This window comes from Vibrio sp. 10N.261.51.C6 (assembly GCF_041471785.1).
GTDB lineage: Bacteria > Pseudomonadota > Gammaproteobacteria > Enterobacterales > Vibrionaceae > Vibrio > Vibrio crassostreae_C.
In genome coordinates this window covers 115,343-173,013 of sequence record NZ_JBFRPB010000022.1, presented here as the reverse complement: position 1 = coordinate 173,013, position 57,671 = coordinate 115,343, and the positions used below count along the sequence as shown (strand labels likewise).

Here is a 57,671-nt window from a genome sequence, read left to right as displayed (position 1 = left end):
CTTCTTGTTGCTGAACGCGCACTTTAGAAAGGATGGTAACAACGTCTGTTTTCAGTACATCTAGTAGGCCTTCAAACAGTTCAAACGACTCGCGCTTGTACTCTTGTTTCGGGTTCTTCTGAGCATAACCACGTAAGTGGATACCTTGACGAAGGTGATCCATCGCAGCCAAGTGCTCTTTCCAAAGGCCGTCTAGCGTTTGTAGCATCACAGATTTCTCGAAGTTACGCAGTACTTGAGCACCAACCACTTCTTCTTTCTGTTTGTACGAATCAACCGCCATACCAAGAATACGCTCACGCAATGCTTCTTCATAAAGCTTGTCGTCTTCGTCTAACCAACCTTGAATATCAAAGTCTAGATCGAAGTCATTCTTCAGACGATCTTGCAGACCCGCGATATCCCACATATCTTCAAGAGACTGAGGTGCGATGTATTCATCAATCACTGATGCCAATACATCTTCACGGTTGTGTTCGATCATCTCGCTGATATCGTCAGAGCTCATCAGTTCATCACGAAGCTCATAAACCACTTTACGTTGGTCATTGGCTACATCATCGTACTCAAGAAGCTGCTTACGAATATCGAAGTTACGACCTTCAACTTTACGTTGTGCTTTTTCAATTGAGCGAGAAAGCATCTTAGATTCGATCGCTTCGCCTTCGTCCATACCACTTTGGATAAGACCAGCCATACGATCCGATGTGAAGATACGTAGCAGAGAATCTTCCATTGATAGGTAGAAACGAGAAGAACCCGCATCACCTTGACGACCAGAACGACCACGTAGCTGGTTGTCGATACGGCGAGATTCATGACGCTCAGTACCAATGATGTGCAGACCACCTGACTCAAGCACTTTATCGTGGATTACTCTCCAGTCAGCTTTGATCTTCTCGATCTGCTCTTTGGTTGGATTCTCTAGCTTCTCAACTTGTGCCTGCCAGCTACCACCTAATACGATATCGGTACCACGACCAGCCATGTTAGTTGCGATAGTTACCGCACTCGGCATACCAGCTTGTGCAACGATCTCTGCTTCCATTTCGTGGAATTTAGCATTTAGAACGCTGTGCTTAATTTTTGCTTTTTTCAGTGCGTTAGACAGTAGTTCAGACTTCTCGATAGAAACCGTACCAACCAATGATGGCTGACCAGCAGCTACACGGTCTTTGATGTCTTCAATGATCGCATTGAACTTGTCTTCTTCGGTACGATAAACCACATCTGGCATATCGTTACGAACCATAGGCTTGTTGGTTGGGATAACCACTGTTTCTAGGCCGTAGATAGACTGAAATTCGAAAGCTTCTGTATCGGCTGTACCTGTCATACCTGACAGTTTTTCGTATAGACGGAAGAAGTTCTGGAATGTAATCGATGCTAGCGTCTGGTTTTCATTCTGAATCTTCACACCTTCTTTAGCTTCAACAGCTTGGTGTAAACCTTCAGACCAACGACGACCTGGCATAGTACGACCAGTATGTTCATCAACGATAACCACTTCGCCTTCTTCAGTAACGATGTAGTCGACGTCTTTCTCAAACAGTACGTGTGCACGCAGCGCTGCATTAACATGGTGCAATAGGCTGATATTAGTTGGAGAGTAAAGCGTGTCACCCTCTTCCATCAGGCCGTTTTTGACCATTAGCTCTTCTACAAATTCTTGACCGTTTTCAGTCAGGTGAACCTGTTTCGATTTCTCGTCCATGGTGTAGTGACCTTCACCACGGTACTCTTCAGAATCTTCTTTATCTTGGCGCTCAAGGTTAGGGATCAACGTGTTAATACGCGTGTAAAGATCTGAACTATCTTCAGCTGGGCCAGAGATAATAAGTGGAGTACGAGCTTCATCGATTAAGATTGAGTCAACCTCATCGACAACAGCAAAGAAGCGCTCACGTTGAACACGATCTTCAGCACGGAAAGCCATGTTGTCACGTAGGTAATCGAAGCCAAACTCGTTGTTTGTTCCGTATAGGATATCCGCTTGGTACGCTTCTTTCTTCTCTGGTGGAGCCATGTTTGGCACGTTTACGCCAACAGTCATACCAAGGAATTCAAATAATGGGCGGTTTGTTTCCGCATCACGCTTCGCTAGGTAGTCGTTCACCGTTACTACGTGAACACCTTTGCTAGGTAGGGCGTTAAGATAAGCTGGTAGGGTTGCTGTAAGAGTCTTACCTTCACCAGTACGCATTTCTGCAATTTGGCCAGCATTTAGAACCATGCCACCAATCATTTGCACGTCAAAGTGACGCATGCCGTAAACACGCTTAGACGCTTCACGTACCGTAGCAAATGCTTCAGGTAGAAGTTGGTCTAGCGATTCACCTTTATCTAAGCGCTCACGAAATTCAACCGTTTTTGCTTTTAGTTCTTCGTCTGAAAGTGCTTCAAACGTTGGTTCGAAGTTATTAATTTCTTTTACAATTTTTCTAAGGCGGCGCAGTGTTCTGTCATTGCGACTGCCAATTACCTTTGTCAGCAGCTTAGTAATCATGTGCTTGGAATCTCTTCGTTCTCAGATCGTCCGCGATCTATTTTAAATGCCGTCAGTGTCTCTACTAGCTATGAACTAGTCTTCAGTTACTAACCAAGGATACTGAGATAAATCTAGTATCTTTGATATTGTACTTGAGAGTAGAGTTTTCAAGGCTTGAGTTAAAATTAATGCCCTTTAGTGTAAGTAATTTTCACACCAACAACCATTTATAACCCCATTTGTTTGATGTGCTTGGAACTTTTCTTTCTAATTGCTGATGGATTAGCCAGACTGCAGCTCATTGGGAGACAACTTTCGGATGTTGACGACACTGTATCTGGAAAATAGATACAAAAAAACCAGGTCAATGACCTGGTTTTCGAAATCTTATATTGCTGTAAACAACAATTACGCTAGAACCATTCCTGGTTCAGCAAATGCAACAGGAGAGCCTACTTCTTCTTCGAATGTTGCCCATTCCCAAGCTTCTGCGTCAGCAAGTACTGCACGTAGTAGTTGGTTGTTTAGGCCGTGACCTGATTTGTATGCACGAAACTCACCAATAATAGCGTGTCCACACATGTACAAGTCACCAATCGCATCTAGTACTTTATGAGTTACGAACTCATTGTCAAAACGTAGACCCTCTTCATTAAGAATTCGGTATTCGTCAAGTACGATAGCATTATCAAAGCTACCACCAAGTACTAGGTTTTGAGATTGTAGATACTCAATGTCGCGCATGAAGCCGAAAGTACGAGCGCGAGAGATTTCTTTCACAAAACCTTGTGAAGAGAAATCAAACAACAAACGTTGCTCATCAGATTCAATTGCTGGGTGGTTAAAGTCGATCTCAAAGTCCATACGGAAGCCGTTAAATGGAACAAACTCTGCCCACTTATCGCCATCTTCAAAACGGATAGGCTTTTTGATACGAATAAAACGCTTCGCTGCATTCAGTGTTTCTACACCCGCTTGCTGTAGCAAGTATACGAATGGGCTTGCGCTACCATCCATAATTGGGATTTCAGGAGCATCTACTTCAACAATAATGTTGTCGATGCCCATACCCGCTAAAGCTGCGTTAAGGTGTTCCACTGTAGAGATACGTACGCCTTCGTCATTAACAAGAGCTGTACATAGCATAGTGTCACGAACTGACGCTGGATCAGCTGGGAAATCTACAGGTGGATTTACATCTGTACGACGATAAACAATACCTGTATTTGCAGCTGCCGGGCGAAGAGTAAGTGTGACTTTACGACCAGAGTGGAGACCCACACCAGTTGTTTTCACAATTTCTTTCAGAGTACGTTGTCTGATCATCTGCTTGCCTCGTTATCAGTGCTACAAATCACGGTCAGTATTTACCGACCGAGAATTTTACCATTAATTCGACGATAGTCAAATTTTGGGTATTTGTTAATCAGCCTGACGTCGTAAGAATGCTGGAATATCTAAGTATCCACTCTCTTTCTCAGCCTTAGGTGCTGCACTTTGGCTAGCGCCTGTACCTGAAGAAACAGGTGACGTTGTTGGTTGCGGCTTAACTTGAGGTTTAACCTCAGTTTTTTCTTGCAATGGTTGTGCCACTTTCTCTTCCACTTTTGGTGCAGTTTGAGCCGCTACCTGTGGTTGAGGAGTTGGTGCAACCTTAGCTTTACCACCAGCAACTAATGTAATGTCTGGCTTTTTCTCTGTGCCGATACCTGTTGCAACAACAGTTACGCGGATTTCATCTGTCATATCAGGGTCTAGAGAAGTACCAATCACAACTGTTGCATTATCAGATGCGAATGCCTTAACTGTATTACCTACTGTTTCGAACTCATCTAGACGCATATCTAGGCCTGCAGTGATGTTCACAAGAACGCCACGCGCGCCAGCTAGGTCGATGTCTTCTAGTAGTGGGCTAGAAATTGCTGTTTCAGCAGCTTCTTCAGCACGGTCTTCACCTTTTGCGATACCGCTACCCATCATTGCATGACCCATCTCAGACATTACGGTGCGAACATCCGCGAAATCGACGTTAATCATACCAGGGCGAGTAATTAGCTCAGCGATACCTTGTACAGCGTTTTTAAGTACATCATTTGCACTTGCGAAAGCTTCTAGCAGAGTTACGCCGCGGCCAAGTACTTTAAGTAGCTTTTCATTTGGAATCGTAATTAATGAATCCACATGTTTAGAAAGCTCTTCAATACCTTGCTCAGCAAACGCTAAACGCTTTTTGCCTTCAAAGCTAAATGGCTTAGTTACAACAGCAACCGTCAGCACACCTAACTCTTTCGCAACTTCAGCAATAACTGGAGCAGCACCTGTACCAGTACCACCGCCCATACCAGCTGCGATAAATACCATATCGGCGCCAGTTAGAACTTCTTTAATTCTTTCTCGATCTTCGAGAGCTGCATCACGGCCTACTTGTGGGTTTGCACCAGCGCCCAAACCTTTAGTGATATCACCACCAATTTGGATCACGCTGCTCACGCTTGTTTTACGAAGTGCTTGTGCATCAGTGTTAACACTGATGAATTCTACGCCTTCGATTGATTCACGTACCATGTGCTCAACAGCGTTACCGCCACCGCCACCAACTCCAACGACTTTAATTACTGCATCGTCAGACATTTCCATCATCGGTTCAAACATGTGTTATCTCCGTTTTTTCCTGCAACTCAGGTTAAAACTCTTTTTGTATCCAATTACGCAATTTGCCAAATAAACCAGACATAGAAGGTGCTGAACGCTTAGGTTCGCTGTAATCACCTTCATCACTGATCTGACAATCTCTTGCGTAATGAAGTAAACCAACCGCCGTAGAATGATACGGCTCTTTAACATAGTCAGTTAAGCCACTAACTTCTAACGGCTTACCAACTCGAACTTGATTGCGGAAAACACGTTCCGCACACTCTACCAATCCGTCAATTTGTGCCGCTCCACCAGTGAGAACGACGCCAGCTGCAAGGTGGTGTTTAATACCTTCATCTCGTAGCTGTAATTGAACCGTATCAATAGTTTGGTTAACGAGACCCATAAGTTCAGTGTAACGTGGTTCAATCACTTCCGACAAAGTTTGTCGTTGCAAACTTCTCGATGGGCGACCACCAACACTTGGGACGTTAACAGAGTCATCCTTGCTTACGAGTTCACTCAGAGCGCAACCATGGTTTACTTTTATCTCTTCAGCATCGCTCACTGGCGTGCCGAAAGCGAAGGCAATATCACTGGTTACTGCATTTCCTGCGTAGGAAAAGACTTCTGTGTGTCGAAGTGCGCCGCCAGTCCAAATGGAAATATCCATTGTACCCGCACCGATATCGACAACACATACTCCAAGCTCTCTCTCGTCTTCAGTAATTACCGCATTGCTTGAGGCAAGTCCTGAAAACACGATTTGTTCTACTGTGAGACCACATCGTTCAACAGCTTTAATAATGTTTCTCGCCATGTCGCTATGGCAAGAAATTAGGTGAACACTGACTTCCATTCGAACACCAGATAAGCCAAGTGGGTTCTTAATCCCTTCTTGATAATCAATGGTAAATTCTTGTGGGATCACGTGCAGAATTCTCTGCTCATCACCTATTTTAATTGATTTCGCGGTATGGATCGCTCGATCCATATCGTCTTGAGACACCTCTTCATCAGAGATAGTGCCCATGCCTTTTTCAATTCGGCTTGCGATATGTTTACCCGATAGCGAGATAAATACATTGCTGATTTGGCATTCCGCCATCAACTCTGCTTGATCAATAGCTCGCTGAACCGACTTAACTACCGACTCTAGGTCGTTTACACCACCTTTATCCATACCTCTGGATGGGCTTTGCCCAGAACCAATGATATTGATTTGACCATCAGGCAATATTTCACCAACCAGAGCTGATATGGTCGCAGTGCCTATATCAAGACCAACGATTATGTTGTCATCTGCGGTCTTAGTCATCTGTGCTCTCTTCTAACTCTTGCTCTGGAAACCAGCCTACAGCGGCTCCCGTATCATACCTGAGGTCGATGTAGCTCACTTGATTCGCTTTACTACCAAGTTCGTTGTAAAGCGAAATGAAGCGTTCAACACGCTCATCTAAAGAATCTTTACCTAGTTCTAAACGGAAACCGTTATCTAGGATTATTTGCCAAGCGCGACGCTCATTGAGAACGAGAGAGGTAACGGTTAACCCTAGACTGTTAATCAAAGGGGTTATCTGTCGCCACTTTTCTATCACTTCTTGGCTGGTGCCGTCTGGGCCGTAAAGCTTAACTCTATCGCCCTTCAACAGGCCGATATCACCATTAAACACCTGACCATCGTCATTCAGCAGCATGTTACCGTTCCAGATTGCTGCCGCATGGTACTCAGTCAAAAATACTTTTATTGTGTCTGGCCACTGCTTACGAATGGAGACCACTGAAACCCAAGGTAACGCTTCTAAACTGTCTTGCAACACACCGATGTCTTGCGACATGAAGGTTCCAATGTGCTCTAGCTCGCTAAAGGCATGTTGAACATCACCAGCGGTTACGTAAGTTAAGTCGCCTTGAAGTACTATTTTGGAGAGAGGCAATCGCTGATCGTCCCACATCCAAGTTAGTGTGGTATAGAAAAGAAACCCAATGAATAGCAATACCATGACAAAAAAAGACCCGCCTAAGGCGTGTTTCTTGAGCGACGGTAAACTGAATAGGTGGCGGTTTTCGCTAAAAGTACTTTCTACCAAAGCCCGCATTCCCTGTCGTTGGTTCGCAATTCTATTCCCTATCTTCGTAATAGAGGTAAAAGCACTTACTTTAACCTATGAATTATACTGAGCAAAATCAAACTATCAAACGTTGATAATAAGATTTTTGGTCAATTTTAGGTCAATCGCAAGAAGTGAGCGATTGACCACAGTCTGTAGACAGTATTCTGTTACGCGTTCTGCATTTTATTAATGTCTAACTGTAACGATTCCAACAGCTTCGCTACTCGACCAACATCGCCTGCACCCTGCGTTAAAACAAGGTCACCGCCTTGAATTACGTTGGCTAAAGCCGATGGCAGTGCGTTGATATCGGCAACAAAGATTGGGTCTATCTTACCGCGCCCACGAATAGTTCGACTTAATGAACGTCCGTCAGCCCCTGCAATAGGTTTCTCACCTGCAGAATAAACATCTAACAGAATTAGGACATCAACCTGCTCAAGAACGTTCGCGAAATCATCATACAGATCGCGAGTACGGCTATAACGGTGCGGTTGGAAGATCATAACAAGACGTTTATCAGTCCAGCCACTACGAGCAGCTTGAATCGTCACATCAACTTCGGTTGGGTGATGACCGTAATCATCGACCAGCATTGCAACGCCTTTACCTGTTTCATACTCACCTAGGTGATCGAAACGGCGACCCGTGCCTTCCGTTCCCGCCATCGCTTTGAGAATCGCTTCATCGCTGATGTCATCTTCTGTTGCAACAGCAATCGCAGCCGATGCATTCAATGCGTTGTGGCGACCTGGAATGTTCAACGTGATATCTAAGTTAGCTTTACCTTCACGTACAACCGTAAACTTGCCTTGTTGACCTTCTTGTACGTAGTTTTCAATACGAATATCTGCGTCTTCAGAGAAGCCGTAAGTAATCACTTGGCGGCTCACCTGAGGGATAAGTTCACGTACAACAGGATCATCTACACACATCACAGCCTGGCCGTAGAACGGCAGGTTGTGTAGGAAATCGATAAATGTCTGCTTTAGCGTTTCGAAATCGCCGCCATAGGTATCCATATGATCCGCTTCAATGTTTGTCACGATACTAACCATAGGTTGCAGATGTAAGAACGACGCATCACTTTCATCAGCTTCAGCGATAAGGATACGGCTTGAACCTAAACGTGCGTTTGTGCCTGCACTTTTCACCAAACCACCGTTTACGAAGGTTGGATCTAGGCCGGCTTCCGAGTAAATCTGTGTCACTAGCGCAGTCGTGGTTGTTTTACCGTGCGTACCTGCCACAGCAATACCGTGACGAAAACGCATCAGCTCAGCCAGCATTTCTGCACGACGAACGATCGGTGTGCGCGCTTCACGAGCTGCAATAATTTCTGGGTTTTCTTCGTTGATAGCGGTTGAAACAACCACCACACTTGCGTCGGCAACGTTACTCGCTTGGTGACCGATATAAACGGTCGCACCCTTGCTAACTAAACGATCAGTCACTGGGTTTTGAGCAATATCAGAACCCGTGATCTGGTAGCCTTCATTTAGCAAGACTTCAGCAATCCCGCTCATTCCGGCACCACCAATACCAATGAAGTGGATAGATTTAACACGGCGCATCTCTGGCACCATTGCACGGATTTGCGCTAAGTCTTGGGTATGTTCAATCGTCATCAATTCAATCTCATTATTTTGCTAAAGCTTTAATCGCTTCAGCGACGGTCACATCAGCATCAAGCTTGGCGGCTTGACGAGCTTTTGTTGCCATCATTTTTAATTCATTTCTATCAAGCTGCGCGATAGTGTTCGCTAGCTTATCAGCCGTTAGTTGAGGCTGTTCAATCATTAACGCTGCGCCACATTCAACTAAATGGTCGGCATTCAACGCTTGTTGTCTGTCTTTGTGCATAAACGGAACGAAGATAGAACCGACACCTGCCGCAGACACTTCTGATACGGTTAATGCACCTGAGCGACACACTAATAGATCTGCCCACTCATAAGCTTGCGCCACATCATCAATAAATTCAGTCACTTGAACATTACCAACAGAATGTGATTTGTATTGCTCAATAACTTGTTGTTGATTGTTCTTACCCGCTTGGTGCATCACAGTGAAGCCTTCACCAAGCTGCGCCATCGTTACTGGCAAGGTATCGTTTAGGATTTTTGCGCCCTGACTGCCGCCCATAACCAAGATGCGGATGTCACCATCACGCTCAGCCATGCGTTGCTCGGGTTCAGCTAAGGCAACCACATCTTCGCGTACTGGGTTACCCACCACTTCTGCGGTAGGGAAAGCACCAGGGAAAGCTTGGAAAACCTTTTTAGCAATCTTAGACAGCCATTGGTTGGTTAAACCTGCCACTGCATTTTGTTCATGGAGAACCACTGGAATGCCAGACAACCATGCCGCGATACCACCTGGGCCACTCACGTAGCCACCCATACCAAGTACCACATCAGGCTGCCATGCTTTGATGTGTTGCCTTGCTTGAAGTATGGCATTAATAATCTGGAACGGCGCTTTAATTAACTTGCTAATGCCTTGACCACGCAGGCCTTTCACTTTGATGAAGTCGATTTCAATGCCATGCTTTGGCACTAAATCCGCTTCCATTCTGTCTGCTGTGCCTAACCAGCGAATTTCCCAACCTTGTTGCTGAAGCTTTTTCGCTACTGCTAACCCTGGGAAAACGTGACCGCCAGTACCACCAGCCATCACTAAAAGTTTTTTGTTTTGTTTCATCACGTTAGATTCTTATTCTACTAATTCGTTTTGACTATCAGCTTGTTCTTTTTGTTGCATTCGGCATTCGTGGTCAATGCGCAGCAGCATTGATACCGCCACAGACATAACAATTAAACTCGAACCACCATAACTGATTAGCGGTAGGGTTAGACCTTTGGTCGGAACGATGCCAGATGCAGCACCTACGTTAACAAGCGTCTGAAACGCAAACCAAATACCAATACCAAAAGCCAGATAGCCGCTGAACACTTGATCGTGTTCAAAGGCTTTTTTGCCAATAAAAATGGCTTTAAAAACCAAGCTAAAGATAAGTATCAAGACCAAGGTCACGCCAACAAAACCCAATTCTTCTGCCAACACAGCAAATACAAAATCGGTGTGCGCTTCGGGTAAGTATTCGAGTTTCTGAATTGAGTTACCGAGCCCTTGCCCCATCCAATCACCACGGCCAAACGCCATCAATGACTGAGTTAACTGGTAACCACTGCCGAACGGGTCGTTCCAAGGTTCCCAGAATGAGGTAACACGTCGAACACGATAAGGTTCTATAACAATCAAACCGACGACCGCGGCAATACCTGCCACCATCAAGGCGATAAACTGTGAAAGCTTGGCACCAGCAATGAATAGCATGCCGAACAGGGTCACTAGCATTACGACCACAGTACCTAAATCGGGCTGGCCTAGCAGCAGCACGGCAAAAGCGCCGAATACCATGATCGGTTTACCAAAACCACCGAAGAAGGTTTTTCTCACTTCATCTTGCTTCCGAACCAAGTAGCCCGCCATAAAGATAAACAGCGATAACTTGGCGACTTCAGCGGGTTGTAAGTTAAATAGCCCTAATGGGATCCAACGCGATGCGCCGTTAACCGACTTACCGACGGCTAATACCACAATCAGCAAGAAGAAGGACAAGCCCAGTAGATACATACTGTATTGAAACCAGCGTTGCATCGGGATTTGCAATATGACGCTAGAGACACCTAACGCCAATACAAGGAAGATGGCATGACGGAACATAAAGTGAAACGGCTGATCGGTTAAACGAGCACTGATGGGGAACGAAGCAGACGTCACCATCACCAAACCTGTCAGCATTAGCCCAAGAGCAATCCACACCAATTGACGATCGTAAAGCGCCTCGGGAGTAGCACGGTTTAGCCACTGCCAGATGGATTGATTAATCTCTTTGACTCTTTGCACTGAATGTTAGTCCTTCAACACGTTAAGCATACTCATGAGCAAGCTCAGTGAACGCATCACCTCTTGCCATGAAATTATTAAATTGATCGAAGCTTGCGCACGCCGGAGACAGCATCACCATATCTCCAGCCACCAGCTGTGGCGAGATAGATTCGATTATCTGCTGCATGGTATCGAACTTTTGTGCCGATGGGTGCAGAGGCATGAATTGATCTGCATCTTCACCGAAACAACACAGCTGAACACGCTCAAGTTGCGCCAATACTGGTTCAAGCTCACTAAAGTCAGCACCTTTACCAACGCCGCCAACCAAAAGATATAACGTACCTTGATACTCCAACCCAGACAGGGCTGCCAATGTGCTGGCTACATTCGTTGCTTTGGAGTCATTAACCCATTTGATTTCGCGCTTGTCAGCCACGACTTGGCAACGATGCGTCAAACCGTTATAGGCCTTCAAAGCATCAAGACTTTTGCTGTAGTCGATACCAACTTGCTTCAATAGTGCAAGTAAGACTAACGCATTCGCCACATTGTGACGTCCAACCAATGTTAAATCTTGGGTAGCAAGGACAGGTTTACCGTTGTCCATTAGCCATTCGGTACCATCAACTGTCGCGACACCAAACTCTTGATCGTCGAGTCCGAATGTTACTAATGACATGTTGTGGTCTGGATACGTCTCTTTGTCGTCGCGGTTAACAATCGCACACTGCGCGTTATTAAAAATTCTTAACTTGGCTTCACGATAATCAGCCATACCCTGATAGCGATCCATGTGATCTTCTGACAGGTTCAAAAAGGCTGCTGCTACAAGGTTTAGGTTCGATGTGGTTTCTAACTGGAAGCTTGAAAGCTCAAGGACATATAAATCCGCATCAAGTTCTAGAAGGTCTAGGGCAGGAATGCCAATATTGCCGCCAACGCCAACATTAAGCCCAGCAGCCTTAGCAAGCACACCAGTCAGATCAGTCACGGTACTCTTACCGTTTGAACCAGTAATCGCCACAACAGGCTTATCTACAGCCCAACCAAACAGCTCGATGTCGCCAACGACAGGCGTACCCGCTTGAAGCACATCTTGAATTTCAGGTGTCGCTAAAGCAATGCCTGGGTTAGCAACCACCAGATCAGCCTCAGCTAGCCATTGGCTATTCCAGCTTCCAGAATGCAGCTCAACCGACTCAGGCAAAGATTCCTTTCCTGGTGGTAGCTCTCGCGTATCAATTACCTTTACGCAAGTATGGGGCTGATATTTTACGAGATGTTTAACGACAGAGAGCCCGGTAATACCGAGCCCCACAACCACTACATTTTGAATATTTTGCCAACGTTCCATTTAAACAAGATGCTCTTAATAGTTTTAAAGAGCCCCTATTCAGAGGCTCATACAGGATTAACGAACTTTCAGTGTCGCTAGGCCAACCAGTACTAATACCATTGAGATGATCCAAAAACGCACGATAACACGCGGCTCTGGCCAACCTTTAAGTTCATAGTGGTGGTGAATCGGTGCCATGCGGAAAATACGCTGACCACGCAATTTGTAAGAGCCCACCTGCAGAATCACTGACAGAGTCTCCATTACAAACACACCACCCATGATCACTAGTACCAACTCTTGACGAACGAGTACCGCAATCACACCTAACGCACCACCCAGTGCTAGAGAGCCAACATCGCCCATGAATACTTGTGCTGGGTAAGTGTTAAACCATAGGAAGCCAAGGCCTGCACCAACGATAGCAGTACATACCACCACCAGTTCAGAGGTGTATGGGATGTATGGAATGTGTAGGTATGCTGCAAAGTTAACGTTACCTGTCGCCCAAGCGATAACAGCAAAACCCGCAGCAACCATAACCGTTGGCATAATCGCCAAGCCATCTAGGCCATCAGTTAGGTTTACCGCGTTACTGGTACCCACAATAACAAAGTAAGTTAGAACAATGTACAGTAAACCAAGTTGTGGCATCACATCTTTAAAGAAAGGCACCACTAATTGTGTCGCAGCAGTGTCTTGCCCATGAGCATACAGAGCAAACGCCACAACCAATGCAATAGCCGATTGCCAGAAGTACTTCCAACGCGCAATCAAGCCATCAGTGTTCTTACGAACGACTTTACGATAATCATCAACAAAACCAACTGCACCGTAACCGCCTAGCACGACAAGTACGGCCCAAACGTAAGGGTTTGATAAGTCAGCCCAAAGTAAGACCGTAATGATGATCGCAGCAAGGATCATCACACCACCCATGGTTGGTGTACCACGCTTACTGAAGTGAGATTCTGGGCCGTCATTACGAACAACTTGGCCAATTTGCAGCATTTGCAGACGCTCAATTAAACGAGGTCCCATCCACAGCGACAGACATAAAGCCGTCAAAATGCTCGCGATTGCACGAAACGATAAGTATTCGAACAAACGGAAAAAAGAAAAGTGTGGCTGTAGTAGCTCTGCAAGCCAAATTATCATGAAAAGTTCTCCTTTAAAGCAGCGGCTATTTTACTCATTCCTGCACTATTGGCGCCTTTTACCAACAAGGTATGTGGCACGTTTTCTGGCAAGCTCAAGTGCTGCTCTATGTGCGCGATCATCGCTTCATGCGTTGCAAAGTGAGTGCCGTTACACACTTCACTAATCACCTTGGTATCATCACCGTAAGTGAGTACATGCTCAAAAGCGAATGGGGCAGCATATTCACCGACTTGACGGTGAAGTGCAAGGCTTTCATCGCCTAATTCAGCCATATTGCCTAAAATCAACCAACGTTGACCTTTGAAGCTCGACAGCAATTTTGCAGCAGCCTTCATGGCCGGTACGCTGGCGTTGTAACTGTCATCTATCAGCTTGATATTCTGACTTAATTGTTGAACCTCAACTCGGCCTTTCACAGAGATAAGATTCGCTAAACCACTTTTAACTTCTTCAAGCGTGGCACCAAATTGAATGCTCAGCGCTGCTGCCGCTAATGCGTTGGCTACATTGTGCTGACCAATAATGCCAAGTTCGACATCGATAGCACCTTGCGGGGTCTGCATATCAAAGCAAGCTTCACCCTGCTCGTTGATGCGAATATTCGTCGAAAAGTAATCCGCCGTGTCATCACTTTCAGAAAAGGTCAGTACGTTTTTGTCTGCAAGCACATCTTTCCAGAAGTCACCACCATTGCTCTCTAGGTTAACAATAGCAGTATCACCAGCAGCAAGCCCCTGAAAAATTTCGCCTTTCGCTTGTTTAACACCATCAATTGAGCCAAAGCCCTCTAGATGCGCGGCAGCAACGTTATTCACTAAGGCCACCTGTGGTTTCACAAGCTGCGTGGTATAGGCAATTTCACCAATGTGGTTCGCGCCCAGTTCTATCACGGCATAGTCGTCATTGGGTTCACTGCGCAGCAAGGTTAGTGGTACTCCAATATCATTATTGAAGTTACCCGCTGTAAACAGCACTTTGCCACGTTGTTGTAGAATACTCGCGACCATCTCTTTGACGGTCGTTTTGCCACAGCTTCCCGTTATCGCCATGGTTGGCACGTTACATTGTTTGTGGATCCAAGCACTTAGCTGACCTAAAGCAAGTTTAGTGTCTTCAACAACAACTTGAGTAATATTTAGGTCAAGTTTTCGTTGAACTAATAACGCACTCGCATTGGCCTCAACAGCCTGACCACAAAAATCATGCGCATCAAAACGTTCACCTACGAGAGCAACAAACAGTGCACCTTCTTCAACGGTACGAGTATCGGTAGAAACCGCATTGATCAAACTATTGCTCGATTTGCCAGCCTCTATCAGCTGACCGTTCACCGCTGAGCAGATCTGCTCGAGTGATACATCAATCATTATGAAATACCTAAAAGTTGTAGTGCTGACTCTCGATCCGAATAGTGGATCGTTTTGTCTTTCAATACTTGGTAATCCTCATGGCCTTTACCTGCCAGAAGAATAATGTCGTTATTACCCGCCTGCTCTAGAGCAAACTTAACCGCCTGAAAGCGATCGTGTTCAACAAAGGCGACTTCAGGCTCACTTAAACCTGCCAGCATGTCTTTAACAATCAATGCCGGGTCTTCACTGCGAGGGTTGTCATCTGAAATAATAATGTTATCGGCGAACTGCTCTGCGGTAACCGCCATCATAGGGCGCTTGCCTGTATCTCGATCACCACCGCAGCCAAAGATTGCCCATAGCTTTCCAGAGCAATGTACACGTAGTGCTGCCAATGCTTTCTCTAAAGCGTCTGGCGTATGCGCGTAATCGACAACCACTTTTGCTTTGTTCGGCACTTGGAACAGTTCCATACGACCAATCACAGGTTGCAACTGAGGCGCAGTGTCGACCAAGGTTTGCTTTTCGATACCCAAAGAAAGCAAAGTAGCAAAAGCAACCAGTACGTTTGATGCGTTGAACTGACCAATCAATGGAACAGAAAGCTTCCCTTGCCCCCAGCTACCATCGAAAGAGAGCTTAATCCCAGTTTCTGCATAAGCAACATCAGATGCCCATACCGACTGTTGGTAGCCAGTTAATGGAAGTAATGAAACAGCAATCGCATTGGACAAATCTGACATCCATGCCTTGCCTATTTCATCATCTACATTGATCACTGCATGTTTGCATTTATGTTGAGTAAACAGGCTTTTCTTAGCCAACGCGTACTCTTCCATCGTACCGTGGTAATCCAGGTGATCTCGGCTCAGGTTAGTAAATACGCCAACCTCAAAATCCAAAGCTTTTACTCGGCCTTGAACCAAACCATGAGAAGAGATTTCCATCGCGGTATAAACGGCATTTTCTTCAGCCAACTCACTCAGCGTACGCTGTATTTCAATCGCACTACCTGTGGTGTTCGCTGCTGTTTTTAGATTATCTAAGAAGCCATTACCTGTAGTGCCCATTACCGCAGAGCGTTGACCAACGAGATCTAACCACTGAGCAATCAATTGAGTGATGGTGGTTTTGCCATTGGTACCTGTAACGCCAATCAGTTTGGTCGCTTGAGAAGAATAAACTCGACCTGCCAGTTCAGAGAGAATTGAATTTAGATCAGATACATAAACCACCGGCACTGCATTTAACCATTCAACCAAGCCGTGCGTTTTGTCATCGCTTGCTTGTGCAATAACCGCCTTTGCACCTTGAGCAATGGCTTTATCGATAAAACGACGACCATCGACTGCGTGCCCTACAATGGCAACAAAAATATCACCGTCCTTGATGGCACGACTGTCGAGTTCCAATTGCTCAACCGCAATCGACGCTAACTCGGTAGCACTAAAATCCCCCCAAGGAGAAAGTAAAGATGACAGCGTGAGGCTATTACTCATATTGAATCCTGATTGGCTCTATTCTTGAAACTTGTTTTCATCAGCAGGGACATTCAGAATTTGCAGTGCGCCCTTCATGATTTCAGAAAAAACAGGGGCTGCGACCGAGCCACCATAGTAGAGGTCACCTTGAGGTTCATTGATCATCACAACCAAAGAGACTCTTGGGTCACTCACTGGAGCAACACCTGCGGTATAGGCGAAGTACTCGTCTCCATAACCACCGGAAATCGCTTTTCTAGATGTACCTGTTTTTGCTGCTACTCGGTAACCCGGCACGGCAGCTCTTGTCGCTGTACCGCCCTTTTGAGTTACGCCTTCTAGCATGTTCAAAACCAACTCAGCATTTTCGCGCTTGATGATCTGTTTTGAGAAATCTTGGTCGTTGCTTTTAACGATATGGATAGGTTCGTAAACACCGTGATTCGCTAACGTCGCATAGGCATGAGCCAATTGCAGCGGAGTAATCGCTAGACCATAACCAAAGGATAAGGTAGCGATTTCAAACTTAGACCAGCGTCGACGGTTCGGGAAAATACCCGCGGTCTCACCGACTAGATTCAGCCCAGATATCTCGCCAAGACCAACAGAACTGTACATGCCCAGTAGCGCTTCAAGTGGCATATCCAGTGCTAACTTCGCCACACCGATGTTACTCGACTTCTTAAGGATTAACGCCAAGTCTGCCTTACCAACTTTGGAAGTATCACGTACACGGCTACCACCGATTTGCATGATGCCGTTACCCGTATCAATTACAGTATCAGCATCCGCGGTACCATTTTCGAGAGCGGCAAGAACAACAAACGGCTTAACCGTCGAACCTGGCTCAAAAGCATCGGTGATCACGCGGTTACGCATCTTAAAGCTTTGTAAATCAGCACGATTGTTTGGGTTGTAAGACGGTGCGTTAACCATGGCCAAAACCGCACCCGTTTTTACGTCTAATAAGATGGCAGATCCAGACGTCGCCTTGTGATCGGCTACCGCCTGTTTAATCGCTCGATAAGCGATGGCTTGTAAGCGCTGATCGATGGTCAATTCGAGTGGTTTACCTTCTTCACGCTCTTCTAGTGCAATGTTTTCAACTACTCGCCCGTAACGGTCTTTACGGATTGTACGTTTACCTGCTTCACCCGTGAGCCACTTATCGTAGCTGCGCTCGACACCTTCTAGGCCGTGTCCATCAATTCCGGTCACACCAATAAGATGCGCGCTGACTTCACCGGCTGGGTAATAACGACGTGATTCTGCTTTAAGACCAATACCCACCAGCTTTAAGTCGCGGATGTATTTCGCCATTGCTGGGCTAACTTGTCTTTGTAGGTAGATAAAACGACGAGATTTGTCGCTGGAGATCTTGTCGATCATCGATTGTCGCTCTAAGCCAAGTACATCGGCTAACGCGTACCAACGATCAATTTGGGCCATGCCGTTTTTATCGAAAATCGTTTTAGGATCGGCCCATACCGCTTCAACTGGAACACTAACGGCAAGTGGTTCGCCATTGCGGTCTGAAATAATACCGCGGGCAGAAGGAATAGCCTTAACACGTACAGAACGAAGGTCGCCCTGACGAATTAAGTTATCTGGTTCAATAAGTTGGATGTAAGCCACACGACCAACCAGCGCAGCAAAGGCAAGAAACACGAAAGCAATAACGACGTTGAAACGCCATTTAATAAGAATTGGCTCCGAATCCTTTTCGCTCTTCACTCGCTCTTTCGTTGGTTTCTTAACGGCTTTTGCGGGTGCTTTTTCCTTTTTACCGGTCATTTCAGTGTGATCACAACTTCTTTTTCAGAGTCTGGACGTTTCATGTCTAGCTCTCTTTTTGCCGATGCTTGAACGCGACTATGTTCAGCCAGAGCCGTCTCTTCAAGCATTAAATTTCGCCACTCATCATCAAGCTGTTCTCGCTCCACCAACGCCGTGTCTTTTTGCGTGATCGCCTGACGTGACATATGTGTCGTAAGAACGACCCCCATCGCACTCGCGAAGATACAGATAAGAAGCATCAATGGGACCTTGCCCACGGAGATCAAATCAAAAAATATTATCTTGGCTAAGTTCGGTTTGGAGGTCTTCATTGACTATAGCTTTTCTGCGATTCGTAATACTGAGCTACGCGAACGAGTATTCTCATCCACTTCATCTTTAGAAGGCTTGATCGCTTTACCAACAGGCTTAAGATCAGCACTGCCTAGCGCTTTGATCTGCTCTTCTGTTAGTGGCAGGCCATGTGGTACTTGCGGACCTTGGCTCTCTTTACGGATAAAGCGCTTCACCATGCGGTCTTCAAGAGAGTGAAAGCTAATAACAGACAAACGGCCTTCAGGAGCAAGAATGCTTGCTGCGCCTTTCAGGGCTGTATCGATCTCTTCAAGTTCACTGTTGATGTAGATACGGAAGGCTTGGAAAGCACGTGTTGCTGGGTGCTTTTTCTCTTTGAAGCTTTTTGGAGCTACATCCGAGATAAGCTTAGCCAACTGACCAGTGCGCGTTAGAGGTTCGTTCTCTTCATTCTCTTGATAAGCGATGATGCCTTTCGCGATACGACGAGCGTGTTTGTCTTCACCGAACTCACGAATAACCCATGTGATGTCATCAAGATCGGCTTCAACTAACCACTGAGAGACAGGAATACCGGTTGTTGGGTCCATACGCATATCAAGCGGACCGTCTTTCATGAAGCTAAAGCCACGCTCAGCGTCATCTAGCTGTGGTGAAGAAACACCTAGATCCAGTAACACACCATCCACTTGACCGACTAAGTCATAACGCTCCGCATATTCAGCCATACCTGAGAACGGGCCGTGAATAATCGTAAAACGAGGGTCATCAATCTTTTGCGCTTCTGCAATCGCTTGTGGATCGCGGTCAATACTAAAGAGTCGTCCATTCTCGCCCAGTTTAGACAGGATTGTACGGCTGTGACCACCACGACCAAAAGTACCATCGATGTAGGTACCGTCAGGTTTGATCGCAAGTCCGTCAATAGATTCGTTAAGCAATACTGAAATATGTTTGAATGCTTCTGTCATAGTCTTCTCAGTGAGTGGATTGAGCCATTAGTTCGGCAATAATTTGTTCTATTAACGTTTTAGTGTACTGATTTCACGCTGTATCTCCACCATATTGTGTATAGGCTTTGGGAATTTTTGACCCAAGCTCATATCAGGGTGAAGGATTCTAAGGAAATCTAAATAATTTACGTCAATATAAAGCAAAAAACCCATCACTACCGTTAAGTAATGATGGGTTCTTTATATAGGTGGAGTTGACACATACGCCGGGTTCTGTTCCGCTTGCGCGGCGGTAACCATTCGTCTAGGCCTGCAATCGCTCACAGGCTCAAGCAATCTACCCGCCCCCATACGCGAGCAACGCAATGTGAGGGCCTATTTGATCTTGCTCCGGGTGGAGTTTACCTTGCTACGAACTGTTGCCAGTCGCACGGTGCGCTCTTACCGCACCCTTTCAGCCTTACCTGTGCCCCTTCCGAAGAAATGAGGCCATCGGCGGTCTTCTCTCTGCTGCACTTGTCGTGGGCTCGCGCCCCCCAGACGTTATCTGGCACCCTGCTCTATGGAGCCCGGACGTTCCTCCCCTCTACCAGTCTCCCGAAGGACTTCAACGTCAGTTTCCCGAAGGACCTCAACGTCAGTCTCCCGAAGGACATCAGCAAAGCAGCGATTACCCGTTCAACTCCGAGGGCGGATTGTATAGAGATTAGGGTGCAGTGTCTAGCGAGATCACAAATATGGTGCAAACCTCTAAGCAACTGCGTGAATTTTACACAATTCAGACAAAAAAAGAGGAATAACGGCAATACCATCACTCCTCACAAGCTTTTCAATACAGGTTAGCTACTCTATAAAGAGGTTTCTAGTGGTCTAGATGCTCTAGGCCCCATTTGTACAACGCGTTCTTTTTCAGATTGTAGATTTCTGCCGTCATCGCCGCCGCTTTTTTAAGAGGCAGCTCTTTGGTTAGAATGCCTAGTGTGCGAGTCGCTTCGTCTGGCAGTTCTGTGCTCGCTTCTTCACGGTGGCCGTGAATCAGTAACACCATCTCACCGCGTTTACGGTTCGCGTCTTCTTCAATCCACTCAATAAGTTCACCAAGTGGCAGCCCTTGGATGGTTTCGAAGGTTTTGGTTAGCTCACGCGCCAATACAACCTCACGGTCAGGGCCAAGAATCTCGAGCATATCTTGTAGAGAATCTGAAATACGGTGTGGTGATTCATAGAAGATGCATGTGCGCTCTGCCTTTGCGATCTCTAAGAACTTGTCTTTACGACCTTTGCTCTTTGGTGGCAAGAAGCCCTCAAAACTGAAACGATCTGACGGTAAACCAGAAGCACTCAACGCGGTAATCACAGCACAAGCACCAGGAAGTGGCACAACTCTCACACCCGCTTGACGACATTGTGAGACAAGATGGTAACCTGGGTCACTAATTAAAGGAGTACCCGCATCAGAGACTAATGCGATAGACTGACCTTCTAATAACCTTTCGACTAGAACTTGCGCTTTAGTTTGTTCATTATGATCATGTAAAGCGAACGTTCTGGTTGATATATTGAAGTGAGCAAGCAGCTTACCCGTGTGGCGTGTGTCTTCGGCTGCAATAACATCGACACTTGATAAAATTTCAATTGCTCTTTGAGTGATATCTCCCAAATTTCCGATTGGGGTTGGCACAATGTAGAGAGTTGGGCTCTCTGTGAGCAAGGTTTTGTTATCTGTCATTTGTTTACCATCACTTCAACGATTAATATAGATACAAATTTATACGGAATTTAAAGAACTCATGGCAACGATGAACCATAAGAGACTCAGTGTACCACGCTTACTAACTCCAATTGCATTAGCAATTACATTGGCGGCTTGTTCTTCAGGTCCTCAAGCACCAACGAGCGTTGATATTACACTAGATCCAGCGCAATCAACTGAAAGTTACATGATGCAAGCGGATAGTAGCAAAGGAAGTCTACAAAACGACTGGTTAATCATGGCGCTTAAGGCTTCTGTGCAAGCTGGAAAAACCGATCAAGCAACTCTGCTTATTAAACGCTTAGCAAAACAAGAGCTGAGCGAAACGCAACAAGCGGAATGGCAATTAGCTCGCGCTCAACTGTTGGTGAATAACTCGCAGCCTGAACAAGCTTATAGCCAACTGAACTTCCAGCCTTGGTGGAAACTTCCGAACGAGCAGTGGAAAGATTATCACGAGCTACGCGCGAACATTTCTGAAATGCAAAGCGAGTATTTTGAAGCAAGCCGTGAGTTAGTTCTTTATTCAGAATATCTAGACGCTGACGACGAGCTCCAACAACAAGCTGCTGACCGTATTTGGCAGAACCTAAATAGCTACTCTCAATATGAGATTCTGGAGCTTAAGACGTCGCCTACAGAAGACGTTCTCGCAGGTTGGTTACAGCTGGCGATTTACATGAAGACGCTGAACTCAAACCTTCCAAACCTTCAGGAAACCTTGTCGGATTGGCTAGCAGAGAATCCTCAGCACCCAGCAGCAACATATACACCTCAGGCGATCACTGACATCTTGGCGCTAGAGATCAGCAAGCCAACCAGCACTGCACTATTACTGCCTCTAACCGGTAAGTACGGCAAGCAGGCACAACTTGTGCGTGACGGTTTCATCTTTGCGATGATGAACGACAAAGAACGCGAAGAAGATGCAACGCTGACAGTAATGGATACCAACGTGCAAAGTGCTGCTGAGATTAAAGCGACACTGGAAGAGAACAACGTTGATTTCATTGTGGGTCCGCTGATCAAGAGCAACATTACTAAGCTTCAGCAAGCGCAGAAAAACCACGAGAATTCGATTCCAGCTTTAGCTCTGAACATTCCAACGCAACTAGAACCTGATACCAATATTTGCTATCTCGCTCTATCGCCTGAACAAGAAGTTGCTCAGGCAGCGAAACACCTATTTGCTCAAGGCTACAAGTATCCGCTTATCCTTGCGCCAAGAGGACGTTTAGGTGAGCGTGTTGAGCAAGCGTTTAAAGAAGAGTGGAAAAAATACAGCAGCAACGATGTGGCTATCAGCTTATTCTCTGACAAACGCCAACTGCAACGTAATGTGAATCAGGTATTCGGCCTGCAAGAGAGCCAACAGCGTATCGCTCAAATGGACGGGTTACTGAACCTAGACCTAGAAACAGAGCCACGCAGCCGTCGTGATATCGATTCTGTTTACATTGTGGCTAAGAACTCAGAGCTAACGCTAATCAAACCCTTCATTGAAGTTGCAATTAACCCTGATGCTAGCCAGCCCGCTCTTTTCTCAAACTCACGCAGCAACAGCGGTGATAAGCAGTATGAAGACCTAACCGGTGTGTTCTACAGCGATATCCCACTATTAGTTGAGAATAAAAACGAGCTTAATAAAGAGCTCAACGACCTATGGCCTGCACACTCAAACGGCCAAAAGCGTCTGCAAGCACTAGGAATGGATGCATACTATCTAATGGATGCACTGCCACAGATGAAAGCCGTGCAAGGTTACAGCATTCCAGGTGAAACGGGTGTGCTAACCATCGATAACAACTGTGTGGTTCAACGTGAAATCAGCTGGGCAGAGCATGGGGCTTTTTAGCCGAAAGTTCCTATCCAAACCAACCATCACCCACAAACAAGTGGGTGATAAATACGAGGCCGTGGCAAAATCTTATCTGATTAGCCACGGTTTATCGTTAATAGAAGAAAACTTCATAGCAAAATGTGGCGAGATTGATCTTATAATGCGCCATAACAATACGGTTGTGTTTGCTGAGGTAAAATACCGCAAGCAAACCCGCTACGGACATGCCGCTGAAATGGTGACTGCCAAGAAGTCACAGAAACTGCTCAAAACAGCCAATGTTTGGCTTATGCAGCAAGGCTTGTCGGTGCACTCTACAGATTTCAGGTTTGATATTGTTGCCATTGAAGGGCCGAATGACACTATCGACTGGATTCAAAACGCGATTACCCAAGGATAAACATGCTAGACAGCATTAAAGAAAGTTTCACAGAAAGTATTCAAATCCAAATTGCGGCTGCAGAAGCTCTGCCTGACGCAATCACGCATGCCGCTCAAGCAATGGTTGCGACCTTGCTTAACGGAAACAAAATTCTTTGTTGTGGTAATGGTGGTTCGGCGTCGAATGCTCAGCAATTTGTATCGTGCCTACTCAACCGATTTGAAACAGAGCGCCCTAGCCTTCCAGCGATGGCACTCACAGCAGATAACACCACGCTAACGGCTGTGGCTAACGACTACCACTATGAAGAGATCTTCTCTAAGCAGGTACGTGCGTTTGGTCAAACTGGCGATATTCTGTTGGCTATCTCGACTAGTGGTAACAGCAAGAACATCATCAAGGCAATGGAAGCGGCGGTAACTCGCGACATGACAATTATCGCCTTTACCGGTAAAGATGGTGGTGAGATGGCAGGTTTGCTTGGTGAACACGATGTAGAGATTCGTATCCCTTCACACCGTACAGCGCGTATTCATGAAGTACACATGGTGACACTGCACTGCCTATGTGACCTAATCGATCAAGTACTCTTCCCTGCCCACGAAGAGTGATATACGGAGCATCACAATGAAATCATTAACCTCTATGAGGCTGTTTAAGCTGATTAATGTTTCGCTACTTACACTGTCTCTGTCTGGTTGTGCTGGCATTTTCATTGCTGGTGCTGCAACTACTGCAAACCTAGTCACAGATACGCGAACAACCAAAGAGATTTGGAACGACAACAACATCGAATTTGAAGTTGCAGCGATTACCAATAAACAACCATTCCGTGGCAATGTACGTGTCACCGCAAGCTCATACCGAGGTTCAGTGGTGTTGATGGGGCAAGCAACCACAGATTCAGAACGTCGCGCTTTTGAAAACCAAGCCAAAGAAGTGGCTGGCGTTGAGAGCATCCACAATCAAGTTCGAGTGAAAGAACCTTTGTCTGTAAGTGCTATCAGTAAAGACAGCTGGATTACCACTAAGGTGAAATCAGCTCTGCTTGCGAATGCTGAGCTTAACGGCATCAAAGTAAAAGTGATTACTGAGGATTCAGAAGTATTCCTACTTGGACTCGTGACTAGAGAGCATGCCGATATCGCGACAGAAGTTGCGCGTAACATATCTGGCGTAAAACAGGTTATTCGAGCGTTTGAATACGGTGAAGAAGAGACGGCTGTTAACTAGCCGTAAGCCAGTCAACTAAATGCGATATAGCAGAAAAGAAAAAGCAGCGACGAGTCGCTGCTTTTTTATTTTGTTCGTTATCTAATACCAATCGTAGTAAATAATCTATCATTCTAGCTTGTTAAAAATTTCGATAACTGCGTTAGAATTTTTGATTGTAGAATAACTACTTATCAAAAAATTCCGCCTTGCTCTCAAGCTTTTTTCCTGCGCTATTTCTGATCACTTACTTACTGTGATTGGTATAACTAACGTTATTTGATAACACGAAGGCTTGGGCGACCTTTCGCTGGACGAGGTGGCTCAGGATCTGAGTCTGGCTCTTCAGCATCTACGTCTGCCGTTGCTACGCTCAAAGATGGGCCTTTTTCTGGTTCTTCAAAAGGACTTTCTTCAATCCCTTCTTCAAACGCTTCCATGTAAGCCTCTTCAGGTTCAAACATGGTACCAGCACCATTTTCACGAGCATAAACCGCTTGAACTGCGTAAAGCGGAACGATCACAGAGTGTGGACGACCACTAAAGCGAGCACTAAACGTCACAGCTTCGTTACCCAGTTCAAGTTGTCCAACCGCACGAGGCGCGATGTTCAGAATGATCTGACCATCTTGAACAAACTCTTCTGGAACTCGCACACCCGGTAATGTTGCTTCAACAACAAGGTGTGGAGTTAGTTCGTTATCAACCAGCCACTCATAAAATGCACGAAGCATGTATGGCCGGCGTGGAGTCATATTAGAAATATCCATAAACGCTTAGCGAACGAGTCGCATCTCACGCTCAGCTTCAGTTAGAGAAGCTAGGAATGAATCACGTTCGAATACGCGGTTCATGTAAATCTTAAGCTCTTTAGAACCAGGACCAATTAGTTCGATACCAAGCTCAGGTAAACGCCATAATAGCGGAGCTAGGTAACAATCAATTAGGCTAAACTCTTCGCTCATGAAGTATTCATACTCAGCGAAGATAGGAGCAAGAGTCAGTAGGTCGTTGCGCAGTTTAACGCGAGCTGCTTCAGATTCTTCAGCGTTGCCTTTAACGATCTTCTCTGCAACTGAATACCAGTTACGCTCAATGCGGTACATCATTAGACGGCTGTTACCACGAGCAACCGGGTATACAGGCATCAACGGTGGGTGAGGGAAACGCTCATCTAGGTATTCCATGATGATCTTCGAGTCATATAGAGCAAGCTCACGATCAACAAGAGTAGGTACTGATTTGTACGGGTTCAGTTCAACAAGCTCTGCTGGTAGATTTTTTTCATCAACCAACTCAACTTCAACACTTACGCCTTTTTCAGCAAGAACGATGCGCACCTGATGGCTATACATATCAGAAGCACTTGAGAAAAGAGTCATTACAGAACGTTTATTGGCAGCTACAGCCATGGAGCCCTCCAGTACACTTTAAATAAAAACAATGGAGGCCTAAAGCCTCCATTGAACATTAACATAATTTGGGAATTAGCACGATATTATAGCACAATTAGTGCACATCACGCCAATACTCTTTCTTCAGCAAAATCACGATGATAGTGAAGATTACTAAGAAGGCCATTACCCACCAACCCATAGCGTGACGCTCAAGTTGAACTGGGTCGCCCGAGTAAACCAAAAAGTTAACAAGGTCACGAACTGCTTCGTCGTATTCACCAGCACTTAATTCGCCAGAGCCGTCAGTCTCAGTGCCAACAACAACCGTCACTTCCTCGCCATCTACCATATGAGTATCGTAGATTGGTGTTGGGATACCTTGCAGTTCTTCAAGAACGTGCGGCATACCAACGCTTGGGAAAACAATGTTGTTCACGCCAAATGGACGAGACGGATCTTCATAGAAAGTACGAAGGTAAGTGTACAGCCAGTCTGCGCCACGAACACGAGCAACCAATGTTAGGTCTGGTGGCGGAGCACCAAACCAACTTGCCGCTTGATCAGAAGGCATAGCATTAACCATCAAGTCACCGATTTTCGCTTCAGAGTCGAAAATCAGATTTTCCTTCATAAGATCAACGGGGATCTCTAAATCATTCGCAACACGTTCATAGCGCTGGTACTGCGTTGAGTGACAAGCGAAACAGTAGTTCATGAACATCTTAGCGCCATTTTGCAATGAAGCTTTGTCTGTTAAATCATTGTTCGCTTTGTCTAATGGTACGTTTGCACCCGCTGCCATCACCAGTGACGGCAACATAGCAAATAAAATTACAATCCACTTTTTCATTTGAATGTCACCCTTTCTGGTAATGGTTTCGTCGCTTCATTTTTACTGTAGAACCACAGTAGAACGAAGAACATGAAGTAACCTAAGCTAAAGATTTGAGCCAGTAGCGTGTATGTTGGCGTTGCTGGAAGCGCACCAAGTACACCAAGCGCAATAAAGCTTATTGTGAATTGGATGATGTTAATCAAATGCAGTTTGCTACGGTAACGGTAAGAACGCACTTTACAACGGTCGAACCATGGTAGTAGGAATAGCACAACAATAGATGCGCCCATTGCTACAACACCTAGCAACTTATCAGGAACAGCACGCAGAATTGCGTAAAACGGCGTGAAGTACCATACCGGAGCGATGTGCTCTGGTGTTTTCAGTGGGTTAGCAGCTTCAAAGTTTGGCGGCTCAAGGAAGAATCCACCCATCTCTGGGTTAAAGAACAGCACATAACAGAAGAAGAATAGGAAACCGGCCACACCAACCATATCTTTCACGGTCCCGTATGGGTGGAAAGGAATAGAGTCAATGATGTCGTATTTCTTAGTGTAATCCTTGTGGAATGGGAACTGCGTTTTGTAGTCGTCGCCCATTGTGCCTTTAGGAAGTTTCGTCTCAATACCGTCTGGGTTGTTCGAACCCACTTCGTGCAGTGCTAGTACGTGAAGTACGATAAGCAGCAGAAGTACAATTGGTAGAGCGATAACGTGCAGTGCGAAGAAACGGTTCAGCGTTGCACCAGAGATGATGTAGTCACCACGGATCCAAAGCGTTAGGTCATCACCGATAACAGGGATCGCACCAAACAGAGAAATGATTACCTGAGCACCCCAGTAAGACATTTGACCCCATGGTAGTAGGTAACCCATGAAAGCCTCAGCCATAAGCACTAAGAAGATCAACATACCGAAGATCCAAAGTAGCTCACGAGGCTTTTGGTAAGAACCATAGATTAGGCCACGGAACATGTGCAGGTAGATAACAACGAAGAATGCCGAAGCACCTGTTGAGTGCATGTAACGTAGTAGCCAACCGTATTCCACATCACGCATGATGTATTCAACAGAAGCAAATGCACCCTCACCTGACGGTACGTAGTTCATTGTTAGCCAAATACCCGTAAGGATTTGGTTAACCAATACCAACATTGCCAAAGAACCGAAAAGGTACCAAAAGTTAAAGTTCTTAGGCATTGGGTATTCAGATAAATGCTTTTTATACGCATTCATCGCGGGTAGACGTTTCTCTACCCAATCAAGCAATCCTTGCATTACGCGTCTCCCTCGTCCACACCGATCATGATCTTAGTGTCACTCAAATACATATGCTTTGGTACAACAAGATTCAATGGAGCTGGTACGCCTTGGAATACTCGACCTGCCATATCAAACTTTGAACCATGACAAGGACAGAAGAAACCAGACTTAACACCCTGAACTTGTTCTGCAAAAGAATCCGGCAGGTAAGTTGGAGAACAACCTAAGTGCGTACAGAAACCAACAGCAACGAAGAATTCCGGCTTAATTGAACGGAACTCGTTCTGTGCGTATTCTGGTTGTTGTTCAGCTTCAGATTGAGGGTCACGAAGTTGACCACCGATCGATTTTAGGTTTTCTAGTACCGACTCAGCACGGCGTACAACCCATACAGGTTTACCTTGCCACTCGACACGAACCATTTGTCCCGGCTCTAACTTACTGACTTCCACTTCCACCGGCGCGCCCGCAGCTTTCGCCTTGGCACTCGGATTCCATGATTTAATAAAAGGCACGGCTACAGCAGCTGCTCCTAAACCACCAACAACGGCTGTTGTTGCGGTTAAGAAACGCCTGCGACCGTTATTTAAAGGCGCGTTGCTCATCCAAACATTCTCCCATTTGCTCCTTGTGGATTGAAATAATTCCGATTAAAGAGCATGGCTAACAAAATATGTATTTAGTTCTATTTATTGACGGCAAATGATAAATAAAACCCTACTTTTTGACAAGATAAAGCTACCTTTTTGTAACAATCATGAGGCAAAGCGCACATTGGGTTACAAAAGCTTTCAAAATATAAGAATTTGGAAATAAAACGAGGAAGGGAAAGCGTTTAGAGGGGGTATAAAAACAAAAAGCCCGGCATATAGCCGAGCTTTGAACCACAATTCCAGTCGTAAAACTGGGGGCGTGTACTTTTTCGTAAAGAAAAATTAACGCTTAGAGAATTGAGGTTTACGACGTGCTTTACGTAGACCAACTTTCTTACGTTCAACGCAACGAGCGTCACGAGTAACGTAGCCAGCTGCACGTAGAGCAGGGCGTAGAGTTTCATCGTACTCCATAAGAGCGCGAGTGATACCGTGGCGGATTGCGCCAGCTTGACCAGAAATACCACCACCAGAAACAGTGATGTAAAGGTCAAGTTTCTCAGTTAGTTCAACTAGCTCAAGAGGTTGCTTAACAACCATACGAGAAGTTGGACGACCGAAGTAAACATCAAGGCTACGCTTGTTGATTACGATCTCACCAGAGCCTGGTTTGATGAAAACACGAGCTGCTGAGCTTTTGCGACGACCAGTGCCGTAGTATTGATTCTCTGCCATTTTCATAATCCCCTTAGATGTCTAGTACTTGTGGCTGTTGAGCAACATGGTTGTGCTCAGTACCAGCGTACACTTTAAGCTTACGGTACATCGCGCGGCCTAGAGGACCACGTGGAAGCATACCTTTAACTGCTAGTTCTAGAACCATTTCTGGTTTCTTAGCAATTAGCTTTTCAAAAGTGATAGTTTTAAGACCACCTGGGAACTCTGAGTGACGGTAGTAAACCTTACCCTTAGCTTTGTTACCAGTTACAGCAACTTTCTCAGCGTTAACAACGATGATGTAATCACCAGTGTCTACGTGAGGAGTGTATTCTGCTTTGTGCTTGCCGCGTAGGCGAGAAGCGATTTCACTTGCTAGACGGCCAAGAGTTTTGCCTTCAGCGTCTACAACATACCAGTCGCGTTTTACAGTTTCTGGTTTAGCAACGAAAGTTTTCATGCTAATAATTACCTATTTAAAAAATTTACACTTAAGGAATACTCGCGTATTCCCACTGTCTAAGAGTTACCATTCATCACCCCTTCGAGTGTTGGAAAACTCTTGGCATAACGTGATTTTACTCATCGCTAGAGGCCCGCAGTAACGGTAGGTCGCAGGATTATAGAGAAGAGCGAAGAAAAAATCACCTCTTTTTGAACAAAATCACGATTTTTTTAATTCTATTTCTTATTCGAGATAATCAAAGCTAACTTAAGTGTTCTTTTGCCAAATATTCATGGCTCTGCATTTCAATTAAACGCGACTGACAACGTTTAAATTCAAACTCTAGCTGACCATGGGTGTATAGCTTTTCTAGCTCCACTTCCGCTGAAATAATCAGCTTCACATTGCGCTCGTAGAACTCATCAACTAATGCAATGAAGCGCCTCGCAGCGTCATCTGAAGTCGCGCCCATTTGCAATACATCCGCCAATAGAACTGTGTGATAAACCCGAGACAACTCAATATAGTCGTTCTGGCTACGAGCCGACTGACAAAGCTGAGCAAAGGTACCATGCAGTACGCCATCACTCGCTTCGACTACATCTAATTGACGGTGGTTAACCTCTATCTGCTTAAGCTTCTCTTTATCTTCACCAACGAGCTGAGCGTAATACTTTTCGAGATTAATATTCGCTTGGCTATCTAGCGGGTAATGGTAAATCTCAGCCTGTTCTAAGGTACGTAGACGATAGTCAATACCACTATCGACATTAAGGATATGACAGTTGTCTTGAATGAGCTTGATGGCAGGTAAGAAACGCGCTCGCTGTAACCCGTTGCGATACAGATCCGCAGGTGGAATATTAGAGGTCGCAACCAAGATAGCGTTTCGAGCGAATAACTCTTGGAACAAGGTTCCTAGGATCATCGCATCGGTGATGTCTGAAACAAAGAATTCGTCGAAACAGATAATGTCCGCTTCTTCCTTCAACTTGTCTGCGACTAAAGGCAATGGATCACTCACATTACCTAGCGCCTTTAGCTCATCATGAACTCGATACATAAAGCGGTGAAAGTGAACACGCATTTTTTTAGTGGTCGGTAAGGCATCATAGAACGTATCCATTAGGTACGTTTTTCCTCGCCCTACGCCACCCCAAAAATAGAGACCTTTCGGTGGTTGTGGCAGTTCTGGCTTTTTGCCTAGTAATTTCTGGAAGCGAGTCAGTTGAGGAATGGGCGTATTCATGTAATCTTGAAATTGATGAAAGAGTTCATCTAAAGATTTTACGGCTTGCTCTTGTGCTGGATCTCTTTGAAATCCATGTTCTTTTATATCTTGTTCGTATTTTTTAATGGGATTCATGACGACATTTCCACAATGAAAGCAATATCAGACAACAACTAAAAATGAGCCCAAACAGTACGAGGAATAACGTGATGTGGTGAATAGTGCAGCATCAAACTGCTAACTAGCGCACACGCATTTCTCTTTATACTGCGGCTTTCTCATAGTACCATGGAGCCGTATCACGTGTAACTAAGCAGTAACAAACATGTTAAAAAACAATAATAAGGAGCTGTTATGCCTTGGATGTATGCCGTTGCCGGTTTACTAGTCGGAGTTATTTTAGGGGTCGCTATTTCTCGTCTCATGACACCTGAATACAAAAAACAAAAGAACGTACAGAAAGAATTGGATAGCGCAAAGTTTGCCCTTGAGCAGCAGCGACAAGAGCTGGCTGATCACTTTGCGAAATCAGCAGAAATGTTGGACACATTAGGTAAAGACTACACAAAACTGTACCAACACATGGAAAAAACAAGCTCAGAGCTGATTCCTAACCTGCCAGAGCAAGATAACCCGTTTGTGAAAACAGCCGCTGCCCATTCGGACAAGCCACAAGAGAAGCCTTCAGTAAAAGAGGCGACACTTGAGGAACAACCGAAAGATTACGCTAATGGCGCAACCGGTTTATTTACAGAGCAGAAGAAAGAAATCATGAATGCTCCCGATGTTGTTACAGCAAAAGCATCGTAAACATTTAACACTTCTGTGAACTTTACAAAGGTTTTTGAGTCATAACTTTCACTCAGGTCATTTGAAACTTATCATACTTATTAAACGTATAAGAGGGTTAAGACCTTAACTAGAGAGGAGTTTATGATGAAAAAACCTTTGCTTGCTTTATCAGTGCTAACTTTAAGCTTAAGTTCAATCATCACCCCCATTAAAGCAACAGCCGCACTGCCATTAAGTGTGGGTAATGAACAATTACCGAGCCTTGCTCCTATGCTTGAACAAGTGACCCCCGCTGTGGTTAGTATTGCCGTAGAAGGCAAACAGGTACAACGTCAGCAAATCCCTGAACAATTTCAATTCTTTTTTGGTCCAGAACAAACACGAGAGCGTCCCTTCCGCGGATTAGGCTCTGGTGTCATCATTGACGCCGAGAAAGGTCATATCGTGACCAATTACCATGTCATTAATGGTGCGGACGATATCAAAGTAAAACTGCATGATGGTCGAGAGTACGATGCTGAGCTAATCGGTGGCGACCAGATGTCTGATATCGCACTGCTAAAATTAGAAGAAGCCAAAAACCTGACCCAGATAAAAGTCGCAGACTCAGACAAACTAAGAGTTGGTGATTTTAGTGTCGCGATCGGTAACCCATTCGGACTTGGGCAAACCGTGACATCCGGTATTGTTTCTGCACTCGGCCGTAGCGGCCTGAATCTAGAAAACTTTGAAAACTTCATTCAAACCGATGCAGCAATCAACAGCGGCAACTCTGGTGGTGCGCTAGTGAACCTTAACGGTGAGCTAATTGGTATCAACACCGCCATTCTTGGCCCTAACGGAGGTAATGTCGGTATCGGCTTTGCAATCCCTTCTAATATGATGACAAACCTGACAGAACAAATTCTCGACTTCGGTGAAGTAAAACGCGGCATGCTTGGCGTTCAAGGCGGAGAAGTGACCTCTGAATTGGCAGAAGCACTCGGTTATGAATCAAGCAAGGGCGCCTTTGTTAGCCAAATCGTCCCTGACAGCGCAGCCGATAAAGCAGGACTGAAAGCGGGCGATATTATTGTCTCTATTAATGGCAAACGCATTGATACCTTCAGCGAGTTAAGAGCTAAGGTCGCAACACTCGGCGCTGGTAAGCAGATTGAACTGGGTGTGGTTCGTGACGGTAAGAGCAAAACCTTTGATGTGACGCTTGGTGAATCCACCAATAATAAAACACAAGCTGAGAAGCTCCATGAAGGACTAGCTGGTGCTGAGTTAACCAACACAACAGAGAGTGACTCTGCAACGGGCGTCAAGGTATCGAATGTTGCTCAAGGTTCACCAGCCGAAGCCTATCAACTCCTGAAAGATGACATCATCATCGGAGTAAACCGCCAGCCCGTTAAGAACCTTGCTGAGTTTAGAGAGATTCTTGAAAAACAACCTGGTGTACTGGCGCTTAATATCCAGCGAGGCGATCGAACTATCTATCTTGTGATTCGATAGTCTTACGTCAGCGCAATTACAGGGAGGCTCAGTAAGTTTGCTTTAAACTTACTCAGTCTCCCTTTTCTTTAGATCAATCAAAATGCTATGCTTCACTTGTAATCAAATCAGTCATCCATTGATGGAGGCTTCACACCTTACTTGTTGAAGAGGGAAACATGCTGTCCTTTCTATTTCGTTCTATTTCCCTTGGACTCGTTTCAGCGGCGCTTATTCTTCTCGCCTTCCCGAGCTTAAGACCAGCGATTGTCGCTGACGTCACTAGCCCTAAAGTCGATAATATTGGCTCTCTTCAGATTTCATTTAACCAAGCAGTTCGCCGCGCGGCGCCCGCAGTGGTTAACATTTATAGCCGTAAATACGCTGAAAGCGATCGAAACAAACTGCTCACACAAGGTTTGGGCTCTGGGGTGATTGTTAGCGAGAAAGGCTACATCATTACCAACTTCCATGTGGTGGCTCAAGCAGACCAAATAGTTGTGGCACTTCAAGATGGCCGAGTAGCAGCTGCGCAACTTGTCGGTTCAGACAAACGCACCGATATCGCGATACTTAGAGTCAGCGGTGATAATCTACCGGTGATCCCACTCAATCCTAATTACAAAGCCAATGTCGGTGATGTTGTACTGGCTATCGGTAACCCATACAACCTAGGTCAAACAACAACCTTTGGTATCATCTCTGCAACCGGCCGTTCTTCGATCAGTGCCGATGGCCATCAAGCCTTTATCCAGACCGATGCGGCAATCAATGAAGGTAACTCAGGTGGCGCACTGGTGAACTCACAAGGTGAGCTAGTCGGTATCAATACCGCCTCTTTCCAGCAAGCTACCGACATGGAAACCTATGGGATCTCATTCGCTATCCCCTATCCGCTTGCTAATAAAATCATGGAAAAGATCATCGCCGATGGTCGTGTGATTCGTGGCTATATTGGTATCGATGGACAAGACATCAACTCAGTCACCTCACGCATGTTGGGTACTAAGAATATCGGCGGGATCGTTGTGTTGGGGATAGACCCTAATGGTCCGGCTGCCGATGCGGGTTTTGAAGCTCAAGACATTATTGTCAGTATCAACGATAACCAAGTAAATGGTCGCCAGAGTGTAATGGACATCGTTACCGACCTGCGACCTGGTACAGTTATCGATGTGGGTATATTGCGCCAAGGTGAAAGCAAAACCTTAAAGGTGACCATCGCCGAAGATACTCGCCTGTAGAGCAAACTCTGTAAGCAATGATTCAAGCTGCTAATACACAAGTACAAAAAACCCAGCTCATAGGCTGGGTTTTCTTTTATCTAAAGATTGTTTCAAGTATCTCTACGATTCACTTTGCTCTTCGATATCGATGCGAGTCACTCGCTGTAGTCCTCTAGGCAGTAGACCACCACGACGACCACGTTCACCACGGAAGTTTTCAAGATCCGCAGGTTTCAAACCAAGCTTACGTTTACCGGCGTAGATAGTCAGCGTCGCATTCTCTGGGATAGCCATAAGATGTGAGACAAACTCTTCACGCTCTTTTGCTTTCGCAGAAGGGATGTTGATGATCTTGTTGCCTTTACCTTTGCTCAGCTGAGGGAGATCTTTAATCGGGAACAACAACATACGACCTTGGTTAGTAATCGCCAGAATCTGATTACTGTCCAAGTCAGCAATAGGGCTTGGCATCATCACTTCAGAAGCTTGTGGCAAGTTAACCAAGGCTTTACCGCTCTTGTTCTTGGACAGCAGATCGCTACCCTTACAAACAAAACCATAACCTGCATCAGAACCGACTAACCATAATTGTTCATTCTCTCCCATCACCACTTGGCGAATAGAAGTACCTGGGCTGACGTTCAAGCGGCCTGTAATTGGCTCACCTTGGCTTCGCGCCGACGGTAATGAATGTGACTCAAGGGAGTAGCTTCGACCATCACTGCCGAGGAACACCGCTTGTTGGTTACTCTTACCCTTAGCACTCGCTAAGAATTTATCACCCGATTTGTAGTTCAAACCTTCAGCGTCAACTTCATGCCCCTTGGCATGACGAATCCAACCTTTCTCAGACAACACAACCGTGATTGGTTCGCTTGGTACTAAGTCGCGCTCTGTTAGCGCTTTCGCTTCAGCGCGCTCAATCAGAGGTGAACGACGATCATCGCCGTATTTATCCGCATCTGCTTGGATTTCTTTCTTGATCAGCGTATTCAAGCGACGCTCTGAACCGAGTAGCTTTTCAAGCTTCTCACGTTCAGCTTCAAGCTCTTCTTGTTCCGCTCGGATTTTAAACTCTTCTAACTTAGCTAAGTTACGAAGTTTAATATCAAGAATCGCATTGGCTTGAATTTCAGAAATGTTGAAACGGCTCATTAGGACAGGACATGGTTCGTCTTCTGTACGAATGATCTCAATCACTTCATCGATATTAAGATAAGCAGCAAGCAAACCTTCTAAGATGTGCAAGCGTGCCAGTACTTTATCTAAACGGTACTGCAAACGACGGCGAACCGTTGTGCGACGGAACTCGATCCACTCTTTCAGGATTTGAACTAAGCCTTTAACTTGAGGACGATTATCTAAACCAATCATGTTCAAGTTAACGCGGAAGTTTTTCTCTAGATCCGTCGACGCGAACAGGTGACTCATCAATTGGTCACAGTCGATACGATTCGAACGAGGAACGACAACGATACGCGTTGGGTTCTCGTGATCCGATTCATCTCGCAAGTCGTCAACCATTGGCAGCTTCTTAGCGCGCATCTGGTTAGCGATTTGCTCAAGTAACTTCGCACCTGACACTTGATGAGGTAAAGCCGTGATAACAATATCAGAGCCTTCCTTGTGCCAAACCGCGCGCATCTTGATGCTGCCACGTCCAGTACGGTAGATCTTTTCGATGTCCGATTTCGGGGAGATAATCTCAGCTTCAGTCGGGTAATCTGGACCTTGAATGAAACCCATCACGTCTGAAAGCTCAGACTTAGGCGTATCAATTAGGTGAATGGCTGCATTAGCGACTTCACGCACGTTGTGTGGTGGAATATCGGTCGCCATACCTACCGCGATACCTGTAATACCGTTAAGTAGGATGTGAGGTAGGCGAGCAGGCAACATTTGAGGCTCTTTCATCGTGCCATCAAAGTTTGGTTGCCAGTCAACAGTGCCTTGACCTAGTTCACCTAGAAGAACCTCAGCAAACTTAGATAATTTGGCTTCGGTATAACGCATCGCAGCGAACGATTTCGGATCATCAGGAGCACCCCAGTTACCTTGACCATCTACCAATGGGTAGCGGTAAGAGAAAGGCTGCGCCATCAATACCATCGCTTCGTAACAAGCAGAGTCACCATGTGGGTGATACTTACCTAATACGTCACCAACGGTACGTGCTGATTTTTTGTATTTCGATGCAGCCGATAAGCCTAGCTCAGACATCGCGTAGATAATACGACGCTGTACTGGCTTCAAGCCATCACCGATATACGGCAATGCACGATCCATGATCACGTACATTGAGTAATTTAAGTAGGCATCTTCGGTGAACTTGCGCATTGGCAGCTGTTCAACGCCATCATATGTAATTTCGTTAGACATCCATTATACCTCGGCCATATCACCGTTAGTCTGTAGCCATGTACGGCGATCATCTGCACGTTTCTTACCAAGCAGCATGTCCATCATCTCGTTGGTTGCTTCGCTGTCATCAATCGTTAACTGCACAAGGCGACGAGTGTTTGGATCCATGGTGGTTTCACGCAACTGAAGTGGGTTCATTTCACCCAGACCTTTGAATCGTTGCACGTTGATCTTGGCTTTCTTCTGCGATAGTCGCTCAAGCACACCGTCTTTCTCTGCGTCATCAAGTGCGTAGAACACTTCTTTACCGCAATCGATACGATACAGAGGAGGCATTGCCACATAGATATGACCCGCTTCAACTAATGCATGGAAATGGCGAGTAAACAAAGCACACAGCAGTGTCGCGATATGAAGACCATCCGAGTCCGCATCGGCAAGGATACAGATCTTACCGTAACGCAGGCCGGATAAATCATCGTTGTCCGGGTCGATGCCTAGAGCCACCGAGATGTCGTGCACTTCTTGCGAAGCCAATACTTGGTCGGCTGACACTTCCCATGTATTTAGGATCTTACCGCGAAGTGGCATAACTGCTTGGAACTCACGATCACGTGCTTGTTTAGCAGAACCACCCGCCGAGTCCCCTTCCACGAAGAAGATTTCGGTACGGCTTAAGTCTTGAACTGAACAGTCAGTTAGCTTACCCGGCAGTGCTGGGCCTGAAGCGATTTTCTTACGCACAACCTTTTTGCTTGCGCGCATACGGCGGTGGGCATTCGCAATACAAGCTTCTGCTAGCTGTTCTGCCAGTTGTGGCTTTTCGTTCAACCACAGGCTAAACGCATCTTTTACCACACCAGACACAAACGCAGCAGTTTGACGTGAAGACAAGCGCTCTTTTGTTTGACCAGCAAACTGCGGATCTTGCATCTTCACCGACAGTACGTACGAACAGCGATCGAAGATATCGTCGCCCGTTAGCTTAACGCCACGCGGCAGCAAATTACGGAATTCACAGAACTCACGCATTGCATCAAGAAGACCTTGGCGAAGACCGTTTACGTGTGTACCACCTTGTTTAGTCGGTACTAAGTTCACGTAACTTTCGGTGATCATGTCGCCGCCTTCTGGCTGCCAGATGATCGCCCAGTTTGCCATTTCTGTTTCAGCAACGAATTCGCCAACATACGGTTCTTCAGGCAGCAAGGTGTAACCTTTCACGCCTTCGGCAAGGTAGTCTTTTAGACCATCTTCATAGAACCATTTATGCTCTTCACCACCGACTTTGTCGATAAAGGTAATTTCTAAACCTGGGCAAAGCACTGCTTTTGCACGTAGGTTGTTAATCAGACGAAGTGTCGAGAATTTAGGGCTATCGAAGTACTTAGGATCAGGCCAGAAATGTACTGATGTACCACTGTTACGATGACCACAAGTGCCCGTCACAGTAAGCTCTGTTACTGCATGACCGCCTTCAAGTGCGATCTCGTGAACCTGACCTTCTCGGCGTACGGTCACTTCAACACGTTTTGACAGCGCGTTTACAACCGAGATACCTACACCGTGCAGACCACCAGAGAACTTATAGTTGTTATTCGAGAATTTACCGCCAGAGTGGAGCTTAGTTAAAATCAGCTCAACACCTGAGATCCCTTTTTCAGGGTGGATATCGACAGGCATACCACGGCCGTCATCGGTAACTTCTAACGATTGGTCTGCATGAAGTACCACTTTGATCTTCTTAGCGTGTCCCGCTAGTGCTTCATCGACCGAGTTATCAATGACTTCTTGGGCAAGGTGGTTAGGTCTTTCTGTCTCGGTATACATTCCCGGGCGGTGTCGCACAGGGTCGAGACCTTCAAGTACCTCGAGGTCTTTTGCATTATATTGTTCAGTCATAATACGGAGTTTACTCAAAAAGTTTGCGTCAGTTCGCTGGCTCCAGTTTCACTAAAGCAGAATCATTACTATGAACCGTCATAGTAGAGCGAACGAGCGAAGTATTGGGGAATATAGTCTGGAAGCTGAGTAATGATGTCAAGCTAGTTCAAAAACTAAGACATCAAACTATGATATTTCACCATTGATAGATGAAATAACAGGCAAACAAGAGAAAATCACTTGGTTGGTGGAACAGATTAAAGATTTAGAAAGGTGATGATTTGTTGTGGGTAGCGTTCAAAATCAACAAAGCTATGATCCCCGCCCTCTTCTACTGTCTGTGTTGCACCTTGGTACTTCTCTACCGCTTGTCGGTAATCCAGAACTTCGTCTTCCGTTTGCTGAAGTAACCAGAAGTCGCTCGGCTTAGCGATAGCCGAAACCTCTAACGCCTTCAGTTCATCAATATGTTTTGTTTCCAGTACATATCGTTCATCTGTGTATGGGTTTACTTGTTCACCTAAATAGTCAGCAAGAAGCTCATACGGCTTCACTGCTGGGTTTACAACCACCGCTTTAAAACCATAGTGGCTATTCAGCCATGTTGAAAGATAGCCACCCAGCGAGCTACCGACCAACGCTATTTGATATTGCTCTTTGTATTGCTCCACCAGCTGCTGTAAATGAAGTGCCGCTTGTTGAGGGAAACTCGGCAGTTGAGGGGTTACGACTTTAATATCAGCGCGATGCTCCGCACAGTAATCTGCCATCACATTCGCTTTATGAGAACGTGATGAGCTGTTAAATCCGTGAATATAGAGAAGCAGCGATGGCTTATTAGCTTGTTGATTAGAGCCTGGCATCAATAACCGCCTTCATTAGTAACCAGCAGCCTTAAAATCAGGCAAGAACTGCCCATGAGGCAGACGACGAACTTGCGTGCTAACGGTACCGTCTTGATGTAATTCAATCTCTCTCCAGCCCGGAGACAAAGTATCAACCGCGAAGTCATCTGAGTTAGGTTTGAATTGCACACAAGTCGACGGTGTTGCCATGACTTGTACACCATGATGATCTCGGTTCATGTCTTGATGAACGTGACCACACAGTACGGCTTTAACATTGGTGTGCTGTTGAACCACATCCCAAAATTGATCGGCGTCTTTTAGGTTATGTTGATCTAACCATGCGCTGCCAACCAACAATGGATGGTGGTGCAATAGAACCAAGGTATTACGTTCAGGGAACTCCGTCAGCTTCTGTTCTAATAGGTCAAGCTGTTGATCGCTGAGGCGACCATGAGGCACACCAACCACCTGCGAGTCTAGCATCACCATCTGCCAGTTATCGCCTAGCAAGACATGCTCAACACACTGTATTTGTGGTGATGGTAAAACACTGCCCATATTAGGCTTAAAGTCATGGTTCCCTGGCAGCCAATAGCATGGCTTTTCCAAAGGCTGAATCCCTGACTCAAATTTCTGGTACGACTCAGCACTGTGATCTTGAGATATATCACCGGTTGCTAAAATCGCTTGATAGTCAAAGCCCTGACTAACAATGCCATCGACTACAGCACGAAAGCTATCTTGAGTGTTGATGCTTAATAAGCTGCCATTGCTCGGCGCAAATAAATGCGTGTCCGTTAGCTGCACAAGCTTAATAGTGCTCTCATCAAATTTTGAAGTGTGTGATAATTCCAAAATAACAAATCCAGATACGTTACTGTTTAGACTTTAAAAGTGTTGATAAATAGGCTCAATTAAAAGGCAATTGGGGTTCGGCTGATACCCGTTTTTAAACAAAACGTTAACCATTCCCCAAGAAATTTATTCAATTGAAATTTCTCGTCCTTTTGCAGAAGCTTAGTGTTGGGGTAGTCATATTTCGCTTTGACTCGCGAAAAATCCCCGCTAGCGCACACTTCTGCAACTCGAGCGTCGTGATATAGCCTGACAGACATTTTTGGCAAAGGAAACACTGGCATCGCATCACTCTGACATATATCTATTAATGTGGTGTATTTTGTGACCTCATTCACTGTCAATTGATACACCATATTAACGGCTTGGTAACAGCGAACGTCACCAACCTCATGCCCAACCGGTAACAAAGCGTTCAGTTTGGCATAGTTAGTCTCGTAAACTCGCATCAATTCAGCAAGATCAACATGATACGGTTTTTTGACCGCGATATTTGGCATGACGTTAATCTATCCACTCTGACTGTAATTCTTGGTAGTTCAATTGTAGCCACTGTAGCGCAATGATCGTGGCTCCATTTTCAAATACACTATCTTTTACCAACTGATAAGCAGCTTCGCGACTCATCACTTGTACACGAATGTCTTCACCTTCGTAGTCCAATCCGTGTACCCCTTTGGCTGTCGTTGCATCAACACAGCCAACAAAGACGTCGAGCTTTTCAGAGCAACCACCAGATGAAGGATAATACGAAGTAATAGGCAATACAGATCCGACTTCGACTCCGGCTTCTTCCATTGCTTCACGACGAGCGACGTCTTGTGGCGATTCGTCCGTATCAATGATCCCAGCAACAATTTCGTATTGCCATGGGTTCTCATGCTCTAGGGCTCCGACACGGATCTGTTCGACGATCACCACTTCATCACGCACAGGATCATAAGGTAGCAAAGCGGCAGCATGTCCACGCTCAAACATCTCACGCTCTATTGGTTGGCTCCAGCCTCCCTCAAATAGTCTATGTTTAAATGTGTACTTGACCATTTTGAAAAAACCACGAAACAGCGTCTCTTTTGAGACTATTTCCACATCTTGCGGAGTAAACTCATGTCGTTGATTGTCATACTGTTGCATTTGGTACCTCACTAAGTGATCTTTATAGTTTACTCATTGTCCGAGTTAACTACCAAGGATAAGGTTCAACTTTTTATATAAAATTTATAATTAAAGTTAAGCTTTAAAAAATAAATATTGCACAAGTGGACTGTTAACTGTAAAAAAGTGCAAAGTTTCGAGTAAATTACCACCAAACTGGGTTAAACTCTTCTAAAGAAAATTCCATAAAAGGCAGGAATAGGAAAATGAAAAAACTGCTTCCACTATTTATCAGTGCAGCAATTGGCAGCCTGAGTTCGTCAGCTTTTGCTGATACGCTAGCTGAAGTTTACGACCAAGCAAAACAGAACGATCCACAACTTCTTCGTTCAGCAGCGCAGCGCGATGCCGCTTTTGAAGCAGTAACGTCAAGCCGTAGCTCTTTGTTACCGCAAATCAATTTGACTGCGAACTACGACATTAATCGTGGTGATCGAGATACATCAGGTGTTGGTAATTCAAGCATTGATAACAACACTTGGGGAGCTGCTATCGGCTTCAGCCAAGAGCTTTACCAGCGTTCTTCATGGATCACACTAGATACGGCAGAGAAAACCGCTCGTCAATCTGATTCAGCTTACGCGGCAGAACAACAAGCCTTGATCCTTCGTGTTGCGACAGCATACTTCGAAGTGCTTCGCGCTCAAGATAACCTAGAATTTGTTCGTGCAGAGAAAGCAGCGGTTGCTCGTCAACTAGAACAAACTAAGCAACGTTTTGAAGTAGGTCTTTCAGCAATCACCGATGTACATGATGCGCAAGCTCAGTACGATGGTGTTTTGGCTGATGAAGTTCTTGCAGAGAACGACCTAACGAATAGCTACGAAGGTCTTCGTGAGATTACAGGTCAGGAACACTCTAACCTAAGCATCCTAGATACTGATCGTTTCTCAGCAAGCAAATCTTCTGAGTCTGCAGTTGCACTTGTTGAACAAGCAGAACAAAAGAACCTTAGCTTATTGGCTGCACGTATCTCTCAAGACGTAGCAAAAGACAACATCTCTCTAGCAAGCTCTGGTCACCTACCAAGCTTAACCCTAGATGGTAGCTACGCTGTTTCAGATCAATCAAACAGCACCCAAGATTACGACCAAGACAACCTAAACATTGGTTTGAACTTAGTTGTACCTCTATACACGGGTGGTAACACAACTTCATTGACTAAACAGGCTGAATACAACTACGTTGCAGCAAGTGAAGATCTAGAAGCAACTTACCGTAGCGTTGTAAAAGACGTACGTGCATTCAACAACAACATCAGCGCTTCGATCGGTGCTCTACGCGCTTACGAACAGTCTGTAGTTTCTGCTCAGTCTGCTCTAGAAGCAACAGAAGCTGGTTTTGATGTAGGTACTCGTACTATCGTTGACGTACTAGATTCGACTCGTCGTCTATATGATGCGAACAAAAACCTTTCAGATGCTCGTTACAACTACATCCTAAGTGTACTTCAGCTTCGTCAAGCAGTTGGTACGCTAAGCGAACAAGACATTGTTGATGTAAACGCAGGTCTAAAAGTAGCAAGTAAGTAACTCTTAATTACTCAAGTTACCGTTACAAAAATGCCGCTCATTGAGCGGCATTTTTATTATCGATTAAAGCGAGATTTACTGCCTAACTAAAAGCTTAACGCCAAAAACTAAAAACTAGCCTCGACCACCTTTAATCGCTTTAATGATTTCAGTGGTAGAGCAACCATCTTCAAAGTTAAGTACTTTCACTTCACCACCAGCAGCAATCACTTCCGCACCACCAGCAATCTCTTCAGGCTTGTAATCACCACCTTTCACAAGAATGCTTGGCAGTACCTCAGAGATTAAACGTTGAGGGGTATCTTCAGAGAATGGCACAACCCAATCAACTGCACCTAAGCCAGCCAATACCGCCATACGACGATCAGTTGGGTTCACAGGGCGACCAGGGCCTTTCAAGCGTTTCACTGATTCATCGGTATTTACCGCAACGATCAAACGATCGCCCAGCTCAGCCGCGTGATTCATGTAAGAAACATGACCAGCATGTAGAATATCAAAGCAGCCATTGGTCATAACTACCTTCTCGCCTTTCGCACGAGCACGCTTCACCGCTTCAACCAGTGCCGCTTCTGAGATCACACCGTAGTCTGTGTCTTGACTGCCGTGAATCGCTTCAGCTAGCTCTATCGTGGATAACGTTGACGTACCTAGCTTACCAACAACGACACCAGCTGCAGCGTTCGCTAATGCACACGCCTCATCCAATGGCTTACCAGCTGCAACAGACGCAGCCAGTACTGAGATAACCGTATCACCAGCACCAGTTACGTCGTACACTTCTTTCGCTTGGGTTGGCAAGTGGAATGGTGCCTGACCTTTACGTAATAAAGTCATACCATTTTCACTGCGAGTCACCAATAGAGCTTCAAAGTCATACTTCTCGATCAAGGCAATACCCTTCTCGATAAGATCTTCTTCTGATTTCACTTTACCTGCAACCAGCTCAAACTCTGCCATGTTTGGTGTAAGTAATGTCGCACCACGGTAGCGCTCTAAATCCGCGCCTTTGGGATCGATGAATACAGGAACATTGGCTGCGCGTGCTTTTTGAATGAAGCTCTGTACATGCTCTAATGCACCTTTCGCGTAATCTGACAAGATAACCGAACGTACATTTGGTAGGGCTTGCTCCATGCGAGACAGAATAAGCTCTGGGTTGGTGTTTTCGAATTTGTCTTCAAAATCCAAGCGAATCAACTGCTGACCACGGCTCATCACTCGTAGTTTGGTGATGGTTGGATAGTCTTCTAACTCAACGAAATCACACTTAACCTTCAGAGCACCTAAAGTGCTTTTCAACACCTCAGCAGGCTCATCTTTACCAGTCAAACCAACAACATGAGCATGCCCACCAAGAGAGGCAATGTTCATTGCTACGTTGGCAGCACCACCAGGACGCTCTTCGTTATTTTCTACTTTCACAACGGGGACTGGTGCTTCTGGTGAAATACGGCCAGTTGGGCCATACCAGTAACGGTCAAGCATTACGTCACCGACAATAAGAACACCTGATTGGCTGTAGTCAGGTAGAATTGGTTTCATTGTTGAGCTCCAAAAATCGAATCTGGCTAGAGTCTAGCACACTGATTACAGTGGCTAAACTACAGATAAATGAGTAAAAGCCTATCAAGATAAACATAGCACTCGCTACGCTATGACTGAATTATGCTTCCATCCACTGCTTCCATGCCTGAACAACATGTTCTCTTTCCATTTCGAACTTTTCAATCGCCACATCCGCATCAAGGTTAAGTAGATTACGGTGGTGGATTTCATCCCTTAATGTGGTGTACGCATTGGTCAATGCCATACCTTGTTGCTCGTCCATTATCCCTTGCGACAACAAGCTTTCAAAGATTCTCACATTGTCACACCAACGAGTAAGCTTAGGTTTCTCGTTGCTGTATCTCAGCACTAAGTATTGCGCCAAGAACTCAATATCAGTAATACCGCCCGCATCTTGTTTAAGCATGAATCGATCGGCTTTTTTACCGCCTAAATGGCCACGCATTTTTTCACGCATATCCACAACTGACTTTTTGAGTGTTGCCTCATCTCGTGGCAAGCACAAAACCTCATGCCTAGTTTTGTTAAACGCAGATACCAATAAGTCATCACCGTAAATCATACGAGCACGAGTGAGGGCCTGGTGCTCCCATGTCCACGCGTCATTGTGCTGATACTCGTCAAAGGCATCGGTTGGACTCACCAATAGACCAGATGCACCAGAAGGGCGTAGGCGAGTATCGACTTCGTACAAAATGCCAGAAGCAGTTCTGGTCGAGAAAATATGAATAATACGCTGCGCTAATCTTAAGTAGAATTGGCGTCCATCGATCTCTTTCTTTCCATCAGTATAGATGTGTACCGGGCAGTCGTGCATGAACACGATATCAAGATCGGAGTTATAACCAAGCTCCCAACCACCGACTTTGCCATAACCAACGACAGCAAAACCGCGACCTTCGCGATCTTTAACATGGGTCGGTTCACCAAACTTGGCGGATACTTGTAACCAAGCTTGATTGACCCCCGCCTCCACAATGGCTTCTGCTAAGTAGGTCAGGTGATCACTGACCTTCATGACAGGTAGAGCACCCGCAATATCCGCGGCTGCAATTCTCAATATACAGGTCTGCTTAAACTGACGCAGACCTTCCATCTGTTGCTCCATATCATCTTCAGGGATACGGGCTAGATAATCACGCAACTCGGTCTTGTAAGACTCTAAAGGCACGGGATTGTAGAGTTGCTGAGGGTCGATAAGTTCATCTAACAGAATTGGATAACGACCCAACTGCTCCGAAATCATCGGGCTTGCCGTACACAGGCGAACTAGCTGAGTCAACGCGGCAGGGTGTTCATCTAGTAGTTCAAGGTAAGTGGTACGCGTAACGATTTTATGCAGCAGATGCAGTACTCGCGACAAACCAAACTCGGCATCCTTAGCGGTGTACAGCGCTTGAAACACTTTCGGCATCAGTCGATTGAGGACTTCCCGCCCACGAGGGCCAAGAGTCTTTTTAGCCAAATCGGCTTTAAACTGAATGATCGTTTTCGCCGCATCAGGCGGGCTCGCGACCGCAATGTCGTGTTCCAACACGTGCTCAATTACATCGGGTTTATGGGCCATATCCCACAACTCGCTAAAGTGGCTCGCGATCGGATTAGCGTCATCTTCATCAACGCCAATTAGGTCTTCGAACACGGTATGTACATTCGCCATATGGGCGCGAGTTGCCACAATCAAGCTATCCCAATCGGAAAATTGCATGGCAACCGCAAGCTGCAGTTGTTCGAATTCACCGTCAGGTAAGGTTTGAGTTTGCTTATCAGCCATGGCTTGTAACAGGTTCTCAAGGCGACGCAAAAACAGATAAGCTTCACGTAGGTGCCCCACCTCTTCAGACTCTAGCAGATGAAGGGATTCAATCGCACTTAAGGTTTCGAGTAACCCTCGACCGCGTAAGCTAGGCTCGCGTCCACCACGAATCAATTGGAAGACTTGTGCGATAAACTCAACTTCACGAATACCACCAGAGCCAAGCTTGATGTTGTTCGAGAGACCACGACGACGCACTTCGCTGCTGATCATAGACTTCATTCGGCGCAGAGATTGAATCGCACTAAAATCAATATAACGGCGGAACACAAACGGGCGTAGCATTTGGCGAAGCTCTTGATACTCAGGGTACATCTCACTGCCCATCACACGCGCTTTGACCATAGCGTAGCGTTCCCAATCGCGACCTTGTTCTTGATAGTAATCTTCTAGCGCAGCGTAACTCATGACCAGTGGACCACTCTCACCGAATGGACGCAGGCGCATGTCTACTCGATAACAGAATCCATCGAAGGTTTGCTGATCAAGCGCCTTAATAATACGTTGCCCGAGACGTGTAAAGAACTGCGCATTGGCAATGCTGCGTCTTGCACCTTGGGTTTCACCATTCTCTGGGTAGGTGAAGATCAGATCGATATCGGAAGAGAAGTTAAGCTCACCGCCCCCTAGCTTGCCCATACCAATGATCAACATCGGCTGTGCTTCGCCTTGTTCATTACAAGGTGTGCCACACTCTTTACAACAAATATCGTACTGCCATTGGTAGGTTTCGAAGATCATCGCCTCAGCCAACATCGATAGATGATTTAGGCTCTGCTCTAGCTCCCACGAACCCATAAAATCACGCCAAGCAATGTAGGTCATTTCTCGATTTCGGAATTGACGCAGCACGCGCTGACCGCTCATTTCATCGGTGCAACTAGAAAGTAATTCAGCCAAGCGTTCTCGGTATCCTTCAGCGCGTTCTTCGCATGCCAACATATTAGGTAAGTCACCACATAAAACCGTATCACGCTGCAGGCAATCACCAATAAAACAGCTTAAACCGAGTACACGTTTAAGATCTTCAGTCAGTGGCTCAGACCAAGTATTGATGGCTTCACTTTGATGCTCTAATAATTGCTCAAAAGCAGACTGGGAGTGAGTGATGAGTTGAGAAGGCAATGGCATGTTTCTTCCTTGTATAAGCTGCGCGCCGAACAATCGGTTTATCGATTCAGTTCTTCAATAACGAGTTTTCATAACTAAAGATAAGTTATACCAAAGTTACGCCAATAAAAAACGCCCACATTAGCAATGTGGGCGTTTTATCGATTAACTTATCTGGTTGAGCTTACAACCGAGAAACAGTCTCTGGGAATTAGCCTTTGACGGATGAAGATTGGGTGCTGAGGACTAAACCTTAAATTGCTTAATCTTACCGTCGAGTTCTTGCGCGTTACTTTCCATAAGCTGAGAGGTCTCGAGCAGTTCACCAACCACCACAACTGAAGCTTCAACAAGCTCGCGTACATTGGTCAGGTTGACGCTCATCTCTTCAGCAACACTGCTCTGTTGGCCTGCAGCGGTCGCGATCTGGAAGTTCATATCATTGATTTGATTGACTTGGCTTACAATGCCGTCAAGCTCACTTCCCGCGTTAGTCACCAGATCAACACCTTCAGCCGCTTCAACAACACTCTTCTCCATCAGTTCTACCGCAGAGTTAGCGCTGCTTTGTAGATGACTGATCATGTCTTGAATCTCTACCGTCGCTTGCTGAGTGCGCTGTGCAAGGTTACGAACCTCATCAGCAACAACCGCAAAACCACGACCCGCTTCACCGGCACGTGCCGCTTCAATTGCAGCGTTCAATGCTAGTAGGTTTGTCTGTTCTGAAATGCCTTGGATAGTACCAACCACACTGCCAATTGAGTCAACGCGTTCTTCTACTTGGTTTACCGCTGCTGCAGATGCTGCGATATCTGAAGATAGCTCACTCATCTTAGACACTGATCCTTGAACGAACTTCTGACCAGTAAGAGCTTGGCCTGATGCCTGTTCAGTCAATGACGAAGCGCTTTGTGCATGCTCAGCGACAGTTTGCACCGTCGACGTCATCTCACTCATTGCTGTTGCCAGTTGATCGATCTCGTTGAACTCTTCTTGAGCTGACTCTTTGGTTTCAGACATGCTGATGGTCATCACTTCCGTCAGAGCAAACAGCTCATCAGAAGAGGCCACCTGAGTTTTGATCATGTCGTTCAGTTGGACGCGAGTTTTTTCAAGTTCGCGTGCCACATCGCCGTATTCATCTTTACAATCCATTTGAATCGGCACTGATAAGTTCTTATCTGCCATGGTTTTAATGGCGTCATTAAGGTATTGAGTCTGGCGCAGCATAACGCGCGCCGCTGCTAACAGAAGAACCACAAACACAATGATCATCAAGGCTGTTTGCCAAGCCACTTGAACTAGGTAAGTCTCGTAATGCTGTTGTGCGACTTGCGCATTGTTGGTTACAGCAAGCAATGAATCGTAAAACGTACTTGCGTCCCATAGCTGCTTCGAAATGATCAAGATAGTGCTGAATATCATCAACATGACCATTTTTGGAACGAGACGAACGTCAGAGATTATCCTTTCCCACGGCTTGAATGACAGTTTAGTCATTGTCAGTTCTCCATTAATTCTTATATATTGATGGCTTCTATATCCGCGAGGTGGCTATGTCAGTCAAAGTTCGCGATTTATTTTGAGCCTCGTATGAATGTTGAATAATACCAAAGACGCCACCAAGCCGATGAGCTTATTGTCACTGATTCTCTCTTTCTTAGCGTTATTTGTGATCTCAGGCTTATTGTTCGTACCGATCGATAAAGAATCGAAACAAGTCCTTATCGGCCTCGATTTTATAATCTGTAGTGTTTTTCTTTTTCAGCTCACAATTGATCTATTTAGATCACAAAACAAAAAAGAATTTCTAAAAGTACACTGGATCGATTTCTTAGCAAGTATCCCAATGATCGAGCCTCTTCGTTTCGCCCGTATTTTTCAAATTCTGCGAGTCATCTTAGTTCTGCGTTCAAGTAAACGTATTTTCAGAGAGTTATTTCGTAATAGGAAAGAGACCACTTTCGCTTCCATCATTCTGCTTTTGGTGATCTTACTGACTATCGGTGCTGGCACGATCCTGCTATTGGAACACAAAGATCCGAACGCCAACATCACTACAGGTAATGATGCTTTATGGTGGGCGTTTGTGACCATCAGTACTGTGGGTTATGGCGACCATTACCCAGTGACAACTTCCGGTCAGTTAGTGGCTTCAATGGTGATCATCTGTGGTGTCGGTGTGTTTGGTATGATTTCAGGCTTGATTACTTCTTTGATCACCTCCCCAACTCATCATGAGAATCAACGAGCGGAAAACAAAGAGAAACACCTTGAGAAGATCATCGAGCAGCAACAGAAAATCTTAGAGCGACTCGAAAAACTTGAGCAACAAACAAAAAAATAGGGCCGGAGCCCTATTTTCAAATTCATACTTCTATTGATACAGGTATCGAGTTTAGTCTTGCCAGTATGGCTCAACCTCAACACTGATTTGGCGTGTCTGTTCCATCGCATGCAGAATGGACACTTCTTGGCGAGCCAACCAACGCTCTAGCTGAAGCTTCTCATCGCCTTCCAATTTCTCAGTCAAAGGCTCTAACGTTTTAAGTGCCAGTAAGTCATCAATGCCTTGCACCATATCGGCCCATGGCAAGCGGAAGCTGTTTCGTTCATCGTCATCATACAAACTCGCGAAACCAACGCCAGAATACATATTACGCATCAAACGGTATTGCTGATCAATATACGCTTGGCTAGTCATCACTCGCTCTGGCGGGAAAGCTTCCATCAAATCGGCCCATGTGCGATCGAGTTGCTGCACGGAAAACCATTCGATACCACGAGCCATTTGCTCACGTGCTTTTTCATCTAAGAAAGGTTGCCAGCCACGAGACAGAATCCAACGGCTCAGATCTAATAATAACCCAGTGTATCGAGCAGAACTCAGCAAGGTAAGCAGATCTTCACGATCTGGCAGTTGCTCTTGCATCTCTTTAAGCTCAGCGACTAAGAACTTACGCGCATCGAGTTTACGTAGTACATGGCCTTTATCTTCCAGCAAGTCTTCGAAGTGATCATAGCTTTTCAGCCAGTCGAGCTCTTGCTCAAGCCACTTCAACTCTTGACGTAAAATCGCACTTGCTCGTCTAGGGACAATGCCGCCATAGATAGTGAAAGTTTGGCGAATAAAACTCAGCGAGTGACTGATCTCATGCAAAGCTTCAATCGATTGACGCTCTGTGAAAATCTGCTCGTGATAATGCCAATGAGCGAGAGCATGCTCTAAAGATTGAATAAAACACGATTCAACGGTATCACTTTTGTCAGTATCAACTAAGGTCAAATGAGTAACTTCATCTCCTTGATAACCTTGAGCAAGACGGTAACCCTTAGCTGCTTTACTTAGGTTACCCAAACGCATGCCACCTTGTTCGCAGAATTGGCGAGACAATGTAAATAGCGCATCCGTTTGACCGGATTTAAGTTCCAATTCGACTTCGCAAATCGGTTCTTGCAGGTCGCCTGATTCAACAAAGCCTTGATCGAATGCGACCTCGACTTGGCTACCATCAGGCATACCAATCAACCACTGCTCACGCGTGAAGTTGGTAGAGAACAGAGGAGTCAGCTCAGCTTGCAACGTTTCGATGTCTTTACCTGTTGGCCAGATATCCTCTGGGTGCAGGGCTAGCTTAGGTTCGTTGCTGTCGTGTTCTGCATTGTATTCAGGCCTTTGATGCAGGCCAGCAACCACACGACCAGCAGTCTTTACGGTTTGTACAAATACGTCATCAAAGCGTCGAATGCGTAAGCCTGTATCGTGCTTACGTAGCCAGTTGTCAGCGGTGTCAAAGTAGATGTTACCTAGCTCACGACAACTGTGCTGAAGTACTTTAGTTTCAGCAATTTTATTGCGTAAAGTCTCTGAAAATTCAGGAGAAACAAAAAACTTCAGTTCTATCTCGGTTTCCATAGTTATACCTTTCTGTGAAGATAGGGACAGGATATTGCCAATTTGAAAAGTCGGCAAGTCAGAAATATCGCCCTTATGATGATCTAAAACAGTTTTAATGAGAGATTGATTAGGTTAACATGCGCGACTTTGTAGCCATCGCTTAACATTTCACCATGAATATGGTGTATGTTGTTTTAAGGTTATTATTTATTAGGTTGGATGACCATGCCAGTAAATACAATTATGGGGTTATTTGCAAAGTCCCCAATTAAACCTTTGCAGCGTCACGTAGTATGCGTGAACGAATGTTGTTCTCACCTAGTTAATTTCTTTGAAGTTTCTTCAAAAGGTGACTGGGAAAAAGCATCAGAAATTCGAGCTCAAATTTCTCACCTTGAGAAAGAAGCTGACGTACTAAAACGTGAAATTCGCCTTAAACTTCCTCGTGGTTTGTTTATGCCAGTTGATCGCACCGATATGTTGGAGCTATTAACGCAACAAGACAAACTCGCAAACCTAGCGAAAGACATTGCTGGCCGTGTATATGGTCGTCAACTTGTCATTCCTGCTCCTATGCAAGAAAACTTCATCGCTTACGTTAAACGTTGTCTAGATGCAGCGAACCAAGCACAAAACGTAATCAATGAATTAGACGAATTACTTGAGACTGGCTTTAAAGGCCGTGAAGTAACACTCGTTGCCGAAATGATTCATCAATTAGATGTAATTGAAGATGACACGGATGCGATGCAGATCGAACTACGCCAACAACTAATGGCAATTGAAGGCGATCTGAATCCAGTTGATATCATGTTCTTATACAAAATTCTTGAATGGGTTGGTGGTATTGCAGATCAAGCACAGCGTGTAGGCGCTCGTCTTGAAGTAATGCTTTCTCGATCTTAAATCATACGTTAACCATATAACGAAGAGCATTTTTTGAACAAACCACTTATGCGCTGAGTATTCCTCTCGCTGAGCGGTTTTTTGCGTCTAAATTTGTTCCGCTTGTTATCAAACAACTAGGTATTACGATGGATATCCTTGCTAACTACGGCACTGTCCTGATTATTGTTGCAGCAGCTTTCGGTTTCTTGATGGCTATTGGTATTGGTGCAAATGACGTTGCGAACGCAATGGGCACCTCAGTAGGCTCTAAAGCTTTAACCGTTAAACAAGCGATCATTATCGCAATGATCTTTGAATTCGCAGGTGCTTACCTTGCGGGCGGCGAAGTAACAGACACGATCCGTAAAGGTGTTATCGAAACGTCTCTATTCGCTCATCAACCAGATGTACTTGTGTACGGCATGATGTCAGCACTTCTTGCTGCGGGTACATGGCTACTTCTCGCTTCTTACATGGGCTGGCCGGTTTCTACGACTCACTCAATCATCGGTGCAATCATCGGCTTCGCTTGTGTGTCTGTAGGTACTGAAGCGGTAGACTGGAGCAGCGTTCAAGGCATTGTGGGCAGTTGGATTGTCACACCGGTTATTTCCGGTTTCTTCGCTTACGTCATATTTGTAAGTGCTCAACGACTGATTTTTGATACAGAGAACCCGCTATTTAACGCGAAACGCTTTGTACCGGTATACATGTTCATTACAACAATGGTAATTGCACTTGTAACCATCAAGAAAGGCCTTAAGCACGTTGGTCTTCACCTAAGCAACACTGAAGCATGGGTTTGGGCTGCTGGCGTTTCTGCGCTTGTAATGATCGGCGGTTACCTATACATCCAGAAGAAATTCGCTAACCGCGAAGAAGACCACGGCTTTGCAGGTGTTGAAGGCATCTTCTCTGTACTCATGGTTATCACAGCTTGTGCGATGGCATTTGCACACGGTTCAAACGACGTTGCGAACGCGATTGGTCCACTGTCTGCTGTTGTATCAACCGTTGAGCACATGGGTGAAATCACAGGTAAGAGTACTATCGCATGGTGGATTCTTCCTCTAGGTGGATTCGGTATCGTTGTTGGTCTTGCAACAATGGGTCATAAAGTAATGGCAACCGTTGGTACTGGTATTACAGAACTAACACCAAGCCGTGGCTTTGCTGCACAACTTGCAACTGCATGTACGGTTGTACTAGCTTCAGGTACTGGCCTTCCAATCTCTACTACACAAACACTCGTTGGTGCTGTTTTAGGTGTTGGTTTTGCTCGTGGTATCGCAGCACTAAACTTAGGCGTTGTACGTAATATCGTGGCTTCTTGGATTGTGACACTACCTGCAGGTGCTCTACTTGCTGTTGTGTTCTTCTACGGAATTCAAGCTGCGTTTACTATGTAATCGCGACTGCGTTAGTGAATACTAGCGTCAGAACAGTGTGAGCTTCAGTAACGATATGTAAATGCCATGTCATTATTGACTCAAACGCACAGAAAGGGAGGCTTTGCCTCCCTTCTTTGTTGCACCGCATAAAGAAACTAAATATTATTTGCTGATTGAGGCTGACTCATACGCCTACCCAATTTGAATCGTTAAGGGATTTACTGTGAAAAAACTGATTAGCTTAGTTTTGTTCGCAATGCTTGCGGCTCCAGCTGCCTTTGCACAAGACCGTTATATTGCTGACAAACTATTTACTTATATGCATTCTGGCCCAAACAACACATTCCGTATCATCGGTAGTGTTGATGCTGGTGAAAAGATTACATTCCTACAAACTAACAAGAGTACGGGTTACACCCAAATTCAAGACAACCGTGGCCGTAAAGGTTGGGTTGAAAGCAAGTTTGTAAGCACTCAAGAAAGCATGGCACTGCGTATGCCTAAGCTAGAGAAAGAGCTGACGGAAGTTAAAGGCAAGCTAGCGAATGCTCGTCAGAGTGCTGACAGCGAAAAAGCTGGCCTAGCAAGCTCTCTAGATTCTCGTAACAAGCAGATTGCTGAACTAGAACAGAACTACAGTGAAATTAGCCAACAGCTAACGAGTTCTCAAACAGAGAACCGTGAACTGCGCGCTAAGCTAGACACTCAAAAAGACGACCTACTATTGAAGTACTTCATGTACGGTGGTGGTGTTGCGGGTATTGGTCTACTTCTAGGCCTTGTTCTGCCACACATCATGCCTCGTCGCAGAAAATCACCAAACGGTTGGGCGTAGACTTAACGCTTGTATCAGGTACAGTAAATTCAGTATCGAATATCAAAAAGGAGCACCGAGGTGCTCCTTTTTATTTGTCTGTTATCTAAATACGTATAGAAATCGCTAACCTTTCCACTCGTACAGAGCCGGGATTTCTATCTTCTGTTGATTGAACTCTATGATCACTGATTGTGGCTTAATCTCTAGTAATTGAATGTCTTGTCCAATCCAATCTCCTTGCGCCACTTCTTGGCCGTTCACTTTTACCCAACGTTTGGTCTCGCTGCTCGAGTACATATGAGTTTGTAGGTCTAACTTAGGAAGGACGCCTGATAAGCTATTGGTGTGCGTTTCCAACTCAATAACCTGAGAGCCTCTTTGCCCTGCGGGTCTAGAGTCCATCGGCTCAGGAGTGCTTTGTTGCTCCCCCATAATGGATTCAAGCTTCAATGCCAAATCAGGTGGCAACTCACTGAGGTCTAGCCCTTGCAGCAGATCACTGTCCGATTGTAAGTCACTATTTGATTGCTGATCAGTGCTTGATTGCAGAGCAGTCGTTTCATCACTCGCGCCTGGCTGAACGGATGACGATTCAGAACTGGCTGTCATTTGAGTGTTGTTATCAGCATTAGCGAAGATCACTGCTGAGCCACCAGCGGTGTTTGCACGATTAGCGCCAGAATCAATCTGTGCATACATCTCTTGGCGTGGCAATGCTTTCAACGGTTGGCTCGCCGGTGCAGGGCGAACGGTGAACAAGGCATCTTCTTCCTCAGACACGGCATCCATGCTTGCTATATCAGCATCCGCAATTTCAGGCTCAATGTCTGATTCAGTTTTAAATTCTGGCAGAGCGACATTGGCAGCTTGGTTCACGGCTTCTTGTTGTTGGATATACGATTGATAAGCCAAGACGCCACCCACCAACAAAGAAGGAACCAAGATTAAGAGTAGCCCCATCGCTAACGATGAACCTCGCTTGTTGCTCATCCCTTTTGCAGAATTAGGAACATGATGATTCTGGTAGCCTTTGAAGCTTGGTTTGCTAAGAGAGTGCTGATTAATAGAAGATGGCTTGTGAGACGGCTGTTTAAGTTCGTGCATAATACGTGACATTAGCTTTCGCCCCCTTCTAGTGACATCAGCTTAGGCGAATCGAGTTGAGCTAATCTCTGCAATCTTGCTAAGGTGCGCTTACCTGCAATGCCATCAACAGACATACCTTGCCACGTTTGAAATGCTTCGATTTTCATTTTTAACTCATAATCAAATACATCACTACCGGAAACAACCTCTCCTAATACTTCAGAAAGCAGTAGATCAAGCAAAGCAACCGCTTCACCTTGATAGCCCTCTTTAAGGGTCTCTCGCAGCGGCTGCTTCCAAATAGCGACGTAATCGCCTTGCCAGATTTGCTCTAAGGATTGCTTCGGCATCACCAACAGCTTTTCGTTAACGAGGAGCTCGACAGACTCCTCAGACGCACCATAAAGCACAGCAAACACTGGTTCTTGATCGATATCCAGATTAAGGACCACGGGTACGCCAAGCTCTAACAATGTATCCAAATTTGACTGTTGTTGCTCGCATACAAAGACACTTTGCGGCTCACTTAAGCACAAGCCATCACGCAGTGAAGACTGATACCCCCAGAGCGTATACAAGTCCTTGATAGCGAGAGAACGATTGGTTCCCTGCATCAAGTGCTGTTGAATATCTTGTGGCAAAGCAAACTTGGAAGGTTTTGGCTCAGCAACCAACTGAGGTTCATTCGCCACCAAAGAGCGCTGAGCCTGTGCAGACACTTCCGTCTTTGCTCCATTTGATGCATCCGTAGGCAACCAAGCATTGATATAGCTTGGAGCGAAGTTAAAGGTCGCTATTGCAAGACCAACGCTTAACGTCGCAATCCCTGCGTATTGGAATAACTTAGGCGCGACACGAGAAGTTAGAGCTTTCTCGACGTGATACACATCGGCCTGAAAGGACATAACCTGCTGACACGCTCGGTTAACCGTTTCATTGCTCGGTAGCTGCTCACCGTCATGAAAAGCCAACTGCAGTGCTTTATCACACACCAAGTTAATGAGCCTTGGAATACCATGCGTATATTGAGCAATCAGCTTGATAGAACGGTTCGAAAACAACATCTGCTCGCCACCCGCCGTCTCCAAACGAAACGCGATGTACTTGCCCGTTTCTTCGGTATTAAGAGGCAGTAAGTGATAACGACCAGTAATGCGCTGTGCTAGCTGACGTAGCTGCGTGGTTTGTAAGTGCTGTTGTAATTCCGGCTGGCCGACCAACAGTACTTTTAACAGCTTACGATTGTCGGTTTCCAAGTTTGTTAGAAGGCGTAACTGCTCCAACACATCGGCAGCGAGGTGTTGGGCTTCATCGATCACCAATAGGGTTTGAATGCCTTCGGCATGGCTATCAAGTATAAAATAATGAATAGCCTGACTGAGCTGTTTCAACGATGCTTGTTCTGGGTACTCGACCTCAAACTCATCGCAGATAGCTTCTAGTAAATCCGTATTTGAAAACGTAGGGTTAAGTATAAGGCCAGCCTGAGTATGACTATCCAATGAAGACAACATCGCCTTAGCGACCGTTGTTTTCCCTGTACCAACCTCACCAGTAAGCATCGCAAAGCCCCCACCCTCGCCTAAACCGGCTTGTAGGTTCTGCATCGCTTCTTGATGGCGCTGACTCAAAAACAAGTAGCGAGAATTTGGTACAATCGAAAATGGCATCTCAACGAAGCCAAAATATTCCTTATACATGTGCTGCCCTATAATTACGATTAATGGAAAGTACCATTGCTTGCAGTAAAGTCCAGCAGTGATAAAACATTTCGAGGTGATAAGTTG

49 protein-coding genes and 1 other RNA gene (2 of these 50 running past the window's edge) are annotated in these 57,671 nt (G+C 45.5%); 13 read left to right on the top strand and 37 right to left on the bottom strand.

The window, feature by feature from the left end:
• From secA to rsmI, 17 genes are all read right to left on the bottom strand, one after another.
• Positions 1-2,506 carry the 5' portion of a preprotein translocase subunit SecA gene (secA, locus tag AB4375_RS07020; RefSeq protein ID WP_017069544.1) on the bottom strand. The gene continues 221 nt to the left of window position 1, outside the view, so 2,506 of the gene's 2,727 nt are visible here — the first part of the coding sequence; the start codon lies at positions 2,504-2,506; its stop codon lies off the left edge, out of view.
• Between the two features lie 390 nt (positions 2,507-2,896).
• Complete coding sequence (gene lpxC / locus AB4375_RS07015) at positions 2,897-3,814, bottom strand: UDP-3-O-acyl-N-acetylglucosamine deacetylase (RefSeq protein ID WP_010434751.1); 918 nt, start codon at positions 3,812-3,814, stop codon at positions 2,897-2,899.
• Positions 3,815-3,910: 96 nt separating this feature from the next.
• Positions 3,911-5,140 carry a cell division protein FtsZ gene (gene ftsZ, locus AB4375_RS07010; RefSeq protein WP_017059291.1) on the bottom strand — a complete coding sequence of 410 codons (1,230 nt, stop codon included), beginning with the start codon at positions 5,138-5,140 and terminating at the stop codon, positions 3,911-3,913.
• A gap of 31 nt (positions 5,141-5,171) precedes the next feature.
• Positions 5,172-6,440, bottom strand: a complete 1,269-nt coding sequence (gene ftsA / locus AB4375_RS07005; protein ID WP_010434747.1) for a cell division protein FtsA — start codon at positions 6,438-6,440, stop codon at positions 5,172-5,174.
• Positions 6,433-7,125, bottom strand: a complete 693-nt coding sequence (locus tag AB4375_RS07000) for a cell division protein FtsQ/DivIB (RefSeq protein ID WP_372051247.1) — start codon at positions 7,123-7,125, stop codon at positions 6,433-6,435. Before AB4375_RS07000 ends, ftsA begins: the two co-directional genes overlap by 8 nt.
• Positions 7,126-7,403: 278 nt before the next feature.
• Entirely contained in the window at positions 7,404-8,864 is a 1,461-nt protein-coding gene (murC, locus tag AB4375_RS06995) for a UDP-N-acetylmuramate--L-alanine ligase (protein ID WP_372051245.1), read from the bottom strand.
• A 13-nt stretch (positions 8,865-8,877) separates the two neighbouring features.
• Positions 8,878-9,939 carry an undecaprenyldiphospho-muramoylpentapeptide beta-N-acetylglucosaminyltransferase gene (gene murG / locus AB4375_RS06990; protein WP_017062898.1) on the bottom strand — a complete coding sequence of 354 codons (1,062 nt, stop codon included), beginning with the start codon at positions 9,937-9,939 and terminating at the stop codon, positions 8,878-8,880.
• Positions 9,940-9,951: 12 nt separating this feature from the next.
• On the bottom strand, positions 9,952-11,148 hold the full coding sequence (ftsW, locus tag AB4375_RS06985; RefSeq protein ID WP_017059286.1) for a cell division protein FtsW: 1,197 nt from the start codon (positions 11,146-11,148) through the stop codon (positions 9,952-9,954).
• 22 nt (positions 11,149-11,170) lie between these two features.
• Positions 11,171-12,487, bottom strand: a complete 1,317-nt coding sequence (gene murD, locus AB4375_RS06980) for a UDP-N-acetylmuramoyl-L-alanine--D-glutamate ligase (protein WP_372051244.1) — start codon at positions 12,485-12,487, stop codon at positions 11,171-11,173.
• A gap of 57 nt (positions 12,488-12,544) precedes the next feature.
• Entirely contained in the window at positions 12,545-13,627 is a 1,083-nt protein-coding gene (gene mraY, locus AB4375_RS06975; RefSeq protein WP_017059284.1) for a phospho-N-acetylmuramoyl-pentapeptide-transferase, read from the bottom strand.
• Complete coding sequence (gene murF, locus AB4375_RS06970; RefSeq protein WP_372051243.1) at positions 13,624-14,997, bottom strand: UDP-N-acetylmuramoyl-tripeptide--D-alanyl-D-alanine ligase; 1,374 nt, start codon at positions 14,995-14,997, stop codon at positions 13,624-13,626. Before murF ends, mraY begins: the two co-directional genes overlap by 4 nt.
• Positions 14,997-16,481 (bottom strand): UDP-N-acetylmuramoyl-L-alanyl-D-glutamate--2,6-diaminopimelate ligase, encoded by a 1,485-nt coding sequence (murE, locus tag AB4375_RS06965; RefSeq protein ID WP_372051242.1) that lies wholly within the window; start codon positions 16,479-16,481, stop codon positions 14,997-14,999. The genes murF and murE overlap by 1 nt, the downstream gene beginning before the upstream one ends.
• Before the next feature lie 18 nt (positions 16,482-16,499).
• Positions 16,500-18,257, bottom strand: a complete 1,758-nt coding sequence (locus AB4375_RS06960; protein ID WP_372051241.1) for a penicillin-binding transpeptidase domain-containing protein — start codon at positions 18,255-18,257, stop codon at positions 16,500-16,502.
• Positions 18,254-18,571, bottom strand: coding sequence for a cell division protein FtsL (gene ftsL, locus AB4375_RS06955; protein WP_019824585.1), 318 nt, complete (start codon positions 18,569-18,571; stop codon positions 18,254-18,256). The genes AB4375_RS06960 and ftsL overlap by 4 nt, the downstream gene beginning before the upstream one ends.
• 3 nt (positions 18,572-18,574) lie before the next feature.
• Positions 18,575-19,525 (bottom strand): 16S rRNA (cytosine(1402)-N(4))-methyltransferase RsmH, encoded by a 951-nt coding sequence (gene rsmH / locus AB4375_RS06950; protein ID WP_017066240.1) that lies wholly within the window; start codon positions 19,523-19,525, stop codon positions 18,575-18,577.
• A 228-nt stretch (positions 19,526-19,753) separates the two neighbouring features.
• Positions 19,754-20,193, bottom strand: an RNA gene (rnpB, locus tag AB4375_RS06945) — RNase P RNA component class A.
• Between the two features lie 176 nt (positions 20,194-20,369).
• Positions 20,370-21,236 carry a 16S rRNA (cytidine(1402)-2'-O)-methyltransferase gene (rsmI, locus tag AB4375_RS06940; protein ID WP_017066241.1) on the bottom strand — a complete coding sequence of 289 codons (867 nt, stop codon included), beginning with the start codon at positions 21,234-21,236 and terminating at the stop codon, positions 20,370-20,372.
• Between the two features lie 61 nt (positions 21,237-21,297).
• On the opposite strand from rsmI, the gene AB4375_RS06935 reads away from it, so the two are divergent.
• Genes AB4375_RS06935 through AB4375_RS06920 form a run of 4 tightly spaced genes read left to right on the top strand, consistent with a single transcriptional unit; the run spans position 21,298 to position 24,715 of the window.
• Entirely contained in the window at positions 21,298-23,115 is a 1,818-nt protein-coding gene (locus AB4375_RS06935; RefSeq protein ID WP_050622289.1) for a penicillin-binding protein activator, read from the top strand.
• Positions 23,102-23,500: a YraN family protein gene (locus AB4375_RS06930; protein ID WP_372051240.1), complete on the top strand. Its 399-nt coding sequence runs from the start codon at positions 23,102-23,104 to the stop codon at positions 23,498-23,500. Before AB4375_RS06935 ends, AB4375_RS06930 begins: the two co-directional genes overlap by 14 nt.
• 2 nt (positions 23,501-23,502) lie before the next feature.
• A complete protein-coding gene (locus AB4375_RS06925) occupies positions 23,503-24,093 on the top strand; it encodes a phosphoheptose isomerase (RefSeq protein ID WP_004729817.1) in 591 nt (196 codons plus the stop codon).
• A 16-nt stretch (positions 24,094-24,109) separates the two neighbouring features.
• Complete coding sequence (locus tag AB4375_RS06920; protein WP_017062905.1) at positions 24,110-24,715, top strand: BON domain-containing protein; 606 nt, start codon at positions 24,110-24,112, stop codon at positions 24,713-24,715.
• Positions 24,716-24,969: 254 nt separating this feature from the next.
• Here the strand turns inward: AB4375_RS06920 and sspB are convergent, their stop codons facing one another.
• From sspB to zapE, 8 genes are all read right to left on the bottom strand, one after another.
• A complete protein-coding gene (sspB, locus tag AB4375_RS06915; protein WP_032545786.1) occupies positions 24,970-25,464 on the bottom strand; it encodes a ClpXP protease specificity-enhancing factor in 495 nt (164 codons plus the stop codon).
• Positions 25,465-25,470: 6 nt separating this feature from the next.
• Positions 25,471-26,106, bottom strand: coding sequence for a stringent starvation protein SspA (gene sspA / locus AB4375_RS06910; protein ID WP_009848943.1), 636 nt, complete (start codon positions 26,104-26,106; stop codon positions 25,471-25,473).
• 97 nt (positions 26,107-26,203) lie between these two features.
• Positions 26,204-26,941 carry a cytochrome c1 gene (locus AB4375_RS06905; RefSeq protein ID WP_372051239.1) on the bottom strand — a complete coding sequence of 246 codons (738 nt, stop codon included), beginning with the start codon at positions 26,939-26,941 and terminating at the stop codon, positions 26,204-26,206.
• Positions 26,938-28,203: a cytochrome bc complex cytochrome b subunit gene (locus AB4375_RS06900; RefSeq protein ID WP_017061435.1), complete on the bottom strand. Its 1,266-nt coding sequence runs from the start codon at positions 28,201-28,203 to the stop codon at positions 26,938-26,940. Before AB4375_RS06900 ends, AB4375_RS06905 begins: the two co-directional genes overlap by 4 nt.
• Positions 28,203-28,793, bottom strand: a complete 591-nt coding sequence (gene petA, locus AB4375_RS06895) for a ubiquinol-cytochrome c reductase iron-sulfur subunit (RefSeq protein ID WP_017061434.1) — start codon at positions 28,791-28,793, stop codon at positions 28,203-28,205. The genes AB4375_RS06900 and petA overlap by 1 nt, the downstream gene beginning before the upstream one ends.
• A 330-nt stretch (positions 28,794-29,123) precedes the next feature.
• Positions 29,124-29,516, bottom strand: a complete 393-nt coding sequence (gene rpsI / locus AB4375_RS06890) for a 30S ribosomal protein S9 (protein WP_004740758.1) — start codon at positions 29,514-29,516, stop codon at positions 29,124-29,126.
• Between the two features lie 13 nt (positions 29,517-29,529).
• Positions 29,530-29,958 (bottom strand): 50S ribosomal protein L13, encoded by a 429-nt coding sequence (gene rplM, locus AB4375_RS06885; protein WP_010434689.1) that lies wholly within the window; start codon positions 29,956-29,958, stop codon positions 29,530-29,532.
• Positions 29,959-30,205: 247 nt separating this feature from the next.
• The gene (gene zapE, locus AB4375_RS06880) at positions 30,206-31,309 is read right to left on the bottom strand and encodes a cell division protein ZapE (RefSeq protein ID WP_017061433.1); all 1,104 of its coding nucleotides are present in this window, start codon (positions 31,307-31,309) and stop codon (positions 30,206-30,208) included.
• Positions 31,310-31,528: 219 nt separating this feature from the next.
• On the opposite strand from zapE, the gene zapG reads away from it, so the two are divergent.
• The 3 genes from zapG to degS all read left to right on the top strand — a co-directional run bounded on the left by zapG (position 31,529) and on the right by degS (position 34,689).
• A complete protein-coding gene (zapG, locus tag AB4375_RS06875; protein ID WP_017061432.1) occupies positions 31,529-31,984 on the top strand; it encodes a Z-ring associated protein ZapG in 456 nt (151 codons plus the stop codon).
• 126 nt (positions 31,985-32,110) lie between these two features.
• Positions 32,111-33,466, top strand: coding sequence for a Do family serine endopeptidase (locus AB4375_RS06870; protein ID WP_017061431.1), 1,356 nt, complete (start codon positions 32,111-32,113; stop codon positions 33,464-33,466).
• A 158-nt stretch (positions 33,467-33,624) separates the two neighbouring features.
• On the top strand, positions 33,625-34,689 hold the full coding sequence (gene degS, locus AB4375_RS06865) for an outer membrane-stress sensor serine endopeptidase DegS (RefSeq protein WP_017061430.1): 1,065 nt from the start codon (positions 33,625-33,627) through the stop codon (positions 34,687-34,689).
• Positions 34,690-34,791: 102 nt separating this feature from the next.
• On the opposite strand, the gene parC is transcribed toward degS, so the two are convergent.
• The 6 genes from parC to nudF all read right to left on the bottom strand — a co-directional run bounded on the left by parC (position 34,792) and on the right by nudF (position 41,753).
• Entirely contained in the window at positions 34,792-37,050 is a 2,259-nt protein-coding gene (gene parC / locus AB4375_RS06860; protein WP_017067236.1) for a DNA topoisomerase IV subunit A, read from the bottom strand.
• Between the two features lie 3 nt (positions 37,051-37,053).
• Positions 37,054-38,934, bottom strand: a complete 1,881-nt coding sequence (parE, locus tag AB4375_RS06855; protein WP_017061428.1) for a DNA topoisomerase IV subunit B — start codon at positions 38,932-38,934, stop codon at positions 37,054-37,056.
• Positions 38,935-39,173: 239 nt separating this feature from the next.
• Entirely contained in the window at positions 39,174-39,779 is a 606-nt protein-coding gene (gene yqiA / locus AB4375_RS06850; protein ID WP_017061427.1) for an esterase YqiA, read from the bottom strand.
• A 15-nt stretch (positions 39,780-39,794) separates the two neighbouring features.
• The gene (cpdA, locus tag AB4375_RS06845) at positions 39,795-40,619 is read right to left on the bottom strand and encodes a 3',5'-cyclic-AMP phosphodiesterase (protein ID WP_017061426.1); all 825 of its coding nucleotides are present in this window, start codon (positions 40,617-40,619) and stop codon (positions 39,795-39,797) included.
• A gap of 59 nt (positions 40,620-40,678) precedes the next feature.
• Positions 40,679-41,119 (bottom strand): DUF1249 family protein, encoded by a 441-nt coding sequence (locus tag AB4375_RS06840; protein ID WP_008222561.1) that lies wholly within the window; start codon positions 41,117-41,119, stop codon positions 40,679-40,681.
• Positions 41,120-41,123: 4 nt separating this feature from the next.
• Positions 41,124-41,753: an ADP-ribose diphosphatase gene (gene nudF / locus AB4375_RS06835; protein ID WP_017069486.1), complete on the bottom strand. Its 630-nt coding sequence runs from the start codon at positions 41,751-41,753 to the stop codon at positions 41,124-41,126.
• Between the two features lie 227 nt (positions 41,754-41,980).
• Here nudF and tolC point away from each other — a divergent pair, with 227 nt between their 5' ends.
• Positions 41,981-43,306 carry an outer membrane channel protein TolC gene (gene tolC / locus AB4375_RS06830; RefSeq protein ID WP_017061424.1) on the top strand — a complete coding sequence of 442 codons (1,326 nt, stop codon included), beginning with the start codon at positions 41,981-41,983 and terminating at the stop codon, positions 43,304-43,306.
• Positions 43,307-43,420: 114 nt separating this feature from the next.
• Here tolC and hldE read toward each other — a convergent pair whose 3' ends face one another.
• From hldE to AB4375_RS06815, 3 genes are all read right to left on the bottom strand, one after another.
• On the bottom strand, positions 43,421-44,851 hold the full coding sequence (gene hldE / locus AB4375_RS06825; RefSeq protein ID WP_017069485.1) for a bifunctional D-glycero-beta-D-manno-heptose-7-phosphate kinase/D-glycero-beta-D-manno-heptose 1-phosphate adenylyltransferase HldE: 1,431 nt from the start codon (positions 44,849-44,851) through the stop codon (positions 43,421-43,423).
• Positions 44,852-44,972: 121 nt separating this feature from the next.
• Positions 44,973-47,822, bottom strand: coding sequence for a bifunctional [glutamate--ammonia ligase]-adenylyl-L-tyrosine phosphorylase/[glutamate--ammonia-ligase] adenylyltransferase (gene glnE / locus AB4375_RS06820; protein WP_372051238.1), 2,850 nt, complete (start codon positions 47,820-47,822; stop codon positions 44,973-44,975).
• 225 nt (positions 47,823-48,047) lie between these two features.
• Entirely contained in the window at positions 48,048-49,304 is a 1,257-nt protein-coding gene (locus tag AB4375_RS06815) for a methyl-accepting chemotaxis protein (protein ID WP_048658011.1), read from the bottom strand.
• A 97-nt stretch (positions 49,305-49,401) separates the two neighbouring features.
• On the opposite strand from AB4375_RS06815, the gene AB4375_RS06810 reads away from it, so the two are divergent.
• Positions 49,402-50,151: a potassium channel family protein gene (locus AB4375_RS06810; RefSeq protein ID WP_017069483.1), complete on the top strand. Its 750-nt coding sequence runs from the start codon at positions 49,402-49,404 to the stop codon at positions 50,149-50,151.
• A gap of 51 nt (positions 50,152-50,202) precedes the next feature.
• Here AB4375_RS06810 and AB4375_RS06805 read toward each other — a convergent pair whose 3' ends face one another.
• On the bottom strand, positions 50,203-51,720 hold the full coding sequence (locus AB4375_RS06805) for a CYTH domain-containing protein (RefSeq protein ID WP_372051237.1): 1,518 nt from the start codon (positions 51,718-51,720) through the stop codon (positions 50,203-50,205).
• A gap of 207 nt (positions 51,721-51,927) precedes the next feature.
• On the opposite strand from AB4375_RS06805, the gene AB4375_RS06800 reads away from it, so the two are divergent.
• From AB4375_RS06800 to AB4375_RS06790, 3 genes are all read left to right on the top strand, one after another.
• A complete protein-coding gene (locus tag AB4375_RS06800) occupies positions 51,928-52,608 on the top strand; it encodes a TIGR00153 family protein (protein ID WP_010434644.1) in 681 nt (226 codons plus the stop codon).
• Between the two features lie 128 nt (positions 52,609-52,736).
• Positions 52,737-53,999 carry an inorganic phosphate transporter gene (locus tag AB4375_RS06795; protein ID WP_017069480.1) on the top strand — a complete coding sequence of 421 codons (1,263 nt, stop codon included), beginning with the start codon at positions 52,737-52,739 and terminating at the stop codon, positions 53,997-53,999.
• Positions 54,000-54,204: 205 nt separating this feature from the next.
• Entirely contained in the window at positions 54,205-54,816 is a 612-nt protein-coding gene (locus AB4375_RS06790; RefSeq protein WP_017062917.1) for a TIGR04211 family SH3 domain-containing protein, read from the top strand.
• 105 nt (positions 54,817-54,921) lie between these two features.
• Here the strand turns inward: AB4375_RS06790 and AB4375_RS06785 are convergent, their stop codons facing one another.
• Both AB4375_RS06785 and AB4375_RS06780 read right to left on the bottom strand, forming a co-directional pair.
• On the bottom strand, positions 54,922-55,914 hold the full coding sequence (locus AB4375_RS06785) for a general secretion pathway protein GspB (RefSeq protein ID WP_017062918.1): 993 nt from the start codon (positions 55,912-55,914) through the stop codon (positions 54,922-54,924).
• Positions 55,914-57,584 carry an ExeA family protein gene (locus tag AB4375_RS06780; protein WP_198928503.1) on the bottom strand — a complete coding sequence of 557 codons (1,671 nt, stop codon included), beginning with the start codon at positions 57,582-57,584 and terminating at the stop codon, positions 55,914-55,916. The genes AB4375_RS06785 and AB4375_RS06780 overlap by 1 nt, the downstream gene beginning before the upstream one ends.
• A 36-nt stretch (positions 57,585-57,620) precedes the next feature.
• Between AB4375_RS06780 and AB4375_RS06775 the strand changes: the two genes are divergently transcribed.
• Positions 57,621-57,671: the beginning of a multifunctional CCA addition/repair protein gene (locus tag AB4375_RS06775; protein WP_017069478.1), read on the top strand. Its footprint extends 1,266 nt past the window's final position; the window shows 51 of its 1,317 coding nt (coding positions 1-51); its start codon is at positions 57,621-57,623; the stop codon falls past the right edge of the window.

Excerpts from the sequence above, each read along its gene's own strand:
- AB4375_RS06815 (WP_048658011.1), bottom strand. The coding sequence starts at position 49,304 with ATGACTAAACTGTCATTCAAGCCGTGGGAAAGGATAATCTCTGACGTT.
- rplM (WP_010434689.1), bottom strand. The coding sequence starts at position 29,958 with ATGAAAACTTTCGTTGCTAAACCAGAAACTGTAAAACGCGACTGGTAT.
- rpsI (WP_004740758.1), bottom strand. The coding sequence starts at position 29,516 with ATGGCAGAGAATCAATACTACGGCACTGGTCGTCGCAAAAGCTCAGCA.
- ftsZ (WP_017059291.1), bottom strand. The coding sequence starts at position 5,140 with ATGTTTGAACCGATGATGGAAATGTCTGACGATGCAGTAATTAAAGTC.
- zapE (WP_017061433.1), bottom strand. The coding sequence starts at position 31,309 with ATGAATCCCATTAAAAAATACGAACAAGATATAAAAGAACATGGATTT.
- sspB (WP_032545786.1), bottom strand. The coding sequence starts at position 25,464 with ATGGATATTTCTAATATGACTCCACGCCGGCCATACATGCTTCGTGCA.
- AB4375_RS06795 (WP_017069480.1), top strand. The coding sequence starts at position 52,737 with ATGGATATCCTTGCTAACTACGGCACTGTCCTGATTATTGTTGCAGCA.
- AB4375_RS06785 (WP_017062918.1), bottom strand. The coding sequence starts at position 55,914 with ATGTCACGTATTATGCACGAACTTAAACAGCCGTCTCACAAGCCATCT.
- parC (WP_017067236.1), bottom strand. The coding sequence starts at position 37,050 with ATGTCTAACGAAATTACATATGATGGCGTTGAACAGCTGCCAATGCGC.
- AB4375_RS06960 (WP_372051241.1), bottom strand. The coding sequence starts at position 18,257 with ATGACCGGTAAAAAGGAAAAAGCACCCGCAAAAGCCGTTAAGAAACCA.
- rsmH (WP_017066240.1), bottom strand. The coding sequence starts at position 19,525 with ATGACAGAAGCATTCAAACATATTTCAGTATTGCTTAACGAATCTATT.
- hldE (WP_017069485.1), bottom strand. The coding sequence starts at position 44,851 with ATGAAACCAATTCTACCTGACTACAGCCAATCAGGTGTTCTTATTGTC.
- glnE (WP_372051238.1), bottom strand. The coding sequence starts at position 47,822 with ATGCCATTGCCTTCTCAACTCATCACTCACTCCCAGTCTGCTTTTGAG.
- petA (WP_017061434.1), bottom strand. The coding sequence starts at position 28,793 with ATGAGCAACGCGCCTTTAAATAACGGTCGCAGGCGTTTCTTAACCGCA.
- AB4375_RS06800 (WP_010434644.1), top strand. The coding sequence starts at position 51,928 with ATGCCAGTAAATACAATTATGGGGTTATTTGCAAAGTCCCCAATTAAA.
- parE (WP_017061428.1), bottom strand. The coding sequence starts at position 38,934 with ATGACTGAACAATATAATGCAAAAGACCTCGAGGTACTTGAAGGTCTC.
- AB4375_RS06920 (WP_017062905.1), top strand. The coding sequence starts at position 24,110 with ATGAAATCATTAACCTCTATGAGGCTGTTTAAGCTGATTAATGTTTCG.
- nudF (WP_017069486.1), bottom strand. The coding sequence starts at position 41,753 with ATGCAACAGTATGACAATCAACGACATGAGTTTACTCCGCAAGATGTG.
- AB4375_RS06935 (WP_050622289.1), top strand. The coding sequence starts at position 21,298 with ATGGCAACGATGAACCATAAGAGACTCAGTGTACCACGCTTACTAACT.
- degS (WP_017061430.1), top strand. The coding sequence starts at position 33,625 with ATGCTGTCCTTTCTATTTCGTTCTATTTCCCTTGGACTCGTTTCAGCG.
- yqiA (WP_017061427.1), bottom strand. The coding sequence starts at position 39,779 with ATGCCAGGCTCTAATCAACAAGCTAATAAGCCATCGCTGCTTCTCTAT.
- sspA (WP_009848943.1), bottom strand. The coding sequence starts at position 26,106 with ATGGCTGTAGCTGCCAATAAACGTTCTGTAATGACTCTTTTCTCAAGT.
- ftsA (WP_010434747.1), bottom strand. The coding sequence starts at position 6,440 with ATGACTAAGACCGCAGATGACAACATAATCGTTGGTCTTGATATAGGC.
- zapG (WP_017061432.1), top strand. The coding sequence starts at position 31,529 with ATGCCTTGGATGTATGCCGTTGCCGGTTTACTAGTCGGAGTTATTTTA.
- tolC (WP_017061424.1), top strand. The coding sequence starts at position 41,981 with ATGAAAAAACTGCTTCCACTATTTATCAGTGCAGCAATTGGCAGCCTG.
- murC (WP_372051245.1), bottom strand. The coding sequence starts at position 8,864 with ATGACGATTGAACATACCCAAGACTTAGCGCAAATCCGTGCAATGGTG.
- murF (WP_372051243.1), bottom strand. The coding sequence starts at position 14,997 with ATGATTGATGTATCACTCGAGCAGATCTGCTCAGCGGTGAACGGTCAG.
- AB4375_RS06780 (WP_198928503.1), bottom strand. The coding sequence starts at position 57,584 with ATGTATAAGGAATATTTTGGCTTCGTTGAGATGCCATTTTCGATTGTA.
- AB4375_RS06925 (WP_004729817.1), top strand. The coding sequence starts at position 23,503 with ATGCTAGACAGCATTAAAGAAAGTTTCACAGAAAGTATTCAAATCCAA.
- mraY (WP_017059284.1), bottom strand. The coding sequence starts at position 13,627 with ATGATAATTTGGCTTGCAGAGCTACTACAGCCACACTTTTCTTTTTTC.
- AB4375_RS06805 (WP_372051237.1), bottom strand. The coding sequence starts at position 51,720 with ATGGAAACCGAGATAGAACTGAAGTTTTTTGTTTCTCCTGAATTTTCA.
- AB4375_RS06840 (WP_008222561.1), bottom strand. The coding sequence starts at position 41,119 with ATGCCAAATATCGCGGTCAAAAAACCGTATCATGTTGATCTTGCTGAA.
- murD (WP_372051244.1), bottom strand. The coding sequence starts at position 12,487 with ATGGAACGTTGGCAAAATATTCAAAATGTAGTGGTTGTGGGGCTCGGT.
- AB4375_RS06905 (WP_372051239.1), bottom strand. The coding sequence starts at position 26,941 with ATGAAAAAGTGGATTGTAATTTTATTTGCTATGTTGCCGTCACTGGTG.
- rsmI (WP_017066241.1), bottom strand. The coding sequence starts at position 21,236 with ATGACAGATAACAAAACCTTGCTCACAGAGAGCCCAACTCTCTACATT.
- AB4375_RS06930 (WP_372051240.1), top strand. The coding sequence starts at position 23,102 with ATGGGGCTTTTTAGCCGAAAGTTCCTATCCAAACCAACCATCACCCAC.
- lpxC (WP_010434751.1), bottom strand. The coding sequence starts at position 3,814 with ATGATCAGACAACGTACTCTGAAAGAAATTGTGAAAACAACTGGTGTG.
- murG (WP_017062898.1), bottom strand. The coding sequence starts at position 9,939 with ATGAAACAAAACAAAAAACTTTTAGTGATGGCTGGTGGTACTGGCGGT.
- AB4375_RS06870 (WP_017061431.1), top strand. The coding sequence starts at position 32,111 with ATGAAAAAACCTTTGCTTGCTTTATCAGTGCTAACTTTAAGCTTAAGT.
- AB4375_RS06810 (WP_017069483.1), top strand. The coding sequence starts at position 49,402 with ATGTTGAATAATACCAAAGACGCCACCAAGCCGATGAGCTTATTGTCA.
- murE (WP_372051242.1), bottom strand. The coding sequence starts at position 16,481 with ATGAGTAATAGCCTCACGCTGTCATCTTTACTTTCTCCTTGGGGGGAT.
- AB4375_RS07000 (WP_372051247.1), bottom strand. The coding sequence starts at position 7,125 with ATGGTATTGCTATTCATTGGGTTTCTTTTCTATACCACACTAACTTGG.
- ftsL (WP_019824585.1), bottom strand. The coding sequence starts at position 18,571 with ATGAAGACCTCCAAACCGAACTTAGCCAAGATAATATTTTTTGATTTG.
- AB4375_RS06900 (WP_017061435.1), bottom strand. The coding sequence starts at position 28,203 with ATGCAAGGATTGCTTGATTGGGTAGAGAAACGTCTACCCGCGATGAAT.